General features: G+C 70.3%; 43 protein-coding genes and 2 pseudogenes (2 of these 45 cut by a window edge). 24 read left to right on the forward strand and 21 right to left on the reverse strand.

Translation table 11 applies throughout. The features are described 5' to 3' along the window. Both H4W31_RS22475 and H4W31_RS22480 read right to left on the reverse strand, forming a co-directional pair. Positions 1 to 328, reverse strand: the start of a protein-coding gene (locus H4W31_RS22475) for a helix-turn-helix domain-containing protein (RefSeq protein WP_192768454.1). Its footprint begins 1,595 nt before the window's first position; 328 of the gene's 1,923 nt are visible here — the first part of the coding sequence; the start codon lies at positions 326 to 328; its stop codon lies off the left edge, out of view. Between the two features lie 18 nt (positions 329 to 346). Further along, positions 347 to 1,084 (reverse strand): 3-hydroxybutyrate dehydrogenase, encoded by a 738-nt coding sequence (locus H4W31_RS22480; protein ID WP_192772314.1) that lies wholly within the window; start codon positions 1,082 to 1,084, stop codon positions 347 to 349. A gap of 426 nt (positions 1,085 to 1,510) precedes the next feature. Between H4W31_RS22480 and ruvC the strand changes: the two genes are divergently transcribed. The 8 genes and pseudogenes from ruvC to H4W31_RS22520 all read left to right on the forward strand — a co-directional run. Continuing rightward, positions 1,511 to 2,074, forward strand: coding sequence for a crossover junction endodeoxyribonuclease RuvC (gene ruvC / locus H4W31_RS22485; protein WP_192768455.1), 564 nt, complete (start codon positions 1,511 to 1,513; stop codon positions 2,072 to 2,074). Next, entirely contained in the window at positions 2,071 to 2,673 is a 603-nt protein-coding gene (gene ruvA / locus H4W31_RS22490) for a Holliday junction branch migration protein RuvA (RefSeq protein WP_192768456.1), read from the forward strand. The genes ruvC and ruvA overlap by 4 nt, the downstream gene beginning before the upstream one ends. 40 nt (positions 2,674 to 2,713) lie before the next feature. Then, a complete protein-coding gene (ruvB, locus tag H4W31_RS22495; protein ID WP_192768457.1) occupies positions 2,714 to 3,781 on the forward strand; it encodes a Holliday junction branch migration DNA helicase RuvB in 1,068 nt (355 codons plus the stop codon). A gap of 178 nt (positions 3,782 to 3,959) precedes the next feature. Beyond that, positions 3,960 to 4,253, forward strand: a complete 294-nt coding sequence (gene yajC / locus H4W31_RS22500) for a preprotein translocase subunit YajC (RefSeq protein WP_264084197.1) — start codon at positions 3,960 to 3,962, stop codon at positions 4,251 to 4,253. 156 nt (positions 4,254 to 4,409) lie between these two features. Next, positions 4,410 to 6,329: a protein translocase subunit SecD gene (secD, locus tag H4W31_RS22505; RefSeq protein ID WP_192768459.1), complete on the forward strand. Its 1,920-nt coding sequence runs from the start codon at positions 4,410 to 4,412 to the stop codon at positions 6,327 to 6,329. Position 6,330: 1 nt separating this feature from the next. Continuing rightward, a complete protein-coding gene (gene secF / locus H4W31_RS22510) occupies positions 6,331 to 7,560 on the forward strand; it encodes a protein translocase subunit SecF (RefSeq protein ID WP_192768460.1) in 1,230 nt (409 codons plus the stop codon). A gap of 79 nt (positions 7,561 to 7,639) precedes the next feature. Then, complete coding sequence (locus H4W31_RS22515; protein ID WP_192768461.1) at positions 7,640 to 8,203, forward strand: adenine phosphoribosyltransferase; 564 nt, start codon at positions 7,640 to 7,642, stop codon at positions 8,201 to 8,203. Positions 8,204 to 8,827: 624 nt separating this feature from the next. Continuing rightward, positions 8,828 to 11,101, forward strand: a pseudogene (locus H4W31_RS22520) (RelA/SpoT family protein); the annotation flags it as partial. Between the two features lie 125 nt (positions 11,102 to 11,226). Here the strand turns inward: H4W31_RS22520 and H4W31_RS22525 are convergent. Then, the gene (locus H4W31_RS22525; RefSeq protein WP_192768462.1) at positions 11,227 to 12,054 is read right to left on the reverse strand and encodes a peptidylprolyl isomerase; all 828 of its coding nucleotides are present in this window, start codon (positions 12,052 to 12,054) and stop codon (positions 11,227 to 11,229) included. A gap of 66 nt (positions 12,055 to 12,120) precedes the next feature. Beyond that, positions 12,121 to 13,080, reverse strand: a complete 960-nt coding sequence (locus tag H4W31_RS22530; RefSeq protein WP_192768463.1) for a peptidylprolyl isomerase — start codon at positions 13,078 to 13,080, stop codon at positions 12,121 to 12,123. Between the two features lie 364 nt (positions 13,081 to 13,444). On the opposite strand from H4W31_RS22530, the gene H4W31_RS22535 reads away from it, so the two are divergent. The 3 genes from H4W31_RS22535 (at position 13,445) to H4W31_RS22545 (ending at position 16,602) form a co-directional block, all read left to right on the forward strand. Then, positions 13,445 to 14,200 (forward strand): MBL fold metallo-hydrolase, encoded by a 756-nt coding sequence (locus H4W31_RS22535; RefSeq protein WP_192768464.1) that lies wholly within the window; start codon positions 13,445 to 13,447, stop codon positions 14,198 to 14,200. A gap of 40 nt (positions 14,201 to 14,240) precedes the next feature. Continuing rightward, on the forward strand, positions 14,241 to 15,587 hold the full coding sequence (gene hisS / locus H4W31_RS22540) for a histidine--tRNA ligase (protein WP_192768465.1): 1,347 nt from the start codon (positions 14,241 to 14,243) through the stop codon (positions 15,585 to 15,587). A 73-nt stretch (positions 15,588 to 15,660) separates the two neighbouring features. Next, complete coding sequence (locus tag H4W31_RS22545) at positions 15,661 to 16,602, forward strand: acyl-ACP desaturase (protein ID WP_192772315.1); 942 nt, start codon at positions 15,661 to 15,663, stop codon at positions 16,600 to 16,602. Here H4W31_RS22545 and H4W31_RS22550 read toward each other — a convergent pair. Further along, positions 16,599 to 17,048: a VOC family protein gene (locus H4W31_RS22550; RefSeq protein ID WP_225945635.1), complete on the reverse strand. Its 450-nt coding sequence runs from the start codon at positions 17,046 to 17,048 to the stop codon at positions 16,599 to 16,601. The genes H4W31_RS22545 and H4W31_RS22550 overlap by 4 nt on opposite strands. Then, positions 17,045 to 17,611 carry a DinB family protein gene (locus H4W31_RS22555; protein WP_192768466.1) on the reverse strand — a complete coding sequence of 189 codons (567 nt, stop codon included), beginning with the start codon at positions 17,609 to 17,611 and terminating at the stop codon, positions 17,045 to 17,047. The genes H4W31_RS22550 and H4W31_RS22555 overlap by 4 nt, the downstream gene beginning before the upstream one ends. A gap of 61 nt (positions 17,612 to 17,672) precedes the next feature. Between H4W31_RS22555 and H4W31_RS22560 the strand changes: the two genes are divergently transcribed. Beyond that, the gene (locus H4W31_RS22560; protein ID WP_192768467.1) at positions 17,673 to 18,632 is read left to right on the forward strand and encodes a helix-turn-helix transcriptional regulator; all 960 of its coding nucleotides are present in this window, start codon (positions 17,673 to 17,675) and stop codon (positions 18,630 to 18,632) included. Positions 18,633 to 18,691: 59 nt separating this feature from the next. Here the strand turns inward: H4W31_RS22560 and H4W31_RS22565 are convergent, their stop codons facing one another. Then, entirely contained in the window at positions 18,692 to 21,004 is a 2,313-nt protein-coding gene (locus H4W31_RS22565) for an AfsR/SARP family transcriptional regulator (RefSeq protein WP_192768468.1), read from the reverse strand. A 367-nt stretch (positions 21,005 to 21,371) separates the two neighbouring features. Here H4W31_RS22565 and H4W31_RS22570 point away from each other — a divergent pair, with 367 nt between their 5' ends. The 3 genes from H4W31_RS22570 to H4W31_RS22580 all read left to right on the forward strand — a co-directional run bounded on the left by H4W31_RS22570 (position 21,372) and on the right by H4W31_RS22580 (position 34,214). Further along, complete coding sequence (locus H4W31_RS22570) at positions 21,372 to 31,199, forward strand: LamG-like jellyroll fold domain-containing protein (RefSeq protein WP_192768469.1); 9,828 nt, start codon at positions 21,372 to 21,374, stop codon at positions 31,197 to 31,199. A gap of 19 nt (positions 31,200 to 31,218) precedes the next feature. Further along, the gene (locus H4W31_RS22575) at positions 31,219 to 31,611 is read left to right on the forward strand and encodes a DUF6896 domain-containing protein (protein ID WP_192768470.1); all 393 of its coding nucleotides are present in this window, start codon (positions 31,219 to 31,221) and stop codon (positions 31,609 to 31,611) included. Between the two features lie 935 nt (positions 31,612 to 32,546). Continuing rightward, entirely contained in the window at positions 32,547 to 34,214 is a 1,668-nt protein-coding gene (locus H4W31_RS22580) for an RICIN domain-containing protein (RefSeq protein ID WP_192768471.1), read from the forward strand. A 61-nt stretch (positions 34,215 to 34,275) separates the two neighbouring features. Here the strand turns inward: H4W31_RS22580 and H4W31_RS22585 are convergent, their stop codons facing one another. From H4W31_RS22585 to H4W31_RS22595, 3 genes are all read right to left on the reverse strand, one after another. Further along, positions 34,276 to 36,615, reverse strand: coding sequence for an ABC transporter permease (locus H4W31_RS22585; protein WP_192768472.1), 2,340 nt, complete (start codon positions 36,613 to 36,615; stop codon positions 34,276 to 34,278). After that, positions 36,612 to 37,310 (reverse strand): ABC transporter ATP-binding protein, encoded by a 699-nt coding sequence (locus H4W31_RS22590; RefSeq protein ID WP_318783348.1) that lies wholly within the window; start codon positions 37,308 to 37,310, stop codon positions 36,612 to 36,614. Before H4W31_RS22590 ends, H4W31_RS22585 begins: the two co-directional genes overlap by 4 nt. A 150-nt stretch (positions 37,311 to 37,460) precedes the next feature. Beyond that, positions 37,461 to 38,036, reverse strand: a complete 576-nt coding sequence (locus H4W31_RS22595) for a PadR family transcriptional regulator (RefSeq protein ID WP_192768474.1) — start codon at positions 38,034 to 38,036, stop codon at positions 37,461 to 37,463. Between the two features lie 183 nt (positions 38,037 to 38,219). Here H4W31_RS22595 and urtA point away from each other — a divergent pair, with 183 nt between their 5' ends. The 6 genes from urtA (at position 38,220) to H4W31_RS22625 (ending at position 45,461) form a co-directional block, all read left to right on the forward strand. Further along, complete coding sequence (gene urtA, locus H4W31_RS22600; protein ID WP_225945636.1) at positions 38,220 to 39,443, forward strand: urea ABC transporter substrate-binding protein; 1,224 nt, start codon at positions 38,220 to 38,222, stop codon at positions 39,441 to 39,443. A gap of 57 nt (positions 39,444 to 39,500) precedes the next feature. After that, positions 39,501 to 40,382 carry an urea ABC transporter permease subunit UrtB gene (urtB, locus tag H4W31_RS22605; protein WP_192768475.1) on the forward strand — a complete coding sequence of 294 codons (882 nt, stop codon included), beginning with the start codon at positions 39,501 to 39,503 and terminating at the stop codon, positions 40,380 to 40,382. Beyond that, a complete protein-coding gene (gene urtC, locus H4W31_RS22610) occupies positions 40,379 to 41,710 on the forward strand; it encodes an urea ABC transporter permease subunit UrtC (protein ID WP_318783349.1) in 1,332 nt (443 codons plus the stop codon). The genes urtB and urtC overlap by 4 nt, the downstream gene beginning before the upstream one ends. After that, the gene (gene urtD, locus H4W31_RS22615; RefSeq protein ID WP_192768476.1) at positions 41,707 to 42,474 is read left to right on the forward strand and encodes an urea ABC transporter ATP-binding protein UrtD; all 768 of its coding nucleotides are present in this window, start codon (positions 41,707 to 41,709) and stop codon (positions 42,472 to 42,474) included. The genes urtC and urtD overlap by 4 nt, the downstream gene beginning before the upstream one ends. Further along, positions 42,475 to 43,170, forward strand: a complete 696-nt coding sequence (gene urtE, locus H4W31_RS22620; RefSeq protein ID WP_192768477.1) for an urea ABC transporter ATP-binding subunit UrtE — start codon at positions 42,475 to 42,477, stop codon at positions 43,168 to 43,170. A gap of 167 nt (positions 43,171 to 43,337) precedes the next feature. Then, positions 43,338 to 45,461 carry a WD40 repeat domain-containing protein gene (locus H4W31_RS22625; RefSeq protein WP_192768478.1) on the forward strand — a complete coding sequence of 708 codons (2,124 nt, stop codon included), beginning with the start codon at positions 43,338 to 43,340 and terminating at the stop codon, positions 45,459 to 45,461. Positions 45,462 to 45,536: 75 nt separating this feature from the next. On the opposite strand, the gene H4W31_RS22630 is transcribed toward H4W31_RS22625, so the two are convergent. Then, positions 45,537 to 46,058, reverse strand: a complete 522-nt coding sequence (locus tag H4W31_RS22630) for a PaaI family thioesterase (RefSeq protein ID WP_192768479.1) — start codon at positions 46,056 to 46,058, stop codon at positions 45,537 to 45,539. A 54-nt stretch (positions 46,059 to 46,112) separates the two neighbouring features. Here H4W31_RS22630 and H4W31_RS22635 point away from each other — a divergent pair, with 54 nt between their 5' ends. Beyond that, entirely contained in the window at positions 46,113 to 46,589 is a 477-nt protein-coding gene (locus tag H4W31_RS22635) for a winged helix-turn-helix transcriptional regulator (RefSeq protein WP_192768480.1), read from the forward strand. A 70-nt stretch (positions 46,590 to 46,659) separates the two neighbouring features. On the opposite strand, the gene H4W31_RS22640 is transcribed toward H4W31_RS22635, so the two are convergent. Continuing rightward, on the reverse strand, positions 46,660 to 47,502 hold the full coding sequence (locus H4W31_RS22640) for an SGNH/GDSL hydrolase family protein (protein ID WP_192768481.1): 843 nt from the start codon (positions 47,500 to 47,502) through the stop codon (positions 46,660 to 46,662). A 213-nt stretch (positions 47,503 to 47,715) separates the two neighbouring features. Between H4W31_RS22640 and H4W31_RS22645 the strand changes: the two genes are divergently transcribed. Then, entirely contained in the window at positions 47,716 to 48,759 is a 1,044-nt protein-coding gene (locus tag H4W31_RS22645; RefSeq protein ID WP_192768482.1) for a S1 family peptidase, read from the forward strand. Between the two features lie 127 nt (positions 48,760 to 48,886). Here H4W31_RS22645 and H4W31_RS22650 read toward each other — a convergent pair whose 3' ends face one another. From H4W31_RS22650 to H4W31_RS22660, 3 genes and pseudogenes are all read right to left on the reverse strand, one after another. Beyond that, positions 48,887 to 49,546, reverse strand: coding sequence for a DUF998 domain-containing protein (locus H4W31_RS22650; protein WP_192768483.1), 660 nt, complete (start codon positions 49,544 to 49,546; stop codon positions 48,887 to 48,889). 65 nt (positions 49,547 to 49,611) lie between these two features. After that, positions 49,612 to 50,535: a LuxR C-terminal-related transcriptional regulator gene (locus H4W31_RS44335; protein ID WP_192768484.1), complete on the reverse strand. Its 924-nt coding sequence runs from the start codon at positions 50,533 to 50,535 to the stop codon at positions 49,612 to 49,614. Between the two features lie 46 nt (positions 50,536 to 50,581). Next, positions 50,582 to 51,438 (reverse strand): annotated as a pseudogene (locus tag H4W31_RS22660) (IS5 family transposase). 265 nt (positions 51,439 to 51,703) lie between these two features. Between H4W31_RS22660 and H4W31_RS22665 the strand changes: the two are divergent. Further along, a complete protein-coding gene (locus H4W31_RS22665; RefSeq protein WP_192768485.1) occupies positions 51,704 to 52,921 on the forward strand; it encodes a hypothetical protein in 1,218 nt (405 codons plus the stop codon). A 34-nt stretch (positions 52,922 to 52,955) separates the two neighbouring features. On the opposite strand, the gene H4W31_RS22670 is transcribed toward H4W31_RS22665, so the two are convergent. The 6 genes in view from H4W31_RS22670 to H4W31_RS22695 are tightly spaced (at most 31 nt apart) and all read right to left on the reverse strand, a layout consistent with a single transcriptional unit that may run on beyond the window. After that, positions 52,956 to 53,822: an urease accessory protein UreD gene (locus tag H4W31_RS22670; RefSeq protein ID WP_192768486.1), complete on the reverse strand. Its 867-nt coding sequence runs from the start codon at positions 53,820 to 53,822 to the stop codon at positions 52,956 to 52,958. Next, on the reverse strand, positions 53,822 to 54,595 hold the full coding sequence (gene ureG / locus H4W31_RS22675) for an urease accessory protein UreG (RefSeq protein ID WP_318783350.1): 774 nt from the start codon (positions 54,593 to 54,595) through the stop codon (positions 53,822 to 53,824). Before ureG ends, H4W31_RS22670 begins: the two co-directional genes overlap by 1 nt. A gap of 7 nt (positions 54,596 to 54,602) precedes the next feature. Beyond that, positions 54,603 to 55,268 (reverse strand): urease accessory protein UreF, encoded by a 666-nt coding sequence (locus H4W31_RS22680; RefSeq protein WP_192768487.1) that lies wholly within the window; start codon positions 55,266 to 55,268, stop codon positions 54,603 to 54,605. Between the two features lie 31 nt (positions 55,269 to 55,299). Beyond that, positions 55,300 to 57,009: an urease subunit alpha gene (locus H4W31_RS22685; protein WP_192768488.1), complete on the reverse strand. Its 1,710-nt coding sequence runs from the start codon at positions 57,007 to 57,009 to the stop codon at positions 55,300 to 55,302. After that, on the reverse strand, positions 57,006 to 57,371 hold the full coding sequence (locus H4W31_RS22690) for an urease subunit beta (RefSeq protein ID WP_192768489.1): 366 nt from the start codon (positions 57,369 to 57,371) through the stop codon (positions 57,006 to 57,008). The genes H4W31_RS22685 and H4W31_RS22690 overlap by 4 nt, the downstream gene beginning before the upstream one ends. A gap of 10 nt (positions 57,372 to 57,381) precedes the next feature. Next, positions 57,382 to 57,671: the 3' portion of an urease subunit gamma gene (locus H4W31_RS22695; RefSeq protein WP_192768490.1), read on the reverse strand. It continues 13 nt past the right edge of the window; the window shows 290 of its 303 coding nt (coding positions 14-303); its start codon lies beyond the right edge, outside the window; its stop codon occupies positions 57,382 to 57,384.

The following is a 57,671-nucleotide window of genomic DNA, read 5'->3' on the forward strand; positions in this document are numbered from 1 at the left end:
CGTCGACCAGCGTCATGTACGCCACGTCGGTGCCGAGCAGGTGCCGGGCCCGACGCACGATCGCCCGCAGTACGGCGTCGGAGTCCCGCAGCCCGGCCAGGTCGCTCGCGGTGTCGTACAGGCCGGAGAGTTCCGCCTCGCGGCGTCGGCGCCGTTCCAGCAGCGCCCTGACCCGCAGCGCCACCACCTTCGCCTGTTCCAGCTCACCGAGCCGCTCGGCGGGGACACCGGCGGCCCGGGCGGCGACCAGCGGCCCTTCGAACTCGATCGGAGCGGCCTCCCGGGCCAACAGCTCCAGAAACTCGATCGGCGAGGACACGGCGTCCATTCTGCGGGAGTAGCCCACTCAGTTCGCCGTCCAGCCCCCGTCGACGGGAATCGAGGCGCCGGTGATGAACGCCGCGGCCGGCGAGCAGAGGTACGCGAGCAGCTCGGCGACCTCCTCCGGTTCGATCAGCCGTTTGATCGCCGCCCGGGCGAGCATGATCCGCTCGATCACCTCGCTCTCGGCGATCCCGTGGTTGCTCGCCTGTGCGGCGATCTGCCCCTCGACCAGCGGCGTACGCACGTACGCCGGGTTGATGCAGTTGGCGGTGACCCCGTGCGCGGCCCCCTCCAGGGCGACGACCTTGGAGAGCCCCTCCAGGGCGTGCTTCGCCGAGACGTACGCGGCCTTGTACGGCGAGGCGCGCAGTCCGTGCACCGAGGAGATGTTGACCACCCGGCCCCAGCCCCGGGCGTACATGTGCGGCAGGGCCCGTCGGACGATCAGGAACGGTGCCTCCACCATCACCCGGTGCAGGTGACTGAAGCGTTCCGGTGGGAACTCGTCGACCGGGGCGACGTGTTGCAGGCCGGCGTTGTTGACGACGATGTCCACCTCGGCGTCGATGTCGCCGGCCGCCCTCGGGTCGGACAGGTCCACCCCGATCGCCCGGCCGCCGATCTCGGCCGCGACGGCCTCGGCCCGCTCGGTGTCCCGGTCGACCACGGTGACCGCCGCGCCGGCCGCGGCGAGCCGGACGGCGCAGGCCCGACCGATCCCGCTGCCGCCGCCGGTGACCAGCGCGGTCCGACCCGACAGGTCGAGCCGGACGACACCCGGAGCCGCGTCGCCGGAGGTGGCCTCGCGGGGGGCCGCCGCACGGGGCGTACCGGAATGCGGAGCCGCGTCGCGCGGGACCGGGTGGTGCCGGGCCGTACCGGCGGGCCTGTCGACGTCCGTCGGATCCGATGCCTCGGGCTCGTGCTCCCGCCACTGCGCGGGCTGGTCACCCCGCCCGGCTTCTACCGTCATGGCGCAAGAAGCTACGAGCCATCCGGGCGGTGGCACATGGGCGCCGGACACATACTCCGACGCCGGGCTATGTGGTGGCTGGCCGGCCGGGGTCGGGTCGGGACCGGGCCGGGCGCCGGATGATCGGGACGGGCGTGTCGCCTGGGTGCGGGTCGGCGCAGGCCAGTAGGGTGTCGAACACACGTACGTGCGGCGGCAGGGGGAGGGGGCGGCGTGCGGGTGCTCGGCGTCGACCCGGGGCTGACCCGGTGTGGGGTCGGCGTGGTCGAGGGCGTGCCCGGCCGGCCGTGCACCCTGGTCGCCTACCACGTCATCTACACGGAGCCCGACGAGGAGCTGCCGCTGCGGCTGCTGCACCTCGACACCGAACTGGCCCGACTGGTGGCGGAATACCGGCCGGAGAGCGTGGCGGTGGAACGGGTGTTCAGCCAGCACAACGTGCGGACCGTGATGGGCACCGCACAGGCGAGTGCGGTGGCCGTACTCGCGGGGGCCCGGGCCGGGCTGCCGGTGCAGACGTACACCCCGAGCGAGGTGAAGGCGGCGGTGACCGGCTCCGGCCAGGCCGACAAGGCACAGATGATGGCCATGGTCACCCGGCTGCTGCGGTTGGACGCGCCACCCCGGCCCGCCGACGCGGCCGACGCGCTGGCGCTGGCCATCTGCCACATCTGGCGGGGCGGCACGCGGGCCCGGCTCGCGGCGGCGGCCAGTGCCGTCCGGCAGCGGGTGGCGGCCCAACGGTCGGCCGCGAAGCGACAGGGAGGAACGGGATGATCGCCAGTGTGCGGGGAGTGGTCGCCGGGCTGTCCCCGGACGGTGCCGTGATCGAGGTCGGCGGCGTCGGGCTCGCGGTGCAGTGCGCGCCGGGCACCCTGGCCGGGCTCCGGGTCGGTTCACCCGCCCGGCTGGCCACCAGCCTGGTCGTCCGGGAGGACTCGCTCACCCTGTACGGGTTCGCCGACGACGAGGAGAAGCAGCTTTTCGAGCTGCTCCAGACCGCCAGCGGCGTCGGTCCCCGGCTGGCCCAGGCGGTCCTCGCCGTGCACTCCCCGGACACGGTGCGCAAGGCGATCGCCAACGCCGACACCGGCGCCCTGACCCGGGTGCCCGGGATCGGCAAGAAGGGCGCCGAACGGCTGGTACTGGAGTTGCGTGACCGGATCGGCCCGGTCGCCATCGGCCCGGACGGCGCGGCCGGTGTCACCGCCGGGGCCTGGCCGGACCAGGTACGGCAGGCGCTGGTCGGGCTCGGCTGGACGGCCGCGCAGGCGGACCAGGCGGTCGCGGTGGTCGCCGAGGGCATCGAGGGTGAGACCCCGCCGGTACCGGTGCTGTTGAAGCAGGCCATCCGACTGCTGGGCAAGACCCGATGACGGAACGGAACAGGATCACCGCCCGGGTGGCGAGCCGGCCGTGACCGACCACGAGGGGCTCGTCTCGGCGTACGCCAGCGATGCCGAGCTGGACGCCGAGGCGACCGTACGCCCGAAGCGGCTGGCCGAGTTCATCGCCCAGCACCGGGTACGCGACCAGCTCGACCTGCTGCTGCGTGGCGCGATGGGCCGGGGCACCCCGCCGGACCACATCCTGCTGTCCGGGCCCCCTGGACTCGGCAAAACCACCCTCGCCAACATCGTCGCCGCCGAGCTGGGCGCGGGGATCCGGGTCACCAGCGGTCCGGCGATCGAGCGCTCCGGCGACCTCGCCGCGATCCTGACCAGCCTCGGCGAGGGCGACGTGCTGTTCATCGACGAGATCCATCGCATCGCGAAGCCGGCCGAGGAACTGCTCTACAGCGCGATGGAGGACTTCCGGGTCGACGTGATCGTCGGCAAGGGGCCGGGTGCGACGGCGATCCCGCTGGACGTCGAGCCGTTCACCCTGGTCGGCGCGACCACCCGGTCCGGGCTGCTGACGGGTCCGATGCGGGACCGCTTCGGCTTCGTGGCGCACCTCGATTTCTACACCCCCGCGGAGCTGGACGTGCTGATCCAGCGGTCCGCGCGGATCCTCCGGGTGCCGGTGACCGAGGACGGTTCGGCGGAGATCGCCGGGCGGTCGCGGGGCACGCCGCGGATCGCCAACCGGCTGCTCCGCCGGGTGCGGGACTTCGCCGAGGTGCGGGCCGACGGGACCGTGACGCTGGAGACCGCGCGGGCCGCCCTGCACGTCTACGACGTGGACGAGCTGGGGCTGGACCGGCTGGACAAGGCCGTGCTGACCGCCCTGGTCGACTCGTTCCGGGGTGGCCCGGTCGGCCTCTCCACCCTGGCCGTGGCGGTGGGGGAGCAGCCGGACACGGTCGAGGAGGTGTGCGAGCCCTTCCTGGTCCGGGCCGGGCTGCTCGCCCGTACGCCCCGGGGGCGGGTGGCGACCGAGGCGGCTTGGCGACACTTGGGGCGTACGCCACCGAATGGTACATTTGGGGCGGCTATGCCGTCGACGCCCGACCTCTTCTCCGGAGGCTCCCAGGAGGTGTGACCCGAACGTGATCTGTGCCGCATTCGGTGTTCTCAGGTGCAGGGACTAGACTCGCCGCGGTTTGTACAGGACGTGAGATCCTGCCTCCGCTCCGGCATACCGATGCCGTGACGAGGCCGATGGGAAGGTCATAACAGTGCCTTTGGCAGCACAAAGCGGTGGCGGGCCCGGCAGTTTCATGCCGATCCTCATGATTGTCCTGCTCTTCGGCGTCATGTACTTCATGATGATCCGCCCGCAGCAGAGGAAGCGCCGCGAGGCCGAGCAGATGCAGCGGTCGATCGGCGCGGGCGACGAGGTGGTCACCATCGGCGGGCTCTACGGCACGGTCACCGGAGTGGACGACGAGACCGTGATGCTCGAGGTCGCACCTGGGGTGCAGACCCGGTACGCGCGGCCGGCGATCGCCCGGGTCATCAAGCCCGTGGAGCGGGTCGAGACGGTGCAGGACGAGGTCGAAGTCAAGGAATGACCACCCGCGTGACGGGATGGGTTTGGCATCGAAGATAATAGATAGCCAAGCCGGTGGGGCTGCCCACCGGTGAGGTAAGCACGTCGCCGGACAGGCCGGCGCCCCGACTCGCCGCCCACCACTAGCGGCCGAACCGCGCAGGGAGACAGGACAGCCGTGGCACCACCTCAGGGACAGATGCGGCCCGGGCGGCAACTGGCCGTACTTGGGTTGATCTTCACCGTCCTCTACCTCTTGGTGTTCTTCGCCGCAGGCGCCAAGGGCGGTTGGATGGACCGGCTCGAGCCGAAGCTCGGCCTGGATCTCATCGGCGGTACCCGGATGACCCTGGAGGCGACGACCGAGGCGGGCGAGGCGCCCCCGGCCGGATCGCTGGAGCGGGCCCGGGAGATCATCCAGGCACGGGTCGACGGTCGGGGCGTCGCCGAGGCCGAGGTGGTCACCGAGGGCAACCGCAACATCGTGATCTCCGTACCCGGCCAGAACGCCGACCTCGACGACGTCGGCACCGCGGCCGAGTTGCGGTTCCGCAAGGTGCTCAAGACCACCGACGGCGGGCCGCCCAGCACGACCCCCCCGCCGACGGCCAACCCGTCCGGCAGCCCGGCTCCCTCCGGCAGCCCGACCCCGAGCGCGGGCGCCACCGGGTCCCCCAACCCGGCGGTGACCGCATCGGCGGGTGCCGGTGGTGGACAGGGCGGCGGCGCCCCGGCGCCCACGCCGACCGCGAGCGCGTCCGCCGCACCGACGCCGACCGCCACGCCCAGCGCGACCCCGGCCGCCCCGGTCGACCAGACCCTGGCGGCCCAGCGGGCGGCGGTGGAGCAGAAGGTGGGCGCGGCCGCCTGGGCTGCCGCCAACGCACTGCAGGGGCCGGCGGACTTCAGCCAGGACCCGACGCTCACCGAGAAGCTCAAGCCGTTCGCCGACCTGACGCCGCAGGAGATCCGGGTCCTGCCCCCGGCGATGCAGTTCAACATCCCCACGATCACCTGCGAGAAGTTGGACCAGCGGCCCCCGGGCTCGGTGAAGGACGGGAAGCAGCAGGCGGTGGCCTGCGAGAGCGGACAGATCAAGAACCTGCTGGACGTCGCCAAGGTCGAGGGCACCGACGTCGCGGACGCGGACGGGGTGCTCGACCAGACCAGCAGCCAGTACGTGGTCAGCCTGGACTTCACCGGCGACGGTCAGAGCAAGTGGACCAACCTGACCCGGGAGGCGTTCAACAACGAGGGCGGCGCCTGTGACGCCAGCGCCCTCGGCGAGAACGGCACCGGCAAGTGCCGGGTCGCGGTCGTACTGGACAACCAGATCATCTCCTCCCCGGAGATCCAGGGCGTGCTGACCGGCGACTCGCAGATCACCGGCAGCTTCACCAACGCCTCGGCCAGTGAACTGGCCAGCCAGCTCCGGTACGGCGCCCTGCCGCTGACCTTCCAGCCGCAGGAGGCGCAGAACATCACCGCCACCCTGGGCACCGAGCACCTGCGGGCGGGCCTGCTCGCCGCGGGCGTCGGCATGCTGCTGGTCATCATCTACGCGTTCTTCTACTACCGGCTGCTCGGCTCGGTGATCTTCCTCAGCCTGGTGCTCTCCGCCGCGCTGGTGTTCGGCGCGCTGGTGCTGCTCGGCCGGCAGATCGGCTTCACCCTGACGCTGGCCGGAATCGCAGGCTTCATCGTCTCGCTCGGTGTCGCCGCGGACTCGTTCGTCATCTACTTCGAACGCCTGAAAGACGAGATCAGAGACGGCCGAAGTCCACGCAGCGCGGTGCCCCGCGCCTGGGTACGGGCCCGTCGGACGATCATCTCGGCGAACGCCATCTCGATCATGGCGGCCGTGGTGCTCTATCTCGTCTCGGTCGGTACGGTGCAGGGCTTCGCCTTCGCGCTCGGCCTGGCCACCATCCTCGACCTGGTAGTCGTCTTCCTGTTCCGGCATCCGATCATGACGATGTTCGCCCGTACCCCGGCGTTCCTCTCGCCCCGGGTCAGCGGACTCGGGCGCGCGTTGCAGTCGCGGGACGACGAGACGCCGACCGGCCAGACCGGCAAGACCCGCGTGAAGGAGGCCTGAGATGAGCAGAAGTGGTCTCGCCAGCCGCTTGTACCGCGGTGAAGCCGGTCTTCGGATCATTCCCCGCCGGAAGCTGTGGTTCAGCATTTCCGGTGGCCTGGTCCTGTTGGCCATCCTGAGCTTCGTGATCCAGGGCTTCATCCTGGGCATCGAGTTCAAGGGCGGAAACGAGTTCCAGGTGCCGACCCGCGTCGGCACCATGCAACACGCCGAGGACGCGGTACACGCCGCGCTCGTCGGCGAGACGACCCCGGACGGGCCGGCGGAGGTGGTGTCGGGCCAGCAGGTCGGCAGCGACACGTACCTGTTCCGGACCTCGCCGCTGGACCAGACGCAGGCGACCGAGGTCCGTAACGCACTCGCCAGCGAGCTGAACATCTCGGTCGACGACATCAGTGACAGCCGGGTCAGCGCGGCCTGGGGCGCCCAGGTCACCCAGCGGGCGTTGATCGGTCTGGTGATCTTCCTCGTCCTGGTCACCGGCTATCTGGTGCTCCGGTTCGAGCTGCGGATGGCGATCGCCGCGGTGGTCGGGCTCGGGCTCGACCTGGTGCTCACCGCCGGGATCTACTCGGCGGTGCGCTTCGAGGTGACCCCGTCGACCATCGTGGGCTTCCTGACCATCCTCGGTTTCGCCCTGTACGACACGGTCGTGGTGTTCGACAAGATCCAGGAGAACACCCGGGGCATCACCGGGGGGAGCACACAGACGTACGCCGAGGCGTCCAACCTGGCCCTGAACCAGACCCTGATGCGGTCGATCAACACCTCGGTCGTGGCGCTGCTGCCCGTCGGCGGCCTGCTGTTCATCGGCGCCGGTCTGCTCGGTGCCGGCACGCTGAAGGACCTCGGTCTGGTGCTCTTCGTCGGTATGGGCGCGGCGTTCTTCTCGTCGATCTTCCTGGCGACTCCGCTCCTGGTCATGCTCAAGGAGCGGGAGCCGAGGATCCGGACGCACACCCAGCGGGTGCTGGCCCGGCGGGCCGGCGGCGGTCGGGACACCTCGGCCACGCGCCGTCCGGCCCGGCAGCCCGGCCAGGCTCGGCCGGTCGTCGAGCAGCAGGCCGAGGCCCCGGGCGAGGAGGAGGCGCCGGTACCGGCGACCGACTCGACCGCCTTGGCGGCCGCCGCGCCCAAGGTCGGCGCCCGCCCCTCGGGCAAGCGCTCGGGCGGTGCCCGGGGCGGTCGCCCCGGCGGCGGCGGTAACCGGCCGGGTGGCAAGCGGCGCTGAGCCGGACGAACGGACCACAAGGCGCCCGACGGACCACTTCGGTGGCCCGTCGGGCGCCTTGCCCGGGAAGGAAGCAGTTGTGACGGAGACCCCTACCGAGGTACGTGGCGACAGCGGCCCGGCCACCGCGCAGTTGGTGGCGAGCCGGGTGCTGGACGTGCCAGATTTCCCCAAACCGGGCATCGCGTTCAAGGACCTCATGCCGTTGTTCGCGGACGGGGCGGTCTTCCGGGAGGTGATCGACGGAATCGTCGAGCATCACGGCCGGGAGTCGTTCGACGTGGTGGTCGGGATCGAGGCGCGTGGCTTCGTGGTGGCCGCCGCGATCGCGTACGCCACCGGGGTCGGGGTGGTGCCGGTGCGTAAGGCCGGCAAGCTGCCCCGGGCCGCCTACGCCGCCTCGTACGCCCTGGAGTACGGCGAGGCCACCCTGGAGGTGCACCAGGACGCCTTCACCGCCGGGCACCGGGTGCTGGTGGTCGATGACGTGCTCGCCACCGGTGGGACCGCCCAGGCGACCCTCGACCTGGTGGAGCGGGCCGGCGGCACGGTGGCCGGGTTCAGTGTGCTGCTGGAACTGGGCTTCCTGAACGGTCGGGCACGGCTCGATCCACGACCGGTTCACGCCCTCTTAACCGTTTAATCACCGTTGACCGGCTCGACCGATCCGTACGTCCGGAGGGCGGTCGTCCGGCGGCTGGTGCGGGTACGATTGCCCTTCGTGGTCGGACGCGGGTGAGCTGCCCGTGACTGGCGCAGGACCGGGTCGACCGGCTACGGTCGGCTCATTCCCGGCGAGGTGTTGAGGAGGCCGGTGTCCCACGATGTCGCCCCTCCGGCGGAGGGTACGGTGCATCCCACCAACGATGCGGATGGTCCCGCTGACGGTGCGACCAGGGCCGATGGGGTTCAGACTCCGGCGAACGGGCCGAGCCGGCCCGGTGGCGCTCCGGCGTCGACGGACCGGACCACCACCACCGGAGCCGTGGAGCAGGCCGTCGACCGGAGTTCCGGATCGGGTGGTGCCGGCGGTGCTGCGGTCGGTTCCGCGTCAACCGGTGCCGGTCCCGCCGTCCCGGTCGCGAGCGCTGGCCTGGCCGGTTCCACCGCCGCTACCACGGTGGTCGGTGCCGGCCTCGGTGTCGTCGCCCCCGGTGTCGTCGCCGTCCCGCTCTCCGATCCCGTCGGCCGGCTCGTCGTCGACCCCGAGTCGGGTGCCGACGGCTCTCTCGCCGCCATGGCGGGCACCGGAGCCGTACCGCCGACGTCGAGCTTCGCCCTGGCCAACGCGCCCACCGGGCGTCGGGTCCGGGCCCGGTTGGCGCGGTTCAACGCGCCCTGGCAGACCCCTCAGGTGAGTGAGGTGCTGGAGCCGCTCATCGCGACGCACCGCGCGTCCCACCCCAAGGCCGACGCGCGGCTGCTGCAACGCGCCTTCGACATGGCCGCCCGCTGGCACTCCGGGCAGTACCGGAAGTCCGGCGATCCCTACATCACCCATCCGCTCGCGGTGGCCACGATCCTGGCGAACCTGGGCATGGACACCACCACTCTGGTCGCGGCACTGCTGCACGACACGATCGAGGACACCGACTACGGGCTCGACCAGATGAAGGTCGACTTCGGTCCCGAGGTGACCCTGCTGGTGGACGGCGTCACCAAGCTCGACAAGGTGAAGCTGGGCGATGCCGCGAAGGCGGAGACGATCCGCAAGATGGTCGTGGCGATGGCCAAGGACCCACGGGTCCTGGTGATCAAGCTGGCCGACCGGCTGCACAACATGCGCACCCTGACCTTCCTGCCGCTGGCCAAGCGGGAGCAGAAGGCCAAGGAGACGCTGGAGATCCTGGCGCCGCTGGCGCACCGGCTCGGTATGAACACGATCAAGTGGGAGCTGGAGGACCTGGCCTTCGCCAACCTCTTCCCGAAGCGGTACGAGGAGATCAACCGGCTGATCGGCGAGCACCAGCCGCAGCGGGAGGCACTGCTCCGGCAGGTGACCCAGAAGGTGCAGGTCGACCTCAAGGCCGCCAAGATCAAGGCGGAGACCACCGGTCGACCCAAGCACCTCTACTCGATCTACCAGAAGATGATCGTCCGGGGTCGGGACTTCAACGACATCTACGACCTGGTCGGCGTACGCATCCTGGTCGACACGGTGCGGGACTGCTACGCGGCGCTCGGGGTGATCCACGCGAACTGGCAGCCGGTACCGGGCCGGTTCAAGGACTACATCGCGATGCCGAAGTTCAACATGTACCAGTCGCTGCACACCACGGTCATCGGGCCGAGCGGCAAGCCGGTCGAGATGCAGATCCGGACGTACGCGATGCACCGGACGGCCGAGTTCGGCATCGCCGCGCACTGGAAGTACAAGGAGAAGAAGGGCGAGACGGTAGTCGGCCCGCCGGCCCACATCGACGAGATGACGTGGCTGCGGCAACTGCTGGACTGGCAGCGCGAGGCGGCAGATCCGAGCGAGTTCCTGGACGCGCTCCGCTTCGACCTCTCCAGCCAGGAGGTCTACGTCTTCACCCCCAAGGGTGACGTGATCCCGCTGCCGACCGCCTCGACCCCGGTGGACTTCGCCTACGCGGTGCACACCGAGGTCGGGCACAAGTGCATCGGTGCCCGGGTGAACGGCAAGCTGGTGCCGCTGGAGTCGACGCTGTCCAACGGCGACGTGATCGAGATCTTCACGTCGAAGTCCGACACCGCCGGCCCGACCCAGGACTGGCTGGGCTTCGTCAAGAGCCCCCGGGCCCGGACGAAGATCCGGCAGTACTTCAACAAGGAACGCCGCGAGGAGGCGATCGAGGCCGGCAAGGACTCGATCGTCAAGGCGATGCGCAAGCAGGGTATGCCGTTGCAGCGGATGCTGACCTCGGACAACCTGATGACCATCGCCCGGGACCTGCACCTGGCCGATGTCGCCTCGCTCTACGCGGCGGTCGGCGACAGCCAGGTCTCCGCCCAGTCGGTGGTCCAGCGCCTGATGGCCGGGTACGGCGGCGAGGAGGGTGCCGCCGAGGACCTCGCCGAGACGGCCGTCGCCACCCGCCCGCCGCGCCGCAGCGGTGGCACCAGCGACCCGGGCGTGGTGGTCCGGGGCGTCAGCGACGTGTGGATCAAGCTCGCCCGCTGCTGTACACCGGTACCGCCGGACAGCGTGTTCGGCTTCGTGACCCGGTCCGGCGGGGTGAGCGTGCACCGCGACGACTGCGCGAACGCCGAGGACCTCAAGGCGCAGACCGAGCGGGTCGTCGAGGTGAGCTGGCGGCTCACCTCCGCGTCGACGTTCCTGGTGGCGATCCAGGTCGAGGCGCTCGACCGACACAAGTTGCTGGCGGACGTCACCCGGGTGCTCTCCGACGAGCGAGTCAACATCCTGTCCGCCACGGTCACCACCACCCGGGACCGGGTCGCGGTGAGCCGGTTCAGCTTCGAGATGGCCGACCCGAAGCACCTGGGTCACCTGCTCGCCGCGGTACGCAAGGTGGACGGCGTCTTCGACGCCTACCGGGTCACCTCGGGCGCCTGACCGAACCGCTCGTCAGGCGCCACACACCAGCCGGCGAGCGTCTCGCCCGCCTCCGGACCGGAAACGACGGCGCCGCGCCACCCCTGGACGGGGGCGGCGCGGCGCCGTGTCGTTGCGGTGTGGGGTCAGCCGACCGGGGCGCTCATGGTCAGCGACTTGATCAGTACTTCCTTCTTCGGGTGGCCGCCGCCGGCCTGCTGGGCGAAGGCACCGTCGTCACCGGCCGCGCCGACCTGTGCGACCAGGTCCAGGCCACCGGTGACCGTACCGAGCACCGTGTACGAGGCGGGCAGCTGCGAGTCGCCGTACACGATGAAGAACTGGCTGCCGGTGGTGCCCGGCTGACCGGAGTTCGCCATCGCGATCACACCCGCCGGGTACGGCGGGCGCTTGTCCGTCGGCAGGTTCTCCTCGGCGAACCGGTACGTCGGACCGCCGGTGCCGTCGGTCTCCTTCCAGGCGGTGCCGGTGACGCTCGGGTCGCCGCACTGCAGCACCTGGAGCCCCTGGGTGACCAGCCGGTGGCACTTGGTGTTGTCGAAGAACTTCTTGTCGGCGAGGTGGGTGAAGCTGGCCGCAGTGCACGGCACGTTGCCCAGGGTCAGCTTCGCGGTGATCGGCCCCAGGCCGGTGTCGATCGTCATCGTCTGGCTGCCGGTGTTCTTCGCCGAGGTCGGCGGCAACCCGACGTCCTTGGTCGCCGCGTTGCGCTGTTCGGCCGGGATCTCGGTCCAGGCGCAGGTCGCGCCGCCGGCCTGGTTCGTGGTGTCCTTGTCGTCTCCCAGGCTCACCACCAGCCACACGGTGCCCGCGACCACCAGCAGCAGCGCCACCCCCGCCCCGATGCTGGCCTGCAGTTGACGGCGCTTGCGGGCCGCGGTGGCCCGCTCGGCCATCTCCCGCTCCAGCTTTGCCCGCGCGGCGGCGCGTTGCCGCTCTCTGGTGGTCGTCACGGTGGCTCCTCCTGGACTATGTACAGCGCGGCTCCGTCCGCGGCTGCGGGTGTTGTGCTCTGGGTGCTACGGCTGTCCGGCGACCGTCGGACTGCCCGAGGGGGCCGCCGACGGCGTTGCGGCCGACGGCACCGCCGTCGGGTCGCCCGACGCCGGCTCACCCACGGTGAGGCTCTGGATCACCACGTCGGTCTTCGGCTTGGTCAGCTCGCCAGAACCATTGTCCATGGTTTCCGCGGCGCCGACCTTCTTGATCACGTCGAGTCCGGCGGTCACCTTGCCGATGACCGGGTACCGGGGCTCGGCCGTGGTGAAGTCCTTGAAGAAGATCAGGAACTGGCTGCCGTTCGCGCCGGGCGGGTTTCCGATCAACGCGACCGTGCCGGCGGGGTATTGCGGTGCCGTCCCGGGGGGCGCGCTGGCCGAGGGGCTGGCGGACGCGTCCGTGGCCGGGGTGGCGCTCGTGGACGGGGTCGCCGAGGGGTCCGGCGCGGGCGCGTTGGGGACGTTCTCGCTAAAGAAGGTGTACGCCGGACCACCCTGCCCGGTGCCGGTCGGGTCGCCGCAGCGGACCGCCCCCTCGGCGGTGATCTCGTGGCACTTGGTGTTGTCGAAGAACGCCTTGCCGGCCAGGTGGGCGAAGCTGGCGCCGGCGCAGGGCGCGGCGACCAGGTCCAGGTCCACGGTCACCGGGGCACCCTGGTTGGTCGTGATCGTCATCGGCTGGGTGCCGGTGGTGGGCGGGTTGGTGGTGGGTGGAACGCCGACGTCCTTGAGGCTCGTGTTGGCCTGGGCGTCCTGCGAACTCCAGGTGCACACCTCCGAGGTGGCGGTGTCGTCCGTGGGCTCGTTGTCGAACCCGCCGAGCGCCCAGAACGACCCGAGCACGATCAGCAGCAGCGCGACGGCGGAGCCGATCCCGGCCCGGACCTGCCGCTTGCGCCGGGCGGAAGCCGCCCGCCGGGCCATCTGCCGGTCGAGCTTGGCCCGCGCCAGTTTGCGCTGCCGGTCCCTGCTGGAAGCCACCCGCGCTCCCCTTTCCATGTGCCCCTGGTCGTCGTCTTACTCTGGTTGTCGTGCTCCGGGCGTCGTGGCCCACGGCGGGTTCCACCGCCCCGGCGTCAAGTGCGCCACGCCACACGCCCGCCAGAGTGTACGGGTACCCGCTGGGAAAGTGTTGTACGAGGTCACTCCGAAGCCATCGGAGATTATCACTGTGTCTCCTGATCTGCCCCGGGCTGCCCCGCAGCGGTCCGTCTCGGGCCGATCCAGCCCCCAAGTCCGGACCGCGCCAGGGCGTCGGTGTGGGGGTGCTGGTGTGGGGCGCGTCGGCCGGCCGGTCGCCCGATAGGGTTGGCCGGAGCCAACCGTCGAGTGGGAGGGAGCGGACGTGCTCCTCGCCGGCTTTCCCGCGGACGCCTTCGGCACCAACTGTTATGTGGTGGCGACCGCGCCGGGGGAACAGTGTGTCGTCGTCGACCCCGGCATCGGGGTACTGGATCGCCTCGACGCCCTGCTGGCGGAGCATCGGCTGCAGCCGGCCGCCGTCCTGTTGACCCATGGTCATCTCGACCACACCTTCTCGGTCGCGCCCGTCTGCGGCGCCCGGGGGATCACCGCGTACGTCCATCCGAGCGACCGGGAACTGCTCGCCGATCCGGCCAAGGCGCTCTCGATGGACCTGACCCAGCTCTTCGGCGGTCGGCTGCCGTACACCGAGCCGGAGGACGTGGCCGAACTGACCGACGGGGCCACCCTGGCGCTGGCCGGGTTGGAGATCACCGTCGACCACGCGCCGGGCCATACCGGCGGGTCGGTGCTGTTCCGGCTGCCGGGCGCGGGCTCGGCTCTCCGGTCCGACCTGTCCCTTCCGCCGGGCGCGGACTGGGCGGCGGAGCAGATCTGTCTCTCCGGCGACGTGCTGTTCGCCGGGTCGATCGGCCGCACCGACCTGCCGGGTGGCAGCCTGCCGACCATGGTGACGAGCCTGCGGGAAAAGATCCTTCCGCTCGCCGACGACACCGTCGTGCTGCCCGGCCACGGCCCCACGACCACCATCGGCCGTGAGCGGGCGAGCAACCCGTACCTGATCGAGGTCGCGGACCTAGACGGGCCGCACCGGGTCGCGCCCACCCGAGGCTGGTAATTCCGCTCGCGCGTCTCGCGCGAGATCCGACAGGAGCATCATGAGCAAGCCAACCCCGATCTCCGGCTTCCCCGAGTGGGCGCCGCCCCAGCGGATGATCGAGCAGTACGTCGTCGACCGGATCCGGAACACCTTCGAGCTGTACGGCTTCGCCCCGCTGGAGACCCGCGCGGTGGAGCCGTTGGACCAACTCCTGCGCAAGGGGGAGACCTCGAAGGAGGTCTACCTGATCAGCCGGCTCCAGGAGGAGGGTGCGCCGCCCTCCGGTGAGGGCGCCCTGGGCCTGCACTTCGACCTGACCGTGCCGTTCGCCCGGTACGTGCTGGAGAACGCCGGCCGGTTGCAGTTCCCGTTCCGGCGCTACCAGATCCAGAAGGTCTGGCGGGGCGAGCGCCCGCAGGAGGGGCGCTACCGGGAGTTCCTCCAGGCCGACATCGACATCGTGGACCGGGACACCCTGTCGTCGCACCACGAGGCGGAGATCCCGCTGGTGCTCGGCGACGCGCTCGGCGGCCTGCCGCTGGGCGGTTCCGACGGCCGGCTGCCGATCCTGGTCCAGGTGAACAACCGCAAGATCCTGGAGGGCTTCTACCGGGGGCTCGGGCTGGCCGACCCGCTGGCGGCGCTGCGTGCCGTCGACCGGCTCGACCGGATCGGCCCGGACCGGGTGGCGGCGCTGCTGGCCGAGACCGCCGGGGCGACCGAGGCGCAGGCCAAGGCGTGCCTGGCGCTGGCCGAGATCGCCGCGCCGGACCCGTCGTTCGCCGAGGCGGTCCAGGCGTTGGGGGTGACCGATCCGCTGCTGGACGAGGGCCTGGCCGAGCTGGTGGCGGTGATGGAGAACGCCGTCGCGCACGCCCCCGGGCTCTGCGTCGCCGACCTGCGGATCGCCCGGGGTCTGGACTACTACACCGGCACCGTCTACGAGACCCAGCTGCGCGGGTACGAGCGCTTCGGGTCGGTCAGCTCCGGTGGCCGGTACGACAACCTCGCCAGCGACGGCAACGCCCGGTTCCCCGGAGTGGGCATCTCGATCGGGGTGACCCGGCTGCTCGGGCTGCTGTTCGGGGCGGGCGCACTGTCGATCTCCCGGAGCGTGCCGACCTGTGTGCTGGTGGCGCTGGCGGACGAGGAGCGCCGACCGGAGAGCAACCGGATCGCCGACGCGCTGCGCCGACGGGGCATTCCGACCGAGGTGTCGCCGTCGGCGGCGAAGTACGGCAAGCAGATCCGGTACGCAGAGCGGCGCGGCATCCCGTACGTCTGGTTCCCCGGGGTGGACGGGATCGGTGACGAGGTGAAGGACATCCGCTCGGGTGAGCAGGTGGGGGCGGTACCGGAGGTCTGGCAGCCGCCGGCGGCGGACCTCCGACCGACCATCGCCTGATCTTGGCTGGCGGGGGTGCCGGTCGTGACCTACGCTTGCGTAAGTTACGCCACCGTAGGGAGAGTTCGTGACCATCACCCCCGCCACCCCGCTCAGCCAGGTCGCCCTGCTCACCGAGCTGGAACCGGTCGTCGCGAGTAACCTCGACCGGCATCTCCAGATCGCCAAGGAGTGGTTCCCGCACGAGTACGTCCCGTGGAGCGAGGGACGGACCTACGACGGGATTCTGGCCGGGGAGCCGTGGACACCGGAGGACACCCGGATTCCCGAGGTGGCCCGTACCGCCCTGGTGGTCAACCTGCTCACCGAGGACAACCTGCCGTCGTACCACCACGAGATCGCGACGCTCTTCGGCCGGGACGGCGCCTGGGGGACCTGGGTGCACCGGTGGACCGCCGAGGAGGGTCGGCACGGTACGGCGATCCGGGACTACCTCACCGTGACCCGGGCCGTCGACCCGGTGGCGCTGGAACGGGCCCGGATGGTGCACATGTCCGCCGGCTACAGCAACGTGCACGACGACGAGGTGCTGCACTCCCTGGCGTACGTGTCGTTCCAGGAGCTGGCGACCCGGATCTCACACCGCAACACCGGCCGGGCCACCGGCGACCCCCGGTGCGAGCAGTTGCTGGCCCGGGTGGCCGCCGACGAGAACCTGCACATGGTCTTCTACCGCAACCTGCTCGCCGCCGCCTTCGAACTGGCGCCCAGCCAGGCGATGCGGGCGGTGGCCGACGTCGTCTCCGACTTCCAGATGCCGGGCAACGGCATCGACGGCTTCGCCCGCAAGTCGGTGGCGATGGCCCTGGCCGGGATCTACGACCTCCGCCAGCACCGCGACGAGGTGCTGATGCCGGTGCTGCGGCAGTGGAACGTCTGGGACGTTCCCCGCCTGGACGCCGACGGCGAGCTGGCCCGCGAGCAGTTGGCGGCCCAGCTCGCCGAGCTGGAGCAGGCGGCGTCCCGGTTCGAGGAGAAGCGGGACGCCCGCCAGGCCCGACTCGACGCCCGCTAGGCCGAAGGCGACACGCAGAACTCGTTGCCCTCGGGGTCGGCGAGCGTCACCCAGCTGAACGGCCCCTGCCGGCCGTTGTGCAGGAACTTCGCGCCCCGCGCGGTGAGCTTCCCGACCACCTCGTCGACGTCGTCGGTACCGACCCGGACGTCGAGGTGCATCCGGTTCTTGACCGTCTTCTCCTCCGGCACGAGCTGGAACAGCACCCGGGGCGCCCGCTCCGGACCGTCCGGGTGGCGGATCGCCGCGCCCTCCTTCCAGACCAGCACCCCGTTGTACGTCCTGGTCTGGCTCTCGGTGGCATGCCCCTCGTCGATCATGCGGCGGATGAACGCCTCGTCCGAGGGCTCCACCTGCCAACCGAGCGTCTCGGCCCACCAGTCGGCGAGCACGTGCGGGTCGGCGGAGTCCTGCGTCACCTGGAAGTCGTAAGCCATCGTGTTCATCCTCGATTCTGACGGTGCTGATAAAGGTCACGGAGCAGGGAGATCTCCGCTCCGTGGTGGATCGTCTCCCGGTTGATGTGCAGCACCAGCGCCGCCATCGGCAGGTCGCCGTACGGCCCCTCGGCCGGTCCGCACGGGCGGGCCAGCCCGGCCGCGTCGAGTCCGCGTACCCCGGCCAGCCAGGTCGCGTACGCCTCGTCGAGCTGTCGCAGCGCCTCGGCCGCGGTGCCGGCGTAGTCGAAACTGTCGTGCTCGGCCGGTGGCCCGCCGAAGTGGGCCGCGCTGCGCCGGCCGAGGACGCCGACGATGACGTGCCCGAGGCGCCAGGCGATCGTGGTGACCGGTGCCGGACTCGGCTCCGGCCGGCCGTATTCCATGACGTACGCCCCGGAGCCGTGCGCGAGGTCGGCCGGGGCATCCGCCCGGGGCCGTACGTTCCAGCAGTTCGGAACCGGTTCCCAGAAGTACTCGTCGTCGGTGAGTCCGTGCAGTCGCGGCCGTAACTGGTGTTGCCAGTGCCAGTCCAGCTGGTCGACCAGTTGAGCGTTCCAGTCGATGCTCATGCTGGCAGGCTAGCGCCAATTGCGGACAGTCCCGGTCCGCAATGCCTGGCAGACTCGTTGCATGCTCGACACCTCGGCGCGGCTGCTCCGGCTGCTCGCCATCCTGCAGACCCGGCCGGACTGGACCGGTCCCGAACTGGCCGAGCGGCTGGAGGTGACGGTCCGGACGCTGCGCCGGGACGTGGTCCGGCTGCGCGATCTCGGGTACCCGGTCCGGGCCACCCCGGGGGTGGCCGGCGGCTACCGGCTCGGCGCCGGGTCGACGCTGCCGCCGCTGCTGCTCGACGACGACGAGGCGGTCGCGGTCGTGCTCAGCCTGCGTACCGCGATGGGCCACACGGTGACCGGTATCGCGGAGACGTCGCTGCGGGCGCTGGCCAAGCTGGAGCGGATTCTGCCCGCTCGGCTGCGCCAGCGCGCGGCGGCGCTCCGGCTGGCCACGGTGGCGCTGCCGGACCAGCTACCCACCGTCGATCCGGACGTGCTGACGGTGATCGCCGAGGCGTGCCAGCGCGCGCAGCAACTCCGGTTCGGGTACCGCAACCGCGACGGCGAGCCGAGCAGCCGTACGGTGCAGCCGCACCGGCTGGTACACACCGGCCGCCGCTGGTACCTGGTCGCCCGCGACGAGGACCGGGACGACTGGCGTACGTTCCGGATCGACCGGATCGACGAGCCGCGACCGACCGGGGTCCGGTTCGTCCCGGTCGACCCGCCGGACGCGGCGGCGTACGTGGCAGAGTCGATCGCCGCCGCGCCGTACCGGTTCCGGGCCCGGGTGCTGGTACACGCGCCGGTAGAGGTGATCGCCGAGCGTTTTCCGCCCTCGACCGGGATCGTCGAGGCGGTGGACGAGGCGAATTGCCTGCTCACGACCGGCGCCGACTCGCTGCCGTTCATAGCGATGCACCTCGCCCTGCTCGGCCACGACTTCACCGTGCACGAACCCGCCGAGTTGGTCGACGAACTCGGCACCCTGGCCGACCGCCTCACCCGCGCCCACCGCGCGTCGACGGCCTGAGCCTTCGGCCCGGCCCGGCCACGGCCAGCGGTGACGCGCTGCCGGCCGGCGCGAATTCGCTAAGCCGAGCGGCATCGGGCACCCAGTACGCAGCCCGGCGGGGTGGAGCAGGCACTACAGCAGCCGCCGGAGACCGTTCGAAGTGGTTCCGCGAGGAAGTGACGTTCTCCGCCCTGCGGAGGAACGTCGGCCACGGCGCGTAACGCCAGGCGCTGGCCGTCCGGGACGCCGTCCAACTCGACCGCGTGTAGCGACGCAGTCCGCAACGCCCGCCATTGTGCCAGGTCACCGTACTCGCTCAGGTAGGGGTGCAGCGTTTCCGTGAGCGCGACGACCAGCGGGGCGGCGGCGCTTCGGCCGGCATGGGCGGTGGCTACGGCGACGAGGTTGGCCAGCTCCTCGTCCAGCCAGCTGGCCGCCTCCTCCGGCGAGGCGAACCATGCCCTGTCCGTGGTCCGGACTGGCTCCTCCAACCGCTCGGTATCCACCCGCAGAACGGCGACGGCCGCTCGCGACATGGCCAGGTAATCCCGCAGGGCCCGCAGCAGCGCCCGGTCGCGGTCGTCGTCCTCACCGGCCTTCCTGCTCAGCTCCCGCGCATAGACGCCGAGGAGGTCGGGCAGCCGGTAGCGGCCGGACACCGGGGAGTCCACCAGTCCGACGTCGACGAGCAGCTCGACGCCGGCTCGGATGCTCGACGCAGGGCGGCCGAACATCGCGGAGATACTGGCCAGGCTGGGCTGCGGTACCGCGAGCAGGCCGAGGTGACGGAAGGCCAGCGCCGCCTCCGCACCGTGCGTCTCCCTCGCCAGTCCGTCGTAGCTGATCGCGAAGCTCGATCGCAGGGCGAGATCGTCTAGCGTGAGCAGGTCAAGGCGGTGCCGCTCGGCATCGAGCTGGTCGGCCAGGTCCGAGGGCGTCCAGCTCGGCCGACTGACCAGTTTGGCGGCCGCGATCGACAGCGCGAGTGGAAGCCGCCCACACCGATCTGCCAGCCGGGCCACCCCGGTGGGGTCCGCCGCGGCCCGTTCGGTGCCGACCGTGGCGCCCAGCATCGCCATCGCCTCGGCGGGATCAAAGATATCGAGGCGCAGGTGTCGGGCGCCCGGAAGGGTCGCCAGGGTTCTGCGGCTCGTCACGAGTACAGCGCACGCGGCCGTGCCCGGAAGGAGTGGGCGTACCTGGGCGGCACCGTCGACGTTGTCGAGGACGAGGAGTACGCGGCGGTGGGCGAGCAGGGAGCGGTAGGTGGCGGCCGCCTCCTCGTGGCTGGTGGGCGTCGCGCTGGAGGACACGCCGAACGCCCGTAGGATCCGGGCAAGCACCACATGCTGGTCGGCCGACGCCGATCCGCCTGAAGCGCCCCGGAGGTCGACGTAGACCAGCCCGTCCGGGAACTCGTCGGCTACCTGGTGCGCGAAATGGACCGCCAACGCCGACTTGCCGACCCCGCCGGCGCCGGTCACCACCCACGTTCGCCGGCTCGGCCGGGAAGACGCTGTCAGTGTGGTTCGTAACAGCTCCAACTGCGCCCGGCGGCCGATAAATTCGGACACGTCTGCGGGGAGCTGGGCAGGTGTCCCGGCCGAAGCGGTGGGGAGCCGATCGGGTCGGTCCGTAACCGGGGCGCGCGCCGAGGGCTCATCAGGGGCCAACGAGGGGTCGCGGGTGAGCACCGCCCGGTGCACCTGGCTGAGTTCAGGCCCGGGATCCACGCCCAAATCGTCGCGCAGGTGCCGGCGAGCAGTCGCGTAGACGCCGAGTGCGCCGGCCGTGTCGCCGCTACGGTAGAGGGCCGTCATCAGGTTTGCCTGCACCCGCTCGCGCAGCGGGTACTCGGCGACGATCCGTCGGAGCAGGGTTACGGCCTTTGCGTTCTGACCGAGATCGAGGTGGGCCTGCGCCGAGAACTCCAGTGTGGCCAGCCGTTCCTCCTCGAGTTGTCTGGCGCGCCGGCCCAACAACGGGCCCTGCACCACATCGGACATCGCCCGGCCACGCCACAGCGCGATCGCGGCATCGAACGAGGCAAGTCCACGGCTTGCGTCGCCGGCCGCGTGGGCAGCGTGTCCGGCCTCGGCGAGCGCGTGGAAGATGTCCACGTCGCTGGACCGCGGGGACAGTTCGAAAAGGTAGCCGGAGCTGGTCGCCCGGATGGTGCCGCCGGCCGGACCGTTCACTATCGTCCGCAGCCCGGTCACGTAGGTGCGGATGTTCGCCCTCGCGGATCGAGGCGGCTTGTCGCCCCATAGTTCTTCGATCAGGAGGTCGGTGCGTACCGGACGGTTGGCCTCGATGATTAGGCAGGCCAACAGCGTACGCGGTTTGAGCGCGTCGATGCTTACCCGTTGGTCGTCAGACTGGATGATCATGGGACCGAGCAGGCCGTACCGCACCCTCGAATCACCCACCTTGAATGTGACTGTCCGGAGGGCCATGCTAACGCTCGCCTGTGACTGCGGAGGCCCGGCGATCTGATCGCCGAGGGCGACCAGGCATCTCGACCGGCCATCTCGACAGGGCTTCCGGGTGGACTGCGGGTAATTGCCGGATACCTGCCACATTCCAGGTCTGTTGCGAAGTGCTCACGAGCTGTATTCGGACTGTGCGGTTCGCTGTACGCCCCGCTCGTAGGTTCCCAGAGGGATCCATTGACGAGACGGACCGGAGCGGTCAGGTACGGCACCACGAGAGGCGGGGAACCCGCCTCGGTGATGCGCAAGACGGGGAGGTATGCGCATGCTCGGCGGCCTGTATCCACATGCTCGGGAGACGGTCAGGACCCTGGTTCGTCGCCGGCGGGAATCGGCGCGGCTGCTTGGCGCCCTGGTGCTGTGCGGGGTACTCGGCGCATGCACCGCGGAATCCGGTACCCGGGTCGTGCTGAATGCCCCGGCACCGGCCGCCGACCGAAAGCACCACGGCCAGTCGCCACCCGACCAGCGGTGGGGCTCCGCGGACTTCGATCAGCACGTCGTCGACGGGCCCGCGAACCGCACCGTGCCGCAGTCCCTACGCGGACGGTATCCGCTCACCACGCCGTCGGCGCCATCGGCGGCACCCCGGAACGCGGCCGAGGCGGTCGAGCCGCCGGCCAGCAAGGCGCGGGGATTCGACGCGGAAACCAGCGAGGAACTGCCGCAGCGCCGGAATGCCCATCAGCGGGTGTACGCCAACGCCGACGGCACGGAGACCACGGAGTTCTCCTCGGCGCCGGTCAACTACCAGCGTCCCGACGGGTCATGGGCGGGCATCGACTCCACATTGGTTTTTACCGGCTCCGGCTGGCGGTCCGGGGCGGACTCGGTTGACCTGCGGCTGGCCGCCCGCGCCGACGCGCCCGAACTGGTGCGGTTGGCCCTCGACGACCAGCACGCGCTCGCGTACGGGATGGCCGGAGCCCAGGGCGTGACCGGCGCGCCGGCCGGGTCCACCGTGACCTATCCCGGTGTACAGCCGGAGGTCGACCTGGAGCTGAAGGCGCAGGCCGGCGGTGTGAAGGAGACCCTGGTCCTGCATTCGGCCGACGCGGCCCACCGGTTCCTGTTCCCGATCCGCCTGACCGGGCTGACCGCTGACGTCGTGGACGACCGAATCGTGCTGACCGATGGCTCGGGGGTCCAGCGGGGGGTGATTCCCGCCGGCTTCATGGTCGACGCGGATGGCGGCACAACGGATGGGGTGACCTACCGATTGGTTTCGGACGGGGACGCGCAGGCGATCGAGGTATCGCTGAACTCCGCCTGGCTCCGCGACCCGGCCCGAGCCTTCCCGGTCCGGGCCGATCCCACGGTGGTCTTCGCCGCCGCCGCCGACGAGTCGATGGTGGTGCAGGGCAACTCCTCGTACATAAACCGAGACGAGTTGCTGGTCGGGCGGCAGGGCAGCGCGGGCGCGGCAGCGTCGTACCTCAGGTTCGGCGGGCTGGCGAACCAGCTACGAAATCACACGATCTTCGGGGCGCAGTTGCAGGTGGTCGGCTTTCGAGCGCCTTCGTGCAGCCCTCGCAAGGTCACCGTTCACCCGGTGACCGCCTCGTGGGATGCCGACAACGACTACGCCTACCCCGGCCCCGCCGTCGGGCCGGCCATGGCCAGCCAGTCCTTCGCGTACGGATACGTCGGGTTGGGCCAGGCCGGGTCGGCGTGCCCGCCCCGGGGAACCCTGTTCGATCTCGGCGTCAAGGGCCGGGATGTGGTGCAGGGATGGGTCAACGGCGGAGCCAACAACGGGTTGTCGCTGCGTGCCTCGAGCAGCGACGGCCAGGCGTGGAAGGAGTTTGCCGGCACCGGGACCGCCAATCCGCCGCGGCTGTACGTGACGCACACCCCGTACAACGCCAAGTACAGCATCCCGAAGCCAGTGCCGGACCCGGCGGTGCTACAGAACCAGTCCGGCAAGGTGAAGATCACCGTCACCAACCTGAGTGCCCAACCCTGGACGCCGGGCGCCTACTACCTGGCGTACCGGGCGTACCGGCTGAACGACGGCACCGCGGCGGGTCAGCATCGGGCGGCCGACCTGAGCACCACTGTGGCCCGCAACGGTCGGGTTACGTTCGACGCCACGATCAAACCGTTGCCACCGGGCCGGTACTTCCTCGACTTCACGATGGTGAAATCCGGCGGCCCGGTCTTCACCGACCAGCAGGTGCCGCCCGGCCGGATCGTTCTGGAGGTCTTCAACATTCCTCCGGTGCTCAACGAGTTGCAGCCGCCGAACGGCTACGCCACCCCCACTCTGACCCCGCAGTTGTGGGCCAAGGCCACCGACATCGACGCGCCGCCCGGCTCGACGCTGCGGTACAGATTCGAGTTCTGCGAGCGGAACGCGGCCGGGGCCCAGGTCAACTGTGTCGACTCCGGATTCCAGGCCAGTCAGGCATGGACGGTGCCGGCCGGACGTCTGACCTGGAGCAAGACCTACGAGTGGCGGGCCAGTATCCGAGACAATGCGAGCGACACCGTCCTCGGTTGGCAGACGATGTTCTCCTCGGTGCCCCAGCCGGAGATCACCTCCCGGATCGCCAACGCCCCGTACGGCAGCCAGGAGCGGGACTTCGATCCGCAGCTTGGCAACCTGACCACTGCGGCGGTGGACGCGGCGGTTTCCAACGTCGGTCCCCCGCTGCGGGTGGTGCGCACCTACAACAGCCTCGATCCACGCCGCGACCTCGTGTTCGGGGCCGGCTGGATGACCCAGTTCGACATGCGTCTGGTGCCGGACGACGACGGTTCGGGCAACGTGGTGATCACCTATCCGGACGGCCAGCAGGTCCGGTTCGGGAGGAATCCGGACGGCACCTTCGCAGCGCCGATGGGCCGGACCGCCCAGCTGACGGTGTTGACCGGCAGCGGCTACAAGCTGCTCGACCGCGCCGGAACCAGTTACGACTTCGACGGCGCCGGCCGGTTACGGAAGATCAGTGACGCGTGGCTGCGGTCCATCGTCCTCAGTTACGACCAGTCGCCGACCCCGAGGCTGATCAAGGCCCAGGTCGTCCCGGTCCCCGGGGCCACCTACGGGCGGGCCTTCACCTTCGGCTGGACCGGCAACCACATCACGAGCGTTTCCACCGACCCGGTTGGCGGTCGGCGACTGACCTGGACGTACACCTACACGGGCGACTTGCTGACCAACGTCTGCGCGCCGGACCCGGCCGTCTGCACCGGTTACACCTACGCCACCGGTTCGCACTACCGCAGCGCGGTCACCGACAGCGGCCCCGCCTCGTACTGGCGGCTCGGTGAGGCCGACGGGACGGCGGCCGGCAGTGAGGTCGCCAACAACCTCGGCAAGGACGCCGGCATCGTCAAGAACGTCACGCTCGGCGTCCCCGGCGCGTTGACCGGCACCGGGAACACCGCCGCCACCTTCAACGGCACCACCTCCCAGGTGGAGTTGCCAAAGGGAACCCTGAAAAAGAACCGGGACGCAGCGGTGGAGTTGTGGCTCAAGATCTCGGGGATCCAGACCGGCGGGCCGCTGCTGGGTTACCAGGACAAGGCCCTGGACGAGACGGCGGACAGCGGGGTACCGGTGCTATACGTCGGGCTCGACGGCCGGGTGCGCGGACAGTTCGGCGCCGGTGCCGTCAGTCCGATTACGTCGACCAGGGACATCCGGGACGACCAATGGCACCACGTCGTGCTGTCCGCCATGGGCAACACCCAGAGCCTCTACCTCGACGGTGATCTCGTCGGTACCCGCACTGGCTCGATCGAGCACAGCGCGCTGACCTTCAACCAGATCGGCGCGGCCCAGGCCACCAACCCGACCACCTGGCCGCTATGGGGGAGCAGCGCCAAGCGGTTTTTCTCCGGCAGCATCGACGAGGTCGCCAGCTATGCCCATCCGCTCGGGCCGCTGGCGGTCAAGGCGCACCGGGCCCAGGCCGGCGCGGCCGAACAGCTCACCATGGTCACCCTGCCGAGCGGCAAGATCTCCTCCGAGGCCGTCTACGACACCGACCGGGACCGGATCAAGGAGTACACCGACGGCAACGGCGGCACCTGGAAGATCGGCGCGCCAGCGGTCTACGGCGGCAACAGGGACCTCCGCCGGACCGTCCAGGTCCTCGACCCGGCCGATCGACAGTACCTCTACGAGTACGACGCCCTCGCCGGCCGAATGCTGCGTACGGGCAGCCCGGTGGGCCTCGATACCCGGGCGGAAGACCGGCCAGGGTACCGTGCGCCAACGCCCACCCCGTCACCGTCACCGACCGAGGTCTGCACCTCGCCCGACCCGGCCGACTCGGGCTTCTGCACCACCATTCCGGACGGCTCCGGCGGTCCGGTGTTCACCGGCAATGAGCTCGACGGCATGATCATCCGCTCGTTTGGCTACAACGATCAGGGTCAACAGAGCGAGATCACCAACGAGAACGGGGACAAGGTCGACCTGACCTACAACAACCGCGGCAACATCACCTCGCGCAAGACGTGCCGCACCGCCACCGTGTGCCACACCTCGTACACCTCGTATCCGAGCACGGTCACCAACCCGTTCGACCCGCGCAACGACCTGCCCACCGAAACCCGGGACGGCCGGTCCGCCAGCGCGACTGACAACAGCTACCGGGCGAGCTACACCTACAACGATGCCGGTGACCTCTTGACCCAGACCGGCCCCGACAATCTTCCCATCCGGCATCTCTACACCGACGGCAGCGGCTCGTCGATCGGCAACCCGCTGAACCCACCGCCTCCCGGCCTAGTCCACAGCACCACCGACACCCGCAACGCGGTGACCCGCTACCAGTACACGCGGCACGGTGACCTCGCGGTGGTCGTCGCCCCGTCCGGAATGCGGACCGAGTACACGTATGACGAAATGGGTCGGCAGACATCGGCGAAGGAAACCTCCGACACCTATCCCGCCGGCATCGTCACCACCACCAGCTACGACGACCTGAACCGGCCGGTCACCACCACCGACCCGGCCACCACCGACGAAATCGACGGGACCCGCCACCAAACCGTGACCACCACGACGTACGACGTGGACGGCAACGTGGTCCGGGAGGAGATTCGGGACGCGCTCGCCGACGCTCCCGCCCGGGTCAGCACCACCGAGTACGACGAGTTCAATCGCCCGACGCGGATGGTCGACCCGGAGGGCAACGAGAAGTTTGAGGGCTACGACTGGTTCGGCAACCGCACCTCCGTCATCGACGCCAATGGCAATCACTACGAGTACGCGTACACCGCACGCAACTCACTGGCTGAGGTGCGGCTGCGGGACTGGAGGGGTGATCCGACGGAGGGTGGCGCCCCGGCCCCCGTCGGCGACTACGTCGTGCTGACCTCCTACGCGTTCGATTTCGCCGGTCGGATGGTACGGCAGGTCGACTCCATGGGCCGGCGGCTGGAGTACACGTACTACAAGGACGACCTGCTGCAGAAGATCGTCCTGAAGGGCTTCCGCAACGCCGATGGCAGCACCCGTGACTACGAGACGGAGAACAACACCTACGACGGGGCGGGCAATCTGACTCGCAAGGTCACCGGCAACGGCCTCTCGGTCACCGAGAACGTCATCGACGCGATGGGCCGGATCAGGAACACCGCCATCGATCCCAGCGGTCTCGATCGGCGGATCACCTACACCTATGACGCCGGCGGAAACGTACTGCGGACCCAGCAGTCCGGTGCCACCAGCAACGTACCGTGGCCGACGAGCACCATCGGCAACATGGTGGAGAACGTCTACGACAGCGCCGGGCGGCGAACCCAGGAGAAGGTGGTCTCCGGCACCACAGCACTGGTCACCTCGTACACCTTCGATCAGCGCGGGCTGCCGACGACCGTCACCGCTCCCCGGGGAAACGTCACCGGTGCCGACCGGACGGCATTCACCACGACCTTGCGGCACGACGAACTCGGCCGACAGGTCTCCGCCCGGGCCCCGCCGGTGGCCGCGGAGAGCGGCGGCAATCCCGCCAGCGTGGTGAACCCGACGGTGAACACCGCATACGACGCGTTCGGGCAGGCCGTCGCGACCCGTGACGCGCTCGGCAACGTGCGGCGCACCACGTACGACCGGCTCGGCCGGCCGGTCATGGCCAGCCAGCCCGTCTACGCACCGCCCGGGGTTCCGGTCGTCCCGTCCGCTCCCACGAAGAAGACCAGTTACGACGGGCTCGGAAACCCGGTCGAGGTCACCGACCCGCGCGGCAACGTCACACGGTTCACCTACGACCGGCTCAACCGGGTGCTCACCCGCGACGGGCCGGGCGGGACCAATGACGAGCGCGCGGTCTGGCGGTACACGTACACCCGCACCGGCGAGGTGTTGTCGGCGACCAGCCCGACCGGAGCGCGCACCCAGACGACCTACGACGACCTCGACCGGCCGGTGACCAGCACGCGGGTCGAGCGGCATCCAGTGCCGGACAGCTTCACCACCCGGTACCGCTACGACGATGCCGGCAATCTCGTCGAGACCGTGCTGCCCAGTGGGGCGCGGAGCACCGCAGCCTACAACGCGGCCGGTCAGGTGGTCTCGAACACCAGCGCGAACGGGGTGCGGAACCAACTCGGTTACGACATGCACGGCAGCCAGGTCCGACTCACCGACGGGCTCGGCCGAACCACCCGGACCGACTTCGACGGGCTGGGCCGCGTCGCACAGGAGTCCGACCTTAACGCGGGAGGTGTGCCCTTACGCTCCGAGAAGTTCGAGTACGACGCCGCCGGCAACGTCACCGCCCGGGTCGACGCGCTCGAGAAACGGGCCACCTTCGAGTACGACGCGCACAACCGCCTGGTCCGGCAGACCGAGTCGGTTGCCGGAAGCGACACCATCGTCACCTCGTTCGGCTACGACGCGGCCGGCAACCGGACCCGCTACACCGACGGCCGGAACAACACCACCGTCTACACCGTCAACTCGTTGGGCCTGCCCGAGGCGGTGATCGAGCCGGCGACCGCCGCGCACCCAAACCTCGCCGACCGCACCTGGACCGTCGGGTACAACGGCAACGGCAACGCTGACCGACTCGCCGCGCCGGGCGGAGTGGTCCGAATCCGAACGTACGACGCCGCTGGACGGCTGACGACGGAGGCGGGCAGCGGCGCGGCAGCCGCTAACCGAGGACTCGGCTACGACCTAGCCGGACGGGTCACCTCGGTCAACGCCCCCGGCGGCACCAACACCTATACCTACAACGACCGCGGGGACGTGCTGAGCGCCGCCGGACCATCGGGGAACGCCAGCTACGGCTACGACCGCAACGGGCAACTGACCTCTCGTACCGACGCCGCCGGTACGTCGACGTTTGGCTACACCGGTGACCGGCTGTCCACCATGCGGGACGGTGCCAGCGGGGTGAGTCAGACGCTCGGCTACGACGCGGCCGGGCTGTTGAAGACCATCGACTACGGCTCCGGGCGGGTACGGACGTACGGCTACGACGACATCGGCCGGGTGAGCTCCGACGTCCTGCGCAACGCGGGCGGCAGCGAAATCGCCAAGATCGCGTACCAGTACGACGCCGACGACCGGCTGACGGTCAAGGAAACCGTCGGGACCGCCACACCTGGCCGGAACACCTACGGATACGACGACGCCGGCCGGCTCACCTCATGGACGTCACCCGCCGGCACCGTCGGTTACCAGTGGGACGACTCCGGCAACCGGATCGCGGCCGGCGCCAAGACCGCCAGTTACGACGCGCGAAACCGGCTGCTCTCCGACGGCGACTACACGTACGCCTATACCCCGCGAGGCACGCTGGCCAGCCGGACCAGCTCTGGGCTGGCTGAGGAGTACTCCTTCGACGCGTTCGACCGGCTCGTCGGGCAGGAGTCCCAGACATACGAGTACGACGGCCTCGACCGGGTCACCGCCCGCAACGGCGTCGAGTTCACCTACGCCGGCTTCAGCCCCGAAGTCGTCGCCGACGGCACCGAGACGTACGCCCGTGGGCCGAGCGGCGAGCTGCTGGCCGTGGGGGACGGGCAGGACCGACGGATCGCCCTCACCGACGAGCACGGCGACCTGATCGGCGCGTTCGATGCTGGCAACACCGGACTCGGCGGGCTGGCCGGCTCGACCGCCTTCGACCCGTTCGGGCAGCGGATCGGTGACACCGGGGCCCAGTCCAACGTCGGTTACCAGGGCGACTGGACCGACCCGGATACCGAACAGGTCAACATGGGGGCCCGCTGGTACTCGCCCGGCACCGGCGGCTTCATCTCGCGCGACTCGGTCAGCTACGCCCAGGGCGACTCGATCCTGGCCAACCGCTACACCTACGGCGCTGGCAACCCGATGGCGAACAGCGACCCGGACGGGCACTGGCCGTCCTGTGGCTGGTGCAAGCGGGCGGCGAGCTCTGTGAAGAATACGGTCAGCTCCGGCTGGCAGGCAGCTGTCAACTCTCCGCTCGGTCAGGGGACGAGCTGGCTGGCCCGGGCCTCATGGTCGAACATGAAGCGGATCGGCAGTTTCGCCTGGGGCGCGGTCAAGTCCGGCTGGAACGCCCTGGCCAGCGGCATCAAGTCGATCGGCAGCGGCCTGAAGAACCTCTACGACAAGTACGCCAAGCCGTACATCGACCGGGGTAAGCAGCTGCTCCAGGAACAGGCCGCGAAGGCGTACCAGCGGGCGGTCCGGGTGCGGGACTCCGCCGTTGCGGCGATCGCGTTCACGGTGAAGAACAGCCCGGTCACCAAACTCGTGATGGCCTCCCGGCCGCTCATCGCCGGACTCGGCAAGCTGGTGGTCACCGCGGCCACTCAGCCGGCAGCCTTCGTCTCCGACCTACAGAACGTCGTCGCGGACACCGCCAAGGCCGCGATGGACCTCTACAAGGCGGCCGTCGCGGTGAACAACGCCGTGATCGGCGGCATCTCCAACGCGTTGGACACGGCGGGCGGCTTCATCGTCGAGCACAAGGCTGCGATCGCCGGTGCCGTCGCCGGCGTAGTCGTCGGGGTTGGCTGCGGAGTGGCGATCGGCTGGACGGGCGTCGGCGCGATCGGCTGCGCCGCAGCGGCCGGCGCGGTGGGATCACTGGTCAACGACCTGGTCGAGGGCGGCAAGGGCTGGAAGGAGATGGGCGCCAACGCCTTGTTGGCGGGCGCGTTCGGCGCCGTCACCGGCCCGCTGTCCACCGTGGCCGGCTCGGCGGTCGGAGCCGGCGTACGCGCCGTGATCGGCGGCGCCGGCCGATCGGCGCTCTCCGCGATGGGCACGGCGGCCACCTCGACCGCGAAGAGCTTCACCAACATTCGCCCTGGTGGTCTGCTCGGCAGAGCTACCAGCGGATGTCGCAACAGTTTCGTCCCAGGCACTGCCGTTCTGATGGCGGACGGTACCCGGAAGCGCATCGAGGACGTCCAGGTCAGCGACAGGGTGCTGGCGACCGACCCGACTACCGGAGAAACCGGGCCACGGAAGGTCACGGACCTGATCGTCGGCCAGGGGGAGAAGAACCTCATCGAGGTCACCGTCGATACCGACGGCGCCATGGGCGACCGGACCGCCTCCATCCAGGCAACTGACGGTCATCCGTTCTGGGTCGCGGACCTCCGGATCTGGGTCGAGGCGGTCGACTTGCAGGTCGGTTCGCTGCTGCGCACCTCGGCCGGCAGTCATGTCCAGGTCACCGCCGTCAAGCGGTGGACCGCCCAGAACCAGCCTGTGCACAACCTCACCGTCGACACCGTCCACACGTACTATGTAATCGCCGGCACCAGGCCGGTACTCGTACACAACTGCGACTGGGCTAGTCCTTCAGACTTGCAACCCGTGCACGGCATTTCCGGCGACTCGTCGACGAAGAACGTAGCGAGACTCGGGAAAGATATGCGAGCTGGTACTTTCGACTGGGAGCAGAGCCCCTTGTCGGTCGTTCGGCACGAAGGCACGACCTACGTACTTGATGGTCATCACCGCCTAGCTGCCGCCAAGTGGGTCGGAGCGGAGCGCGTAGGAATCCGCGACGTTACCGATGAACTTCTCAACGGTGGCTTCCGGGGTTACAAGGATATGGCGGACGTCCTGGATACGGCGTCTCGATTCCAAGGGAATCGACTAAACCCATACAAGCTGAGGTGACGGAAGTATGTTACGCGAAGTGTTGAGGACCATTGAGGACGCAATCCGCCAGTTCTACTCAGCTAAGGCCCTGGTGGAGGCAGCTCTAGGGGTTACGTCGGCGTCGCAACTCACGGAGCGGGTATTGCGAGACGAGGCCATCCGCCATGGGCATTGCCGAGGCTTCGAGTACAGCGTTCACGGCGTCGGGTATACCGTCGTGTCTCCTGGAGGGGAACCGGTGCACATCGATAGCTTTGGTGATAAAGACGGTTTCACCGTCTACGATATCAGGGCCTATCTGGAAGGAAGTGGTGATGCCGTCCCGGCAGTCGATGAAATACGCTTTGCGTGCGACCAACTCGTAGATAGGGGAATGATCGATAGGATTGATCGAGCCACGTACGGGTTTGCTTCAATACCTCCGGAATAGCCGTCTTCATGGAGGCCTGAAGTCCGTGCTCCTGATCCTCTGGCGTGGTGGTCAGGCGACGATTTGAATGGTGTACTTGGCCACCAGGCCATACTTCTGACGATCACCGTGTGTGACGGAGTCGTGTCGATGGTTGCCCTCGCCTGTTCGGGTTGCCGTCACGGTTGCCGTCACGCGGGACAAGTTATCGGCAGATATCGATAAAGCGTCTTCTCGCGGTCCGGTGCGGGGCTGTTCGATGGCGTGCCGCGTAGCGGTGCGGCGTCGGTCTACGGAGCCAGTCGCCGTGGGTGGTTGGTGAAGGGATCGTTACGGCCCGGGGTGGTCGATGGGTAAGGGGCCTGGGAGTTGCGTGCTCGGTGTTGGTGGGCGTGCGCGCCCGGGCTCATGAGGATCAGTGGTGGGAGAAGACGGGAAGGCTCTTTCAATGAGTGCATATGATGTTTGCCTGACGAATATCAACGTGCTTGGAGAAATCCATCAACGCTCGCTCAAAGACCCTGTCCGTCGTGCGGTTTTACGACGTTGCGCCTGATTTTCATCGTAGACGATGTAATGACTCAGTCTGGAACCGCTGTCTTTTGGTGCGCATCCTGTGAGCAGGGCCTAATGCCCAATCAAGCGGCAGTTCCCATGGGAGGTGAAAGGATTATTCGAGGAATTGAATCTGTGCCCAATTATCGCCTTATTGTTGACCAATAGCACGGTGGTACGCAATTTTGGGAAGCGATCGGGTCGTAATTCACCGAATTAGGAGTGGCTGATCGTCCGCCTGGTTGCTATCACAGTTGCCGTCAGACGCTTGGTTTATACGCACGGGGATGTTGTCTGTTTGATGTGGACGGCGGACGCGTGATGACTGGCGGGAGAGCATTCGTTGCCTGGCTGGTGATGGGATCGTCAGACGTTGTCCACAACAATGAGGGAAGGAACCGATGAAAGTGCGAAGTCTTGAGGCGGGACGTCGGAGCGGAGGGCTTCGCGCCCATGGTCTTGTCCTCGTATTACTGGCCGCCGCGCTGGTCGGGCCGACCGCGCCCGCATCGGCTGCGATCACCCCGGCGGCCGGAGTGCCGATCCTGGGGGCGAGCAGCAACCTGTGCCTCAACGTCGAGCGTGCCGCCGTCACGAACAACGCACGGGTCATCCAGTACACCTGCAGCGCCACGGCCACCAACGACGACTGGAAGGCGGTGTCGGTGGGGGACGGGACGTACCACATCACTGCCATTCACAGCAATATGTGTCTGAACGTCAGTGCGGCCGCCACTGTCAACAACGTGGCCATCGTCCAGTTCACCTGCAGCGCCACCGGGAAGAACGACAACTTCCGGTTCCGGTCGGTGCCGGGCTCGCACACATTCCAACTCGTCGCCGAGCACAGTGGCAAGTGCCTGCATGTAGCTGGTGCCTCCACGGCGCCGGGCGCCGCAATCGTACAATTCACCTGCGGTACGGTAGCCAGTGCCTACGAGCGGTGGTACTTTCCGCCGACCGGCGGCGTCATGGTCTCGCCTCCGCAGGAGCCGTTCACACCGATCTCGGTCATCCAGGCCGCGCCCGAGGCGGGCGCGACGCAGGCGCCGCTGACCTATGCCTACGTGGACAACCTGGGCCGGTTGCTGCATGGTCACCAGTCGGATCCGGACGCCTTTGGCAACCTGCAGTGGACGGTCATCGGCGAGGGCGAGGAGTTCTCCGGTCAGCCGTTGCTGTCCTACCAGGCCGACGGTCGGGTACAAATGATCGGCCACAACAGTGTCGACGGCGACACCTGGCTGCGTACCCAGACCACCAAGGGATTGCCGCAGTGGAATGCCTTCCAGGACGTCGGCGGCTCGAACCTCTCGCACCCCGCCGTCGGGCGGCTGCCCGATGGGAAACTCGTGGTCTTCACGCTGGTCAACGGCGGATTGTGGCACCTGCCGCAGGATGGCGTGCAGAGCCCCTACCTGGGCTGGAGATTTGTCGGCGGCACCGGCCTGGTCGGCCGGCCCACGGTGGTGACCATCCGGGACGGTCTTCAGGTCTTCGCCGCCGATGCCGCGGGTGCACTGCACACGGCGACCTACCGCGGCGGGACCCTGTCGGACTGGATCAGCCTGGGCGGGTCGGGTCTGACCGGCGCTCCGTCCGTGGTGGTATTCCCGGGCTTCCGGCCCCGGGTGTTCGCCCGCGCCGCAGACGGCGCCATCGTCACGAAGGGTCAGGACGCGACCGGGGCTTTCGGAACGGTATGGGAACCGGTCGGCGACTTTGCCGCGGCCGGTCCGCCCGCAGCAGTGCTGAACCCGATCAGCGGTCTAACCGAGGTGATCGCCCGGGGTAGTGACGGGGTGATTTCCTACGTCACGGAGACCGCTCAGGCATCCGGTGCCTGGGGTACCTGGCGTCCGGCGGTCACCTCCGGCGTGCTCGCCGCGACCGAACCCACCATCGTTACCTTCACCCGGTACGGCGGCGAGACCTGGGCCTTCGCCTTCCGAACCGAGGTCGGCGCCCCGTTCATCTTCGTTCGGGAGAATCTCGATCCCATGGGCCGTGGCACGACCGGCCCCGGCAAGCCCTTCACCGAGGTGCGCTTGCCGGCCCCGCCCGAGTAAGGAGTTAGGAAGGGCCCCTTCTTCTACAGAAAACGATAAGAAGGGGCCCTTCCTTACATCCTCATTCGGTGCGGAGGCCGTTGGGGCGGAGCATGCGCCAGAGGGCGGGCAGACTGAACGCCGTCACCAGCAGTACGACGGCACCGGCGATGCCGGACATCCCGGCGATGCCGGACCAGTCGAGTCGTAGTGGCTCGCCGACCATCACCAGCAGGGTGGCGCCGAGCGCCGTACCGATGACGAGCGCCAGCGCCAGCCCGAGCAGCACCGGCACCGCCGTCTGCCAGAGCACCGACCAGCTCAGTGTGCTGCGCCGGGTGCCGAACGCGACCAGTACGGCGAGCACCCGGCGCCGCTCCCGCAACTGCTCCAGGCTGCCGACCAGCAGGCTGGCGCCGAGCAGCAGCAGCGTCGCCAGTACGCCGATGAACAGGCCCCGCCGGATCTCGGCGAACCGGTCGACCCGGTAGGTGGCGTCCAGGGTCTGCACCGCCATTCCGGGGCCCAGCGGCGTCACCACGTTGCGGATCAGTTCGATGGTCTCCGGTCGGCTCCGGTCCACGGCGACGTAGATGAAGGCGTCCAGGCCGGCGAGCGCGCCCGGTTCCACGGCGCCCGGGGTGGCCAGGATGCCGGTGACCTCCCTGCCGATGGGGTCCGGCCGGGGCTCGGCCGGACGCATGGTGGCCGGTACCGTCCAGCCGGTGCCGGCCCGGTCACCGAGTTCCATCCGCTGCCCGGCGCTGGGCAGGGGCGGCAGGCTCGAACTCGCCTCCCGGTCGTCGGCGAGCGCGAAGACGTCGCCGTCGGTGCAGCTGTCCAGCGTGGCCAGCTCCCGCAGCGCCTGACAGTCCCCGATCCGCAGCGGATTGGCCGGTCGGTAGCCGTCCTGCTCGCGCGGGGTACCGACCGCCGCGACGTTGGTGTCGAGGGTGCCGAACACCTGACGGACGCCGGGGACCGCCCGGAGTTGTTCGCGCAGCGGTCCGACGTCCGCCCCGTTCACGACGCCGTTGCCACTGACCACCACCTGGGCCCGGTCGACGTCGTGCCCGGAGGAGAGCACATAGTTGTGCTGGATGCCGGCGAAGAGCATCTGCAACGCGATTCCACCCGCGACCGCCACCGCGACCCCGCTGACCAGCCGGGCCGAGGTCTCGCTGTCGAGTTGGAGCCGGCGGATGGCGAGCTGCCAGGAGACGGGGCCGCCGTGCAGCCGGCGTACCGCCGCCTCGACCAGCCAGGGCAGCAGCGCGGCGACGCCGACGAGCAGCAGTACGACGCCGGTGACCACCTGCGCCTCGTTGAAGGCGCCACCGGTCTGGTCGATGCCATCCAGCAGCGGCAGGAGCAGCGCCAGTCCGCCGATCGGCAGGGTCAGCCGCCACCAGAGCCGGCGGCGTCGGCCGGCCGAGCGGCGGACCACGCCGAGTGGTTCGATGACGACCCGGCGCAGCGCGAGTTGGGCGACCACGATCGCCGTACCCGGCACCACCAGGGCGATCAGGGCGGCGAGCGCCGGGCTCGGCCGGACGTCTCCGGCGTACACGCTGATCTCCCGGAGCGTGATTCCCTCGACGAGTTGCCGGCCGATCAGGAAGAAGACGCCGCCGAAGGCGAGGCCGAGCACGGCGCCGAGCAGCGCCTCGCCGGCCGCGATCCGTCGGGTCATCACCCCGTCCGCGCCGACCAGCCGCAGTGCGGCCAGCCGCCGGTCCCGGTTCTCGCCGCCGAACCGCGCCGCGGCGGCGATGAAGACCGCGATCGGCAGCAGCAGCACCACGAGAATGATCAGGACCAGCAGCAGGAGCACCGGATCGAGGCCCTCGCCGGCCGAGTCGCTGCCGAAGTGGTCGATCCGGACGCCGGTCACGCCGGGCTGGAGCTGGTCGGTACCGAGGTAGAAGGCGTACTCGCCGGGCCCGGAGAGGCCCTCGGCACCGATGGTGCCGGCCACCGGCTGCGCCAACCGGGGCTTGAGCAGCGCACCCTCTCCGGCCGCGAGCAGTCGGCCCAGCGCGGGAGAGACGAAGAGTTCGCCCGGCCGGGGAAGTGCGGTCAGGCCCGGCGGCACCGGCGCTCGTGTTCCCTCCGGTTGCAGCATCCGGCCCCGGATCGCCTGTTCGCGGTACTCGGTGTCGACGTTCGCGACCAGCAGGGTCCGGTCGCCCGGTGCCGGCTCGGGGACGCCGAAGAACTGGTCGTCGCGGGCGGCGGTCCGGTCGTCGCGGGCGCCCAGCATCGTCGAGATCGAGGTGCCACCGAGCAGCAGCGCCACCCCGAGGCCGACCCCGACCGCGGCCATGAGCGTCCGGGCCAACCCGTTCCGGCCGCCGGCGAAGACCATTCGGGCCCCGAGCGCCAGGTCGGCGAGCCAGCCCGTGCGCGTACGCTGCCTCATCGCGGCGCCAGCATGGTCTCGCGGGTACGGCCGTCGCGCACCACGATCTCCCGATCGGCGTACGCGGCGACGCGTGGCTCGTGGGTCACCAGTACCACCGCCGCACCGGCCTGCCGAGCGGTCTCGGTGAGCAGCCGCATCACCTGTTCACCGTTGAGCGAGTCCAACGCTCCGGTCGGCTCGTCGGCGAAGACCACCCGGGGGGCGGTGACCAGCGCCCGGGCCACCGCGACCCGTTGCCCCTGCCCGCCGGAGACCTCGCCGGGGCGCTGCCCGGCCACGTCGGCGACCTCCAGCCGGGCCAGCCACTCGGCCGCCCGGCGTTCGGCCTCGCGCCGCCGTACCCGGTCCAGGCGTAGCGGCAGGGCGACGTTCTCCAGGCAGGTCAGCTCGGGTACCAGCTGACCGAACTGGAACACGAAGCCAAACTCGCTCCGGCGCAGCGCGCTGCGCTCGGTGTCGGACATCGCGGAGAGTTCCCGGTCCCGGTAGCGGACCTCGCCCGCGTCCGTCCGGACGATGCCGGCCAGGCAGTGCAGCAGGGTCGACTTGCCGGAGCCGGACGCCCCCATCACGGCGACGATCTCGCCGGCCGAGACCCGGAGGGTCGCCCCGTCGAGTGCCGGCGTCGCGCCGTACGCCTTGTGCAGCGCGATTCCGGCCAGCAGCGGTTGGTCCTCGCTTTGCTCGGTCACGTCGTCTCCTCGCTGCGCTCGTCGTCGCCATGACCTGGTCGACTGGGCTGGCCGATGCCCTCGCTTTGCTCGGTCATGTCGTCTCCTCGCTGCGCTCGTCGTCGCCATGACCTGGTCGACTGGGCTGGCCGATGCCCTCGCTTCGCTCGGTCATGTCGTCTCCTCGCTGCTGAGCTGGGCCGGTACATGCTGCGGCGCGGCTCTGTCGTGCAGGGTGGCCGCCAGGTTGTCCAGCCGGGCGGTGGTCAGTTCCAGCCAGCGCAGGTCAGCCTCGAGGTGGAACAGCGCGAAGTCGCAGATGAGCTGGTCGGCGAGGTCCCCGGCGGCCTTGCGTCGGGTCAGGTCGCGCATCAGCCGCAGGTGCTCGGCACGCTGGATGTCGAGGATGTCGGCGGCGTCCCGGCCGGTCAGCAGCCCGAGCACCACCTTCGCGTAGAGCGTGTTCTGCAGGTAGATGTCGGGCTTCTCCGGCTGCGCCAACCAGCGCTGTACGTCGGTCACTCCGGCGGTGGTGATCGCGTAGCGCTTGCGCTCCGGCCCGGCGCCGGGCTCCACCCCGTCGACCTCGACGAGCCCGCTCTTGAGCAGCCGGGCCAGGGTCGAGTAGACCTGCCCGTAGTGCAGCGGGCGGCCCTGGCCGAACCGTTCGTCGTAGAGCCGTTTCAGCTCGTAGCCGTGCCGGGGGTTGGCCTCCAGCAGGCCCAGGAAGGTCTGTCCGATTGACATGGGCGGGACTCTACACCACGCGTATACACCCTATGTATAGCCAGGGTGTGTACCCAGCTCGATCCAATACGGGTTGTGAGTTTCCGTTAACGCGTTGGACATCGATGCACTCAGATTCATGAAATCCTTCATTCCTACGGTTCGTGGCACCAGGCAGCAGCCCTCGGTGAAAGGGGTAGGCGGATGCCACGAGGCGTGCGGAACCGGCTGGTCATGCTGGCCGCGACAGCGGTGTTACTGGCCGCTGGCGGATGTGCCGAGGACCCGACGTTGGCGTCGGGAACGGGCGGCGGGAACACCATCAAGGTGGGCATTCTGCACTCGTTGAGCGGCACGATGGCGATCAGCGAGGTGACCGTACGGGATGCCGAACTGCTCGCCATCGAGGAGATCAACGCGGCGGGCGGACTGCTCGGCAAGCAGATCGAGCCGGTGGTCGAGGACGGCGCGTCGGACTGGCCGACCTTTGCCGAGAAGGCGCAGAAACTGATCTCGCAGGACAAGGTCGCCACCGTCTTCGGCGGCTGGACCTCGGCCAGTCGCAAGGCGATGCTGCCGGTCTTCGAGCGGAACAAGGCGCTGCTCTGGTATCCGGTGCAGTACGAGGGGCTGGAGAGCTCGCCGTACATCTTCTACACCGGGGCGACCACCAACCAGCAGATCGTGCCGGGGCTTGAGTACCTGAAGGAACAGGGCAAGAAGAGCATTTTCCTGGTCGGCAGCGACTACGTCTTCCCGCGTACGGCCAACAAGATCATCAAGGCGTACGCGGCGGCGAACGGGATGACGGTGCTCGGCGAGGAGTACACCCCGCTCGGTCACACCGAGTACAGCACGGTGGTGAACAAGCTCCAGCAGGCCAAGCCCGACGCCGTGTTCAACACCCTCAACGGGGACAGCAACGTCGCCTTCTTCAAGCAGCTGCGCAGCGCCGGCATCACCGCCGCCGCGATGCCGACCGTCTCGGTCAGCGTGGCCGAGGAGGAGGTGGTCGGGATCGGCGCCGACAACGTCGCCGGGCACCTGGTCGCGTGGAACTACTACCAGACCACCAGCGGCGCGCGGAACGACACCTTCGTCAAGGCGTTCAAGGCCAAGTACGGCACCGCCAAGGTCACCTCCGATCCGATGGAGGCCGGCTACAACGCGGTGTACCTCTGGGCCGAGTCGGTGAAGAAGGCGAACAGCGTGGCGGTCGAGGCGGTCAAGAAGGCCTCCGGCGGCATCTCGCTGGAGACCCCCGAGGGCACCGTCACGATCGACGGCGAGAACCAGCACGTCTTCAAGACGGCCAGGATCGGGCTGGTGCAGCCGGACGGCCAGATCAAGGAGGTCTGGAACTCCGGCAAGCCGATCAAGCCCGACCCGTACCTGAAGGGCTACCCGTGGGCGACCGGCCTGTCCTGAACAGCCGGTACGGACCCTGACCGACGGCCAGCGACCCGGGACGGAGGCGCGCCAGGCATGGCGACACTCAACCAACTGGTGATCGGGGCGAGCATCGGAGCGGTGCTGCTCCTGATCGCCCTCGGCCTGACCTTCACGTTCGGCCAGATGGGCGTGATCAACATGGCCCACGGCGAGTTCATCATGGCGGGCGCCTATACCGCGTACCTGCTCCAACCGCTGGTCGGTACGCAGTCGGTGCTGGTCGCCCTGCCGGTGGCGTTCGGCGTCGCCGGGGTGCTGGGGCTGATCCTCGAACGGCTGGCCATCCGGCACTTCTACGGCCGGCCGCTCGACACCCTGCTACTCACCTGGGGGATCAGCCTCATCCTGCAACAGGTCGCCCGGGACATCTTCGGCGCGCCGAACGTGCAGGTACGCGCACCGGGCTGGCTCACCGGCGGACTCGACCTCGGCGGCGTACGACTGCCGTACAACCGGGTCTTCATCATGATTCTCGCCGCCGGCTGCGTGGTGGCGATCTGGCTCTACCTGACCCGGCTCAAGCACGGCCGGCGGATGCGGGCGGTGATGCAGAACCGGCAGCTCGCGGCGGTCAGCGGGGTGGCCACCGAGCGGGTCGACCAGCTCACCTTCTTCATCGGCTCCGGCCTGGCCGGGGTGGCCGGGGTCGCGCTCACCCTGATCGGGCCGGTCGGCCCGACGTTGGGCACCAACTACATCGTCGACGCCTTCCTGGTGGTCGTGGCCGGCGGCCTCGGGCAACTACGGGGCGCGGTCATCGCCGCCTTCGCCCTCGGCATCCTGAACAGTTTCGTGGAGTTCTGGGTCGACAACGGAGCCAGTTTCGCCAAGGTGGTGGTGTTCGCCGTGATCATCGGATTCCTCCAGGTACGTCCGCAGGGCATGTTCGTCGTCCGTACCCGGGCGTTGTCGTGAGCGGGCCGGTGGCGACCGGGCCGGCCGGGCTGGCCGACCCGGCGTCCCGGGACCGGCGGCGGCTGACCGGACCGGCGCTGTTCGTCGCGGTCGGGTTGCTGCTGATGGTGGTCGCACCGGTGGTGCTGTCGCCGTTCCGGCTGGACCTGCTCGGCAAGTACCTCTGCTTCGCCATCGTCGCGGTCGGAATCGGCCTGGCCTGGGGCCGGGGCGGCATGCTCACCCTCGGCCAGGGCGTGTTCTTCGGCATCGGCGGCTACGCGATGGGCATGCACCTCAAGCTCCGGGAGGCCGGTCCGGGCGGACTGCCGGACTTCATGGTCTGGAGCGGGGTGGAGAGCCTGCCGGCGCTCTGGCGGCCGTTCGCCAACCCGATCTTCGCGATCGCCATGGTGGTGCTGTTGCCGATGGCGGTGGCCGTACTGCTCGGCCTGCTGGTGTTCCGGCAGCGGGTCCGGGGGGCGTACTTCGCCGTCCTCTCCCAGGCGCTGGCCGCGGCCTTCGTCATCCTGCTGGTCGGCCAGCAGGGCCTGACCGGCGGCACCAACGGGCTGACCAACTTCCAGATGTTCTTCGGGCTGGACCTCTACCAGCCCGCCGACAAGCGGATCCTCTACCTGGTCGTGGTGCTGGTGCTCGGGGCGATGTTCCTGGTCGCCTGGCAACTCGCGCGGAGTCGCTTCGGCCAACTCCTGGTCGCCGTCCGGGACGGCGAGGACCGGGTGCGGTTCCTCGGGTACGAGCCGGCGGTCGTGAAGACCATCGCGTTCGCCGTCTCCGCCGCGATGGCCGGGATCGCCGGTGCGCTCTTCGTCCCGATGGTCGGGCTGCTCAGCCCGGCCAACCTGGGCATCGTCGCCTCGTTGGAACTGCTGATCGGGGTGGCGATCGGTGGCCGGTTCTCGCTGGCCGGCGCGGTCGGCGGGGCGCTGCTGGTCAACTATGCCAAGACCATCTTCAGTGAGGAGTCGGCGGACAACTGGATCTACCTCCAGGGCGCCATGTTCGTCGTGGTGATGATCTGGGCGCCACGTGGTCTCGCCGGGCTGGCCACCGATGCCCGGGCCGCCGTCGCGGCCCGCCGCCGGACCCGGCCCGGCGCCGTTCCGGCATCGGCCGGAAGAAAACCGACGAACCCACCGGGTACGGCCGAGCCGAACGCGGCGGTTGGCGGACCCGAGCCGAACGCGGCGGTTGGCGCACCCGAGCCGAACGGGGCGGTTGGCGGACCCGAGCGGGAGCGGGTGGGCGAAGCGCCGGACCACCCGGAGCGGATCGCGCCCGGTGTGCCGGCGGTGGCCGGCGAGCGTAACGAGGTGGGACCGTGAGCGACCTGTTGCAGGTCCGGGGACTGAACGTCGTCTTCTCCGGATTCCGGGCCATCACCGACCTCGACTTCACCGTCAACTCCGGCGAGCTGCGGTTCCTGATCGGACCCAACGGGGCCGGCAAGACCACGCTGATCGACGTGATCACCGGTCTGACCAGGCCGGCGTCCGGCTCGGTGCGGTTCGCCGGGAACGAACTGCGCGGCCGGCGCGAGCACCAGATCGTCCGGCTCGGGATCGGCCGTACCTTCCAGACGTCGGTTGTCTTCGAGCAGTTGACCGTGCTGGAGAACCTGGACCTCGCCGCGACCTTCCGGCGCCCGCTCGGCACGCTGCTGCGCCGACGGCGGGGAGTTGCCGACCTGGTCGCATCGGCCCTGGACACCACCGGCCTGGCGGCCCTGGCGAACCGTCCCGCCGGGGTGCTGTCGCACGGCCAGCGGCAGTGGCTGGAGATCGGGATGCTGCTGGCGCAGTCTCCCCGGCTGTTGCTGCTGGACGAGCCGGTGGCCGGGATGAGCCGGGACGAGCGGGCCCGTACCGGCGAGTTGCTGCGGGAGGTGGCCCGGGACCACACCGTCATCGTGGTCGAACACGACATGGACTTCCTGCGCCGGTTCGCCAGCACGGTGACGGTGCTGCACGAGGGCCGGCTGCTCTGCGAGGGGACGGTCGCCCAGGTGCAGGCCGACCCCCGGGTGCAGGAGGTGTACCTCGGCCGGACCCGCAAGGAGAGTGCCGAACTGGTCAAGGAGGTCTCGTAGATGCTGACGGTGCAGGGGCTGGACGTCGCGTACGGCCGGGCACAGGTGCTCTTCGGCGTGGACCTGGAGGCACCGGCCGGTGGCCTGGTCTGCGTGATGGGCCGGAACGGGGTGGGCAAGACGACCCTGCTCAAGGCGATCATGGGTGTGCTGCCGGTCCGGGCCGGCCGGGTCGTCTTCGCCGGGGAGGAGATCACCGGCCTGCGGACCCACGAACGGGTACGCCGGGGGCTCGGTTACGTTCCGCCGGGTCACGAGACCTTTCCGCAGCTGACCGTCGCGGAGAACCTCCAGGTCGCGGCGGAGGCGGCGGGGGAGGTCAGCCGGGGTGCGGTGGACGAGGCCCTCGACCTCTTCCCGGCGCTGCCGGCGCTGCTGCGCCGACGGGCCGGTTTCCTCTCCGGCGGACAACAGCAGCAGCTCGCCATCGCCCGCGCACTGGTCAGCCGGCCCAGGATGCTGTTGCTGGACGAGCCGACCGAGGGCATCCAGCCGTCCATCATCCTGGAGATCGAGGAGGCGGTACAGCGACTGCACTCCGAACTCGGCCTGGCGATCCTGCTGGTCGAGCAGTATCTGGACCTCGCGCTCCGGGTGGCCGACCGGTTCGTGATCCTGGATGCCGGCGAGGTGGTCCGGTCCGGCGACCGGGACGACCTCCGGGATCCGTCGGTGCACGGGTTGCTCTCGGTCTAGCACTGGGATCTGTCGGTTGTGCCGGTCGAATCGGCTATGTCGGGCCTGCCGGCGATGCCGGTCCTTGCCGACAGGCCCGACACGGCGCCATCCGGACTAAACTGCCGAACCATGCTCGTCGATGCGACGCTGCTCGATGATCGCGCTCCCGCCCCCGCTTCCCCCCGATGACCGGCGGGAGGACCTGGACCACGGCCGGCGACCCCGGAGGGCGGACCGCCGACGGATCCGGTCGGTCCTGGCAGCCGGGCTGGACCTGGGGGCCCGACGGTCGCCGTCCCCGCCCCGGGCCGGCCCGCCCCGGGCCGTACCAGCCGGTGCCGGCGTGGGTCACCCAACTGGTCGGCTACACCGACGACCGGACCGGCCGACCGCACGCGCTGGTCACCAGCTACGCCGGCGCCCGGGTCGTCCTCGACCTCCTGGACGGGCGACCGGTCGGCGCGGTGGACGAGCGGGCCCACGCGAGCATCTGTGCGACCGCGCGGATCGCCGGCGAGCTGATGATCGTCTCCGGGGCAGGCTCGGGCTATCTCCAGGTGAGTGACCTCGACAGCGGGCGCTCCCGGTGGCGGCGGTGGTGCGGCGATGTCCGTTCCCTGGGCACCGTCATCCTGGCCGGTCGCCCGCATGCCGTGTTGACCGGCGGGTCGCCGAACCTACAGGTCTGGTCGCTGGCGGCCGAGGGCGGCGAACGGGTCGGCACGCTGCGGGTCGGCGCGGAGCGGATCGCCGTACTGGCCACCACGGAGACCGGCGACGACGCCATGGTGGCGGTCGGCACCGGTACCGGCCGGGTCTCGCTCTGGCGCCTGGTCACCGATCCGGGCGACGGGGACGGCGTACGCGGGGAACCGCTCGGCGAGTACGCCTTCGAGGTGCCGGGCCTGGTGAACGTGCTGCGGTTCGCCGACTGGCGGGAACAGCGGGTCCTGCTCGGTGCCGCCGGACGACTCGCCCGGGTCTGGACGGTGGCCGGCGGAACGCCGCTCGGACCGGTCTTCTCCGCGCACACCGGTCAGGTCAACTCGGTCGTAGCGGGGCGGCTGGGGGACCGGCCGGTGCTGTGGAGCGGGGACGACTCCACCGTACGGGCCTGGCTGCCCGAGTCCGGTACGCAGGTCGGCGAGGCGTACCGCTATCCGTACGAGGCGGCACCGACCTGCACCATCGCGGTCGAGATCACCCGTCGGTCGATGCTGGTCACCGGTGACGCCGCCGGCCTGGTGTGGGTGTGGGATCCGGACCGGCCCTACCCGTTCCGCCGCGAGGCGCCGACCGGAGGCGGTGCTGTCGAGGAGCCCGACGGCGTTCCGGAACCGACCCGGCTCGCGATCACCGAGGTCGCCGGCCGGCCGGTCGTGCTCGCCGGGTTCGCCGGCCAGCCCGTCCGGGGCCTCGATCCGGTGCGTGGCGCGGAGGTCGAGGTGCCGGTCGACGGCTCGCCGGCCGTGCCGGTGCTGCTCGTGCCCGGACATCCGCCGCTGTTGGCCCGGCTGGGAACGGACACGATCGAGGTGTGGGACCCGGGCTCGGGCGCCCGGATCGGCGCACCCGTGCCCTGTCCGCCCGGCGTCGTGGGTCCGGACGGTGCGGTGGGCCCGTGCGAGTCGGGACTGGTGGACGGCCGACGGGTACTGCTGCTGGCCGCCGGGGCGGAGCTGTGCCGGCTCGACGTCGAGTCCGGTCGGATCACCGGACCGCTGACCGGGCACTCCGGCCGGGTCCGGGCAATCGCGTTCGGGGAGCTGGCCGGCGTACCCGTGGTGCTCACCGCCGCCGAGGACGACACCGTACGGCTGTGGGACGCCCGGTCCGGGCGGAGTGTACGGACGGTGCTGGACGGTCACGGCGGTGCCGCGTACGCGGTGGTGGTCGCGACGGTCGACGGCCGTCGCCTGGTCTTCAGCGCGGGACGCAACGGCCAGGTCCGCAGTCTCGACCTGACCGACCTGGTCCGGACCGAGCCGGACGGGGTCGGGTCGAGCCGGGCGGACCTGGCCGGGACCGAACCGGCGGGGGAGTACGTCGAGCCCGCCCTGCCCGAACCGACGGTGCTGATGACCGCCACCGGTCCGGTGCGCTCGCTGGCGGTGACCCGGGCCGACGGAGTCGTCTGGCTGGTCGCCGCGGACGGTGCCGTGTTGCGCTGGCACCCCGTCGGGGCGGCCACCCCGCCCGGGCAGACGATCGAACTCGGTGCCACGGTGACCGATCTCGTGGCCCGGTCCGACCTGCTCGTGGTGGCGGCCACCGACGGTCTGATCGGTTACCGGCCGTCGCCGGTCTGACCGGTCACCGGCCGTCCTGTTAGGAAGGGCCCCCGCTACAACAGAAAACGATAGGAAGGGGCCCTTCCTAACACCTCAGGCGCCGGGCGCCGTCGGGGCCTCGAAGAGCAGGCACGACGAGGTGGCGTGGGCGACCAGCTTGCCGCGTCCGTCGGTCAGTCGCGCCTCGGCCAGCGCGGTCCGGCGGCCTCGCTGCAGGACCGTGCCCTCGCAGCGCAGCAGGCCGCTGTCCACGGTCACCGGGCGGAGGAACTTGACGTTGAGATCCAGCGAGGTGTAGCCCATCCCGGCCGGCAGGGTGCTGTGTACGGCGCAGCCGGCGGCCGTGTCCAGCAGGATCGACAGCACGCCGCCGTGCACCGTACCGAGCGGGTTGTAGTGGAACTCCTGCGGCGTCAACTCGACCGACACCCGGCCCTCGTCGGCGGTCATCCGGCCCATCGCGATCAGTTGGCTGACCGGCGGGGTGGGCACCTCGCCGGCGATCATCGCGCGCAGCAGTTCGAGCCCGCCGCGCCGGCCGAGCTGGGCGATGCCCTCCGCCGGATCGGCCCAGGAGAAGCTGCGGTTACGGGTGTCGAGCTGAGTCTCGGTCATGGACGCAGCTTGTCAGCAGTTGCTGAGTCTGTCAATAAGACCTAGCCTGACGGCATGTCGGCACCCGAAGCGCTGAACTGGTCGGTCGAGAACTGCACGATCGCGCGTGCCATGGAGATCCTCGGCGAGCGGTGGACCATCGTGGTGCTCCGCGAGGTGTTCAGCGGAGTCCGGCGCTTCGACGACATGCGCAGGCGTACGCAGATTCCCCGTCAGGTGCTCACCGACCGGCTGGCGATGCTGGTCGAGCGGGGGGTGCTGCGCCGCGAGCCGTACCGGGAGCCCGGTGCCCGGCTCCGGCACGAGTACCGGCTCACCACGAAGGGGCTCGACCTGTGGCCCGTACTGGTGGCGGTGCTGGAATGGGGCGACCGCTACCTCGCCGATCCGGCGGGATCACCGCTGAGCACGGTGCACCGGGGCTGCGAGGCGGAGATGCGGGTGGTGCTGCGGTGTACGGCCGGCCACGAGGTGGCCTCCCCGCGCGACGTGGTGCCACGTCCCGGCCCGGGGGCGCGTACCCACACCTGAGCCGGTCCGTCCGGCGAAGGTGCCCGGACGACGCCACCGGGAACGGCCCCGGCGGCGTCGGGTCCGTGGACTACCAGCGGAAGCCGGCGCCGTAGGAGATGTCGGCGAGCGCCTGCTGCCCGGACGCGTTCGGGTGGAAGTAGTCCCAGCTGGACAACTGGCCGAGGGCGAACGGGAAGTTGAACACCGCGTTGCCGTCGAAGGCGCAGTTGGACCCGTACGCGGCGCAGGCCTCGGCGAGCTGTGTGTTGAATTCGACCACCCGCTGGCGTACCCGGTTGCGGCGGTCGACGTCGGCCTGGGCGTTCGAGGTCGGGTTGGCCAGCATCGACTGGCAGATGCCAAAGAGTGACCAGGCCGAACGGGCGGCGAGACTGCCCCGGCCGACCGACCAGAGCCGCTGGATGTCGGGCACGCTGATCACGAACACCCGGGCGTCGGGCAGGCCGGACCTGAGCTGGCCCAGTGCCGCGTCGATGTTGCTCCGGAACGTACCGACCGAGGTCATGCCCGCCTCGGAACTGGTGCAGGCGTCGTTCGCGCCGATCAGCATCGTCACGTAGTCGACGTCCTGCGAGACGGCGGTGCCGGCCTGGCCGGCCATGTCCGCGGACTTCGCGCCGGACCGCCCGTCGTTGTGGTTGCGGCCGTTGATCGCTGGGTTCACGGCACGGATGCGCAGGTAGTGGCTGTTCACCGACGCGTCGTCGCCGGTGCTGAACGATCGGGACGGGCAGTCGGCGTACCAGCCGCAGGCGTTGAAGCCGCGGGTGATCGAGTCACCCAGGCTTGCCATCGAGCTGGGCGGTGGACCGGGATCGGCGGCTGCCGGACCGCTCCCGACGGAGGTCACGAGTACGGCGGTGACGAGGAGCGTGGACAGCAGGGTGCCGGTACGGCGTACGGCGGACATGGGCGGCCTCCGGATCACGGTTTCCTTGGCCAGCTGCGGTGCGCAGATCATATAGACCTGTCTCAGTTGCCACAACGCGTTGAACCATAAGGCATCCGTCCTCTACCAGCCGATATGCTAAGAGTCTTGTTCATGATCTTAGATATCTGAATACTCGTTAAGGATGTGCCATCTCGGCGCAGAAACCTCCAAACCCCCCATGGGAGGCTCCATATGCGACCCACAAGGTCCCCGATCCGCGTCGCCGCGATAACGTTCGCGGCCGGATCCCTCGTCGCCGGACTGCTGGTGTCCGTACCCGCGCAGGCCGCACCGGCCCCGGCCTCGCCGGAGGCCGCGACGGCGCTCTCGGAGCGGCTCGGTGCCCGTTCCGCCGGCACGTACCTGGACGCCGGCGGCAAGATGGTCGTCACGGTGACCGACGAGTCCGCGGCCCGCGAGGTCCGGGCCTCCGGCGCGACCGCCAAGGTCGTCGCCCGAGGATCCGCCGAACTCGCGGGCGTGACCGACGAGCTGTACCGGTCGGCCCGGATCCCGGGCACCGCCTGGTACGTCGACCCGGTCAGCAACCAGGTCGTCGTCGACGTGGACAGCACCGTCACCGGCGCCAAGCTCGCCAAGGTCAACGCGGTGGCGGCCCGGTTCGGTGGCGCGGTACGGGTCCAGTCGGTCCCCGGCACGTTCAGCACCACCATCTCCGGCGGCCAGGCGATCTACACCAGCGGCAGCCGGTGCTCGCTGGGCTTCAACGTCCGCAGCGGCAGCACCTACTACTTCCTCACCGCCGGGCACTGCACCGCCGGTGGGGCGAACTGGTCGGGCAGCTCCGGCGGTTCGGTGATCGGCACCCGGACCGGCAGCAGCTTCCCGGGCAACGACTACGGCATCGTCCGGTACAACAGCACCGCGCAGCAGCCCGGCGACGTCTGGCTGTACAGCGGCACCCGGGACATCACCGGTGCGGCCAACGCGACCGTCAACCAGTCGGTGCAGCGCAGCGGCAGCACCACCGGGCTGCGCAGCGGCCGGGTGACCGCGCTCAACGCCACCGTCACCTACCAGGGCAGCGGCACGGTCTCCGGCCTGATCCGGACCACCGTCTGCGCCCAGCCCGGCGACAGCGGCGGCCCGCTCTTCGCCGGCAGCACCGCGCTGGGTCTGACCTCGGGCGGCAGCGGCAACTGCACCAGCGGCGGCACGACGTTCTTCCAGCCGGTGGTCGAGGCGCTCAACGCGTACGGCGTCAGCATCTACTGAGCTGGCCGATCCTCATGATCGGCGTGATCGGGTTTTCCTCGGTCGGTCGTCGGCGGTCGCCGGCACCACCTCCCCGATCACGCCGATCATGGCGGTCCGGGGCGGGCCTGGTACGCCGTCCGGTCGGTCAGCCGGCCGCCTGCCGCTCGGGCGGGTGGCGGCGGGTCCAGTGGACCAGGGTCAGCACCACGGCCAGCGGCCAGAGGACCTCGGCGCCGGCGGTCATCCGCTCGGCGAGGCCCGCCGTGCCGCCGTCGGGAAGTTGCAGGGCCAGCCACAGCCCGAGGGCGAGCATGGTCCCGCTGGCCGCGAACCCGACCGTCGGGCGCAGCGCCCAGGGCAGGTCCCGGCCGCCTGGACCCGGAGCCGGACGCCGTGGGCGGCTGCGGCGGATGACGGCGAGTGCCGCCAGCCCCGGCCAGGCCGCGAGCGCGACGAAGGCGACGACGGCGGCGATCCCGTGCGCTGGAGGCGTCCTGGCCCCGTCGAGCTTGGGCACCGCCGCCACCAGTACGGTCGCCGCGCCGCCACAGCCGTAGAGCACCCGGGCGGCGAGCGGGACCGGGCGCAGCCCGATCGCGGTCACCAGGTGCGCCACGCCGAGCCCGGCGAGGCAGCTGATCAGGATCAGCCGGTCCATCATCCCGTACGACGAGAGCGAGCTGATGGTGTCCCCGATCGGGTCGTACCCGGGTGGCTGGCGCAGGGCCGCGATGGTCCATCCGATGGTCAGCAGCACCGGGGCCGCCACGGACGAGAAGACCGCCCACCAGGGCACCGCAGGCATGCCGTCACCCTACGTGACGATATGCCCGGGTACAGGTCGATACAGCGGTCCGGGCCCGGGAGGAGTCAGGTCGGACCGGGATCCGCCACCTGGTCGAGCAGGCCGAGGGCGTACGCGGCGACGATCGCGCCGGCCCGGTTGCGGGTACCGAGTTTGAGGAACAGCCGCCCCTGGGTGTTCTCCACCGTCTTCTCCGCGATGTCGAGCAGCCGTGCGGTCTGCCGTACGGTGTGGCCCATCGCGATGGACCGGAGGATGTCCGCCTCGCGCGAACTGAGCTGTGGCAACCGGCCCTCGGGACGATGGGTCGACAGGCCGGGCCGGAGCCCGGCGGCGGCGTCCGCCGGGGCACCCGAGCCGGCACCGGCCGGTACGACCAGCCCGAGGGCCGCGGCCCGGGCCACCGCCTGGCTCTGGCTCGCCACCCCGAGCTTGTGGTAGATCCGCCGTTTGCTGTTCTCCACCGCGCAGGGCGTGCTGGCGATCAGGTCGGCGATGCGCTGCACGGTGTGCCCCGCGCCGATCAGGGTGATGATCTCCCGTTCCTGATCGGTCAGGGACTCGCCGCTGACCGGTGCGGCGCCGGGCCGGGTGTGCAGCGACTCCGCCTCCCGCCGGAGCACCATCAGCAGCGCCGGCAGGCCGTGCGAACTCGGCACCAGGGTGTCCACGCCGATCTGCCGGGCGGCGGTCAACTCGGTCGGGGAGAGGTGGTCGTACATCACCACGATCCGGACCCGTGCACACCGCTCGCGCAGCAGGGCGAGGGTGGGTAGTGCGCCGTACATCGCGGGTCCGACGTCGAAGAGCACCATGTCGGGTCGAAGCAGCGCGCAGAGTTGCAGCAGGTCGTCGTCCGTGGCGACGTGGCCGACGATGGAGAACTCCGGCTGGCCACTCAGCCAACTCGCCAGCGCATCGCGGAAGAGACGGCGCCCGGAGCGGAGCGCCACCCCGATCGAACTTCCCCGCGCTGCCTCGGTGTGCACGGCATCCTCCCCGCCGCCGATGCGTACGCCTCCCTAGAGAGTGTCTTCAAAGGGGTTTGATCCATTGCATCAGGGCGGCGATGGTCACGGTTGCCTGGTAGGACTCGATGGTCTTGTCGTAGCGGGTGGCCAGGCCGCGGGCCTGTTTGAGGTGGTTGAAGCAGCGTTCGACGAGGTTGCGGCGCTTGTACAACTGTCTGTCGAAGGCTGGTGGGCGGCCACCTCGGCTGCCGCGTCGGCGGCGGTTGGCGATCTGGTCGGATCGTTCGGGGATGGTGTGGCCGATGCCCCGTCGTCGCAGGTAGGAGCGGATCGCTTTCGAGCTGTAGCCCTTGTCTGCGAGGACATGCTCGGGGCGGTTACGCGGCCGGCTCCCCGCGGGGCGGCCGACGCGGATCCCGGCCAGGACGTCGGTGAAGCGGGTGCAGTCGTTGACGTTGCCGCCGGTCAGGACGAACGCCAAGACGCGACCCTTGCCGTCACAGGCCAGGTGGATTTTGGTCGTCAGTCCACCTCGGGACCGTCCGAGGGCGTGATCTTGTGTTTCGTCCGTTTCTCGTCGCCCCCTTTAGCCCCGGCGGCATGCTGATGCGCCCGCACGATGGTGGAGTCGACCGACACCAGCCAGTCGATATCCCCCGCAGCGTCGGCGTCGGCCTGGACCCCGGCGAGCATGCGGGTGAACGTGCCGTCCAAAGCCCATCTACGGAAACGGGTGTAGACCGACTGCCAGGATCCGTACCGGGCGGGCAGGTCACGCCACGCCGCCCCGGCGCGGACCTTCCAGACGATCCCGTTGAGTACCCGCCGGTCATCAGCACGAGGACGACCACCCGTCACCACCGACGGCAGGTACGGGACCAGCCTCTCCCACTCAAGATCGGACAACTCGTAACGACGAATCACGCGCTACATCATCCGACACCCAAGATCCTTTGAAGACACTCCCTAGCCGTGAGCCGTTGCGTGGGCTGGGTCCGGGCCACCGGTCCGGGCGGGGTAACGCGGCGACTGTGTGAGCCAGACCACAGGATGAGTGTGCCGGCTACACCGGCCCTGCGCATCGGCCCCAGGGGGAAATTCCATCGACGATCATCGACGTCTTTGGGATCGGTCCGGGGCCGGTGGGACACCACGATCCACCGCTGGAGCGATAGGGTGGCGAATCGTGGTGTATCCCTCCGGCCCTGGTCCACTCGATTTCCTGTCCCAGCGCTACACCCAACTGCGCCTGCTCGGCCAGAACGGGGTGGCCGAACTGTACGGCGGTGTCGACCACGCCGGCACCCCGGTGAGCGTGGTGGTGCTGACCGGCCCGGCAGCGGCCGACCAGCAGCTGCGCGGCGCGTTCGGCGCGGCGGTCGGCAACAGCAGCTACGCCCCGTACGCCGGGGATCTGCTGGTCCACGCGGCCGACCTGTCCGGGCCCCGGCCCTGGGCGGCGACCCACCAACTGCCCGGTCAGCCCGGCGCGGAGCGGCTACTGACGGGGCTTCCCGGCGGCCCGATCACCGCCGCGCCGCCCGGTGCGCCCTTCACGGCGACGCCGCCCGGCATGCCCCCCACCGCGACGCTGCCGGGCGCACCCCTTCCGCCGGCCCCGCCGGGCGCCGTTCCCGGCTGGCCGCCGCCTCCCGGCTACCCCGCCGGGCCCCCGCCGCCCGCCGGGATGTCGACCGGGCTGAAGACGACACTGATCGCCGGAGGGGTCGTCCTGCTCCTGGTGGTCGGGCTGGGGGTGTTCGCCGTCGCCAAATTCCTTCCCGATTCGAATCCGGTCGCCAGGTCGACCGCGGGCCCGTCGACGCAGGACACGCCGGACCCGTCTGCGGTCCCCGAGCCGAGCGGCTCCGACCCGTCCGGCACGTCCACGCCCCGGCCGGGAGAGCCGACGCTCCGCACGGCGACGCCGGTGACCGTACTCGGGCCGTCCTACGCCGACGGTGACAAGACGTACACGATGGCGTTCTCCGGCTGGCCGATCGCCTTCCGTACCCCGGAAACCTGGGGCTGTATGGGCGGGCGGCCGAAGATCCCGGACAGCAAATCGTGGGTCTGCATCGACGAGGGCAACCCCGGCAGCCGGCAGCGGGCCCATGTGCTGCTGCGGCCGTGCGCGACCACCTGCACCGCCGCCGAGCAGAAGGCGATGAACGAGGCGTGGCTGGACGAGCCGGAGAAGGCCAAGGTCGTCCGGCAACGCACCTACTACGTGGAGACCAGCAGCAACGACAAGGGCCTCTACGCGGTGGACGCGAGCCACTTCTTCAAGGATCCGCAGGACGGGACGAGGCACTGGCAGATCGGCGTCTACGTGGAGTCGCCGCCGGACACCCGTAACCAGGTGCTGAAGATCCTCAACGACGTCGTCAGCCAGGCCGGATGAGGCGTCCGCGCCGGTCCGGCCCGCGACGCCGGAGCTAACCCCCGGGCCCGGCCCGGCCCGGGGTCACCGGCTCCGGCGCGGCCCCGACGGGCGACAACCGGTCGAGGTGTGCGCGCACGCTACGCGGGTCGGACCCGACCGCACTGACCAGCGCCGCCGGGCCGCCGGCCAACGGCAGCACGGCCGCCGCCGAGCGGGCCGCCGTGACGTCGCGGGCCCCGGCGCGGGCGCCGTCCGGCCGGGCCGCCGAGTCGTACGGGGCCGGGCCGGACGAGGTGAACTCGGACCAGGCGGCCCCGGACCAGGCGGGCTCGACCAGCAGGACCGAGCCCACCGCGCGGGCGCCGTCGAGCACCGCCGCACCGGACCAGCCGGACGCGCGCGGCCCGACCGAGAGATCGTTGCGGAGCAGGGTACGGCCGCCGTACCGCAAAGTCGTCTCGATCCGTACGTCGCCGACCGGCTCGGCGTACCGGCCGCAGACCAGTTCCTCGCGCCAGAGCAGGGCGGCCCCCTCGGCGAGCGCGATGCTGGTGACCGTGCGATGGTCACAACCGGCCGCCCCGATCAACGGCTCGGGAAGCCAGCGCAGGCGACCGCCGGCCGCCACCCGGGCGGTGATGTGCAGCCGGGACCCGCCTCCCGTCGGACCGGGCAGCGCCAGCGAGGCGGCGACACTCCGTACGCAGAGCCGGGCGCCCGGACCGACCTCGATCTCGATCCGGAGGTCGTCGCCACCGAGTGGTCCGGCGGCCCCACCGACCAGATGCAGCTGCACCTCACCGTTCGAGTCCGACGGCGAGGTGCGTCGCGGCAGCAGCGGCGGTTCGCCGCGCAGCGCCGCCAGCCGGGTACCCCGGACCGGGTCGGCCACGGCCACGATCCGGGCCCGCGCCCGCATCAGGGCACGAGTTCCGCGGATCCGTCCGGCCGATCGGTCCGGACCGGCAGCAGTCCCCGGACCCAGTCCGCGACCTTCTTCGCCGACGGGTCCTCGACCAGGGAGAGGAAGACGGTGGGGAGGTCGCCCCGGCGGGCGCTGGCATCCCGGGCCATCACCGACAGGTCGGCGCCGACCAGTGGAGCCAGATCGGTCTTGTTGATCACCAGTAGGTCGGCGGAGGTGACGCCCGGGCCGCCCTTGCGCGGGACCTTGTCCCCGCCGGCCACGTCGACCACGAAGACCTGGTGGTCCACCAGTCCCCGGCTGAAGGTGGCGGTCAGGTTGTCGCCACCGCTCTCCACCAGGACGAGGTCGAGCGGACCGAGGCTCACCTCCAGGTCCTCCACCGCGTCCAGATTGGCCGAGATGTCGTCCCGGATCGCGGTGTGCGGGCAGCAGCCCGTCTCCACCGCCCGGATCCGGTCGGCCGGCAGTACGCCGTTGCGGAGCAGGAAGTCCGCGTCCTCGGTGGTGTAGATGTCGTTGGTGACCACGGCCAGCGCAAGCTCGTCGGCCAGCGCCCGGCAGAGCGCCGCGACCAGCGCGGTCTTGCCCGAGCCGACCGGGCCGCCGATGCCGAGCCGGACCGGCCGGGCCGTACCGGGGGCCGGGGCGGCCAGCGGCGCGTGCGGGTCGACGCCGGGTTCGGGATGCGTGTGCGGCACCTCGTCGCCAGGATGCTGGTGTGCAGCGGTTCCGTGCCCGGGCTGCCCGGTTCCGGTCTGCCGCACCTGCGGATCAGGATGCAAAGAGACGCACCTCCCAGTTCGCGTGTACTTCGGCACCGATCTCCAGCAGCGGGGCGGAGTCGGCGGGGAGCAGGTCGACCGGGTCACCGGCCCGCGCGGCGGCGGTGGCGGCGAGCCGGTCGCACTCGTCGGCCAGCTCGGCGAGCAGGGCGTGCACGCCGTACGGGTCGAGGCCGAGCAGCCGTACGGCCGCGCTGGCCGGTCCGCTGACCGTCCCGTACGCCCCGGCGACCGCCGCCTGCACCGGGGGCAGTCCGGCCGCCGCCGCCACGATGCCGAGTGCCACCGGATGGTGCCGGTCCCGCTGTGCCGGATCGGCCGACCAGATCGCCCGGCCGGCGCGGAGCAGGGCACGGCCCTGTACCCGGGACGCCCGGCGCAGTGCCGGGGACGGGATGCGGGCGTCGACACCCTCGTCCAGCGCGTCGAGCCGGTGCCGGTCGACGTCCTCGTGCCCGGCGGCGCAGGCGGCGGCGGTGAACGCGGCGGTGACCCGACCGGAGGTGGCGAGCCGACCCCGGAGGAACCGGGACAGCCCGGTGAGGTCCCGGAGCCGGCCGCTGCTCACCGCCGCCTCCAGGCCGCCGGAGTGGGCGTGCCCGCCCGCCGGCAGTCGCCCGTCGGCGAGTACCAGCAGGGTGGCGAGTCCGGTCACGACGTCTCCTCGCTGCAACCGGGCCTGGCGATCAGAAGAGGAAGTAGCGCTGGGCCATCGGCAACTCGACCGCCGGCTCCGGCTCCACGACCGCACCGTCGATGCGTACCGTGAAGGTGTCCGGTTCGACCTCGATGCGGGGCAGCGCGTCGTTCAGCGGCAGGTCGGCCTTGCCCCGGGAGCGGGTGTCGACCACCGGAGCCAGGGTGCGCCGGATACCGATCCGGTCGGCGAGCAGCGCGTCGATGGCGGCCGGTGCCACGAAGGCGAGGCTGGTCGCGGCCGGCACCACGCCGTACGCGCCGAACATCGGCCGGGGCAGCATCGGCTGCGGCGTCGGGATCGAGGCGTTGGCGTCACCCATCTGGCCGAGCGCGATCATGCCGCCCTTGACCACCAGGTGCGGCCGTACCCCGAAGAACGCCGGGTCCCAGAGCACCAGGTCGGCGAGCTTGCCCGGCTCGACCGAGCCGACCTCGCCGTCGATGCCGTGCGCGACCGCCGGGCAGATGGTGTACTTCGCCACGTAGCGGCGGGCCCGCAGGTTGTCCGCCGCGCCGTCGCCGGGCAGCGCACCCCGCCGGGCCTTCATCACGTGTGCGGTCTGCCAGGTACGCAGCACGACCTCGCCGACCCGGCCCATCGCCTGCGAGTCCGACCCGATCATCGAGATCGCGCCGAGGTCGTGCAGGACGTCCTCGGCGGCCATCGTGCTCGGCCGGATCCGGCTCTCCGCGAACGCCAGGTCCTCCGGCACCGTCGGGTTGAGGTGATGGCAGACCATCAGCATGTCCAGGTGCTCGTCCAGGGTGTTCCGGGTGTACGGCCGGGTCGGGTTGGTCGACGAGGGCAGCACGTTCGGCTCCCCGGCCACCGTGATGATGTCCGGTGCGTGCCCGCCGCCCGCCCCCTCGGTGTGGTACGCGTGGATCGACCGGCCGGCGATGGCCCGCAGGGTGTCCTCGACGAACCCGGCCTCGTTCAGCGTGTCGGTGTGGATCGCGACCTGCACCCCGGACGCGTCCGCGACCCGCAGGCAGGCGTCGATCGCGGCGGGGGTGGTGCCCCAGTCCTCGTGCAGCTTGAAGCCGCCGGCGCCGCCCCGCAACTGCTCCCACATCGACTCTTCGCTGACCGTGTTGCCCTTGCCGAGCAGCAGCACGTTTATCGGCCAGGGGTCGAGCGCCTCCAGCATCCGCCCCAGGTACCAGGGATTCGGCGTCACCGTGGTCGCCTTGGTCCCCTCGGCCGGGCCGGTGCCGCCGCCGATGATCGTGGTGATTCCGCTGGCCAGCGCGGTCTCCAGGATCTGCGGGCAGATCAGGTGTACGTGGCTGTCGATCGCCCCGGCGGTCAGGATCTTTCCGTTGCCGGCGATGATCTCGGTGCCGGGCCCGATCACCAGTTCGGGGTGGACCCCGTCCATGGTGTCCGGGTTGCCGGCCTTGCCGAGCGCCACGATCCGGCCGTCCCGGATCCCGACGTCGGCCTTGACCACGCCCCAGTGGTCGAGCACCAGCGCGCCGGTGATCACCGTGTCGGGAGCGCCGTCCGCGCGGGTCACCAGGGACTGGCCCATGGACTCGCGGATCACCTTGCCGCCGCCGAACACCGCCTCGTCGCCGTACCCGCAGTGGTCCTGTTCCACCTCGATCAGCAGGTTGGTGTCGGCGAGCCGGATCCGGTCGCCGACGGTGGGGCCGTACAGCGCGGCGTACCGGCGCCGGTCCATCGTGGTCACCTGTCCTCCCCGGCGGAGCCCTCGTCGGTCTCGGCGGCCGGGCCCGGGGCGGGCCGGTCCAGCGGTCCGGCGCACTCGCCGCGCAGTCCGGGTACGACCCGGGCGCCGCCGAGGGGAACCAGGTCGACGTCCCGGTCGATGCCCGGCTCGAACCGCACCGACGTGCCGGCCGGGATCGCCAGCCGATGGCCCCAGGCGGCCGGGCGGTCGAACTCCAGCGCCGGGTTCGCCTCGGCGAAGTGGTAGTGCGAACCGACCTGGACCGGCCGGTCAGCGGTGTTGACGACGGCCAGGGTCCGGACGGGCCGGCCGGGGTTGAGCGTTACGTCGCCCGTTCCGGGGAGCAGTTCGCCGGGGATCATGCCCGCCCCGTCACGAAATCGGCTCGTGTACGGTCACCAGTTTCGTGCCGTCCGGGAAGGTCGCCTCCACCTGCACCTCCGCGATCATCTCCGGAACACCGTCGAGTACGTCGTCGCGGCTGAGCACGTTGCGCCCGGTCTCCATCAGCTCGGAGACGGTACGTCCGTCCCGGGCGCTCTCCAGCAGGAACGCCGTGATCACGGCGACCGCCTCCGGATGGTTGAGCCGCAGTCCGCGCTCGCGCCGACGCCAGGCGAGATCGGCCGCGACATGGACCATCAGCCGTTCTTGCTCGTGAC

The sequence above is a fragment of the Plantactinospora soyae genome, assembly GCF_014874095.1.
Lineage (GTDB): Bacteria > Actinomycetota > Actinomycetes > Mycobacteriales > Micromonosporaceae > Plantactinospora > Plantactinospora soyae.

Coding starts and splice junctions, on each gene's coding strand:
- H4W31_RS22555 (WP_192768466.1), bottom strand. CDS start 17,611: ATGAGCATCGACTGGAACGCTCAACTGGTCGACCAGCTGGACTGGCAC.
- yajC (WP_264084197.1), top strand. CDS start 3,960: ATGCCGATCCTCATGATTGTCCTGCTCTTCGGCGTCATGTACTTCATG.
- H4W31_RS22690 (WP_192768489.1), bottom strand. CDS start 57,371: ATGATCCCCGGCGAACTGCTCCCCGGAACGGGCGACGTAACGCTCAAC.
- H4W31_RS22560 (WP_192768467.1), top strand. CDS start 17,673: ATGCTCGACACCTCGGCGCGGCTGCTCCGGCTGCTCGCCATCCTGCAG.
- urtB (WP_192768475.1), top strand. CDS start 39,501: ATGGCGACACTCAACCAACTGGTGATCGGGGCGAGCATCGGAGCGGTG.
- H4W31_RS22565 (WP_192768468.1), bottom strand. CDS start 21,004: ATGATCATCCAGTCTGACGACCAACGGGTAAGCATCGACGCGCTCAAA.
- urtA (WP_225945636.1), top strand. CDS start 38,220: ATGCCACGAGGCGTGCGGAACCGGCTGGTCATGCTGGCCGCGACAGCG.
- urtE (WP_192768477.1), top strand. CDS start 42,475: ATGCTGACGGTGCAGGGGCTGGACGTCGCGTACGGCCGGGCACAGGTG.
- secF (WP_192768460.1), top strand. CDS start 6,331: ATGAGCAGAAGTGGTCTCGCCAGCCGCTTGTACCGCGGTGAAGCCGGT.
- H4W31_RS22670 (WP_192768486.1), bottom strand. CDS start 53,822: ATGCGGGCGCGGGCCCGGATCGTGGCCGTGGCCGACCCGGTCCGGGGT.
- H4W31_RS22595 (WP_192768474.1), bottom strand. CDS start 38,036: ATGTCAATCGGACAGACCTTCCTGGGCCTGCTGGAGGCCAACCCCCGG.
- ruvA (WP_192768456.1), top strand. CDS start 2,071: ATGATCGCCAGTGTGCGGGGAGTGGTCGCCGGGCTGTCCCCGGACGGT.
- H4W31_RS22645 (WP_192768482.1), top strand. CDS start 47,716: ATGCGACCCACAAGGTCCCCGATCCGCGTCGCCGCGATAACGTTCGCG.
- H4W31_RS22635 (WP_192768480.1), top strand. CDS start 46,113: ATGTCGGCACCCGAAGCGCTGAACTGGTCGGTCGAGAACTGCACGATC.
- H4W31_RS22650 (WP_192768483.1), bottom strand. CDS start 49,546: ATGCCTGCGGTGCCCTGGTGGGCGGTCTTCTCGTCCGTGGCGGCCCCG.
- H4W31_RS22640 (WP_192768481.1), bottom strand. CDS start 47,502: ATGTCCGCCGTACGCCGTACCGGCACCCTGCTGTCCACGCTCCTCGTC.
- H4W31_RS22550 (WP_225945635.1), bottom strand. CDS start 17,048: ATGAACACGATGGCTTACGACTTCCAGGTGACGCAGGACTCCGCCGAC.
- H4W31_RS22585 (WP_192768472.1), bottom strand. CDS start 36,615: ATGAGGCAGCGTACGCGCACGGGCTGGCTCGCCGACCTGGCGCTCGGG.
- H4W31_RS22630 (WP_192768479.1), bottom strand. CDS start 46,058: ATGACCGAGACTCAGCTCGACACCCGTAACCGCAGCTTCTCCTGGGCC.
- H4W31_RS22625 (WP_192768478.1), top strand. CDS start 43,338: ATGACCGGCGGGAGGACCTGGACCACGGCCGGCGACCCCGGAGGGCGG.
- hisS (WP_192768465.1), top strand. CDS start 14,241: ATGAGCAAGCCAACCCCGATCTCCGGCTTCCCCGAGTGGGCGCCGCCC.
- H4W31_RS22580 (WP_192768471.1), top strand. CDS start 32,547: ATGAAAGTGCGAAGTCTTGAGGCGGGACGTCGGAGCGGAGGGCTTCGC.
- H4W31_RS22570 (WP_192768469.1), top strand. CDS start 21,372: ATGCTCGGCGGCCTGTATCCACATGCTCGGGAGACGGTCAGGACCCTG.